This is a genomic window from Microcoleus sp. AT9b-C3 (assembly GCF_036705485.1).
GTDB lineage: Bacteria > Cyanobacteriota > Cyanobacteriia > Cyanobacteriales > Microcoleaceae > Microcoleus.
In genome coordinates, this window is record NZ_JAUBUR010000017.1 from 103,890 (window position 1) to 150,156 (window position 46,267).

A 46,267-nucleotide genomic window follows, 5' to 3' on the forward strand; every position below is an offset into this window, starting at 1 on the left:
CCTCTCTCAAGCAAATTGACGGCAGCGTGGCGGTGCTTTCTGGTTTGTCGGGAAATGTCTATTTTCACTGGATGGTTGATGTTTTGCCGAGGATAGAATTGCTGCGGCACAGCGGTAGGGATTTGGCGGAAATTGATTGGTTTTTGGTGAATAGTTGCCAGCACCAATTTCAGCGGGAGAGTCTGAGAATTTTGGGCATTCCCGAAGAAAAAGTCTTGGAGAGCGATCGCTTGCCTCACATTCAAGCAACAGAGTTAATTGTGCCGTCTTTTGCGGGATATTTGGGCTGGCCTTCTGGGTGGGCGATGGATTTTTTGAGGCGCGAGTTTCTCAAGGGAATTATACCTAGTTCGAGCTATCCGAAACGCATTTATATAAGCCGCAGCCAAGCAAGATACCGACGAGTTTTGAACGAAGAAGATGTGGTTGAGGTTTTGGAGAACTTTGGCTTTGTTTCTATTTTGCCGGAGTCGATGTCTTTGGCAGAGCAAATTGCTCATTTTTACCACGCTGAGGTGATAGTTGCTGCCCACGGCAGCGGCTTGACAAATACAATTTTTTGTCGCGCGGGAACTAAAGTAATTGAGTTGGTGTCGCCTCACTATATCAGCCATTATTACTGGGGAATCAGTCAATATTTGCAGTTGGAACATTACTTTTTAACGGGCGAGGCTTTTGAATGCTATCCTATTAGACAGTTGATGTATCAGAATTCCCTGACTGAGGATATTTTAGTGAACTTGAGTTCGCTGAAAAAGATGGTTGAGGTGGTGGGTTTGGGTTAGTTGGTGTCTGGAGCAAGTTTAATTATGCCCTCGATTGAGAAGATGGAAAAGGCAGCGGTTGATTTGAGTCGGCAAGCAGAAGTTTATTTAGCCGAAGGAAAGTTGAATGAGGCAGTTGCTGCTTGCGAGTCAGCGTTGAAAATTGAACCGAATTTGGCGGCAGCTTGCCAGACGCTGGGAAAGGTGATGCAGCTTCGAGGTGAAATCGAGCAAGCTAAGCAGTGGTATGAAAGGGCGATCGATCGCAATCCAAATTTGCCGGAAGTTTACGCTAATCTCGGCATTTTGTATTCTCAGGGGAAACAATGGGAAAAGGCGATCGCCAATTGTGAAAAAGCAATTTCGCTAGCCCCGAATTTTGCTGCGGTTTATCGGCAGTTGGCGAAAATTTGGACGCAGTTGGAGAAGCGAGAAGAGGCGGCAGACTGTTGGTATCAAGCTTTTAATATCGAGCCGAATTGGGCAACTGCTGAGGAACAAGTCACTCTGGGAAATAGTTTGGTTGAATTGGGAAAGTTCGATCGCGCTATGGAGTGTTATTCGCGGGCAATTGGGTTAAACCCGCAACTGGCAACAGCTTATCACAATTTGGGGGAAATGCTGGTTGGTCAGAAGCGGTGGGATGAGGCGATCGCCAATTACCGACAAGCGATTGCCATCAATCCAGATTCTTTTGAATCTTACCACAGTTTGGGTAAAACTTGGGCGGAGCGAGGAGAATTAGATCGGGCGATCGCCTGTTACAACAAAAGCCTCGAACTAAATCCCAAATACGCTCGTGCTTACGTGGGTTTAGGTAATGTTTTTGCGCAAAAACAGGAGTTTGATGCAGCCATTAAATGTTACCGCCAGACTCTGGAAATTAATGATAATTCCTACTGGGCATACAATTGCTTAGGGGACGCTTTGGCTCAAAAACAACTGTGGCCCGAAGCTATTAGTTGCTACCGCAAAGCTATTGAAATAAATCCAAATATTCCTTGGTTTTATGTCAATTTGGGAATTGCCTGCACCTGCGAAAAATTCTGGGATGAAGCTGTTAGCGCTTACCTGCACGCGGTTCAGATTGAGCCTAGTTTGACGGGAATTAATCAGAGATTGGGATATGTTTTGCGGAAGCGGAGCGAATCGGGTTTAGACAGCACAATCGCAACTTATTGTCAAGGTATCGAGGTACTCGCAAGCGGGAAAATTTACCACAAATTGCTGGGAATTGAGTTAGATGGAGCGGAGTTTTATATAAATTTAGGCAATAGTTTAGCAAAACAGAAGCAGTTGGAAGGTGCGATCGTATTTTATAGCATGGCCCTGCAAATTGAACCCAATGCTGCAGAAGTTGTCGCCCAACTCCATGATGTTCGCGCCAAACAACAGGAGTTATACGCACAAATTGCCGCTTACCGCCACCAAATAGAAATCGAGCCGACAAATTCTAAGCCTTACAACGATTTAGGAAATATTTTACCGCAATTAGGGGAATTAGAAGAAGCAATTATTTGCCACCAAAAAGCGAGCGAATTGAGGGGTTGGGCTGAGTGTGCGTCAAAAAATTATCAATTTACCCAAGATTGGTTTACCCACAATATTCCTATTTGGAAACGGCATTTGCAAGAATTTATCGGAATTGCGGATTTTCAAGTCGTAGAAATCGGCAGTTTTCAGGGAATGTCGGCTTGCTGGCTGCTGGATAATATTTTAACTAATCCGACGGCAAAGATTACTTGTATTGATTTGTATTTTCAACAACATTTTAAGGGCAATATTGTTAAAACTGGAGCGGCAGATCGGGTAATTGAATTAGAAGGTTACTCTCAAGAGTTGTTAATTAATTTGGCTTCAGAATATTACGATGTTGCTTACATAGACGGCTGTCACAAACCTACCAGTGCTCTGCAAGATGCGATTTTATCTTGGAGGTTGGTGAAAGTTGGGGGATTGATGATTTTTGATGATTACGAGTTTACGTTTCCCGACAGCCCGGAGCAAGATACAAAAATTGGCATAGATGTTTTTTTGGAGATGTTTGGAAGTCAGTTAGAAGTAGTACACAAAGGCTATCAACTCATCGTCAAAAAAATTGGCAATCAAAGTTTGGGCGAAGAGCAAACTCTGTTGTCTCTGGGTTGGGAAAAGTTGGGGGATATTGCGGCGAATTCCGGTTATTTGGATGAGGCGAACTCCCGCTATCAAACAGCTATTAAAATTAAGTCGGGCAACTACTTAACTTACCACAAGTTAGGTAAAAATCTGCAAAAGAAAGAACTATTTGACGAAGCTAGGGCAGCTTACCAACAGGCGATCGCACTAAACCCTAATTTTAGTTGGGCTTACCACTTTTTGGGGGAAACTTTGCAGGCGATTGAGCAACACCAGGAAGCCGCTGCTGCTTACCGCAAAGCTATTGAGTTAAATCCAGATTTTTGTTGGACTTACAACAATTTAGGCGATGTGCTGATGGAGCTTTCTGAGTGCGAGGAAGCTGCTGTTGCTTACCGCAAGTTAGTTGAACTTAATCCCGATTTCTGTTGGTCCTACGAAAGATTAGGTAGGGCTTTGGTTGCACTGGAAAATTGGGAAGAAGCGACGGAGGCTTACCGCAAAGCTATTGAATTAAACCCCAATGATTGTTGGCTGTACAATAGTTTGGGGGAACTTCTGGAATTACAAGAAAATTGGTCCGAAGCAGCCGGGGCTTTTGATCGTGCTATTGAGCTAGAACCTGAACATAGTTGGCTGTACAAAAAGTGGGGTGATGCACTGCGGAATCAAGGGGAATTAGAAAGGGCGATCGCCATTTATGAAAAAGGCATCAATCTAGACCCAAAATCCTGTTGGTGTTACGAAGGATTGGGTTTGAGTTTCATTGCCAAACAGCAGTGGGAACCTGCAATCACTAATTTAGTTCAAGCCCTGCAAATTAAACCGGATTTGTTTGATGCTTACGATAATATAGGTTATGCTCTCGAACAACAAGGAGAAGGCGATGAGAGCGATCGGGCAAAATGCAGTAATCAAAATTTACCCTTAAGTATTCTCAAAAAATACTGTGGGTTTACAGAAGATTTGACCGTTGCAGCAGAATCCAATGCTAACCTCACCTGCATTGACATCCATCCTGCGAGTCAAATCAATTTATCTGATTCCAAAACAATCGATAGCAGCCACAGATTCTGGGAACATCAAAGTCATTCCAGAAAAGCTTTTGTTGCCGTATTGCCAAACGGAAGAGCTTGGGCAGATGTTGTGACTAGCGCCGTGATTACTTCAGACAATAAACTTGTTGCTGATATTTCAATGGGTTGTGCGGAATTGGTAATCACTTCCGACAAATTGCCTCCCGCTGAACACGTCGATGGAAATGTGGCTTTTTTATCGGCTCGCTGGGGTGGAGCTGCTTATTTTCATTGGATGTTTGATGTGATTACGCGATTTGACCTTTTGCAGCGGAGCGGATTGATAGAAACTATAGATAAGTTTGTTGTCAATGCCAGCGATTCTTCCTATCAAGCAGAAACTTTAAATAGTTTAGGAATTCCTCAAGATAAACTTTTAGAAAGTCGCTGCAATTTACATATTACCGCCGATAAATTAATAGTTCCGTCAATATCTTATGACGGATCTGGTGCGGTTTCTAAATGGAAGTGTGAATATCTCAAAAAGACATTTTTAAAGGAAGAACAGCCACTAAACACAGACTATTCAGAGCGAATTTATATCAGTCGTCAACAAGCATCCTATCGGCGAATCGTTAACGATGAAGAGGTAATTAAATACTTAGAAAAATTTGGGTTTCGCAGTGTCAAGTTGGAAACGATGTCGATTGCGGAACAAGCAGCGTGTTTGGGTGCTGCTAAAATAGTTGTCGCACCTCATGGAGGGGGGCTGACAAATCTAGTTTTTTGCAGTCCGGGAACTAAAGTAATTGAAATTTTTTCTCCTCTTTACGTTCCGCATTGTTATTGGATGATTAGCAATTTGTGCAGTTTGGAACATTACTATTTAATTGGTGATTTGGTTGATGATGAGACTCCGACAAAACCTTTACATAAGAATATGCGGTTGGATTTGAACTCGCTCGAAAAATTACTGACAATTGCAGGAGTTTTGCATGGATAATGACTACCACGATTTGGGTAATTCCCTGCAAGAAAGCGGTCGGTTTGATGAGGCTGTTGCTGCGTACAAAAAAGCTATTGAATTAAATCCAAATTTTTCTTGGTCTTATCACAATTTGGGCGATGTTTTGCTGAAAACTGAAAAATGGGAGGAAGCTGTAGCTGCTTACAAAGAAGCTGTTGAGTTAAATCCCGATTTTTCCTGGTCTTATCACAATTTGGGCGATGCTTTGCTGAAACTTCAGCAATGGGAAGAGGCTGCTGCTGCTTACCGCTGCGAGATTGCACTCAACTGGGATTTTGCTTGGTCTTTTTGCAATTTAGGCGACGCTTTAACTCAACTAAAACAGTGGGATGAATCTATCGCTACGTATTTAAAAGCTATTCAAATTGATGGAGATTTGCCGGGAATTTACGAGAAGTTGGGATACGCTCTCAGACAAACTGAGTCTGATTTAAACTTAGTGTTAGAACAATCTCAATTGCAAATTACACCGGAAAATTGGGATTTTTATTTGCAGTTAGGAAAGAATTTAGCCAAGTACGATCGCCCAAAAAGCGCAATAATTATTTACAATTGGCTATTGACAAATATGCCGCGTCATGAATGCAACTCAGCGAAATTAGAGGATTTGTTGCAGCAGCAAGAAAAGTGCGTAAGCGTTGCCCTCGAAGAGGATCGCGCATTAGCCTCATCTCGCGCAACTGTCGCCCAAAAACCAGATGATTGCTGGTCTTACTACAATTTAGGTGCTGTTCTGAGCAACCAAAAATATTGTGAGGAAGCGGCGGCGGCATTTTTCCAAGCAATAGAAATAAATCCCGATATTCCTTGGTGGTTTTATTACAATTTGTGGGAAGTTTTTGTTAGGCAAAACAAGCTGGATGAAGTTGAGAACTTGTACCGCGAAGTTGTTGCAGCTAAACCGGAGGCTTTTTGGCCTTATCTGAATTTGGGAGAAGCTTTGACGAGGCAAGGTAAAATTGCCGAGGCGATTGATTTTTATCGAACTGTCAGTTTTAAACAAAGTTTTGCATCTATTATAAGTTATAGAACAGGCAAGATGCCTGTTTTACAAGCAGATACAGGCAAGATGCCAGTTCTACAAAATTGGAACTTAAAACCCGTCGAATTTCCTAACTTTATAATTATTGGTTCTCAGCGGTGCGGCACAACTTCTCTTTATACTTATTTAGCCCAACACCCGCAAATTTTGACTCCGATTAAAAAGGAGATGGATTTTTTCTCGTGGCACTTTGACAGAGGGATTGATTGGTATTTGGCTCATTTTCCGCCAATGCCTCGGGGAGAGCAATTTGTAACTGGTGAAGCAAGCCCAAGCTATTTTGACTCTCGCGAAGCACCGGAACGGCTCTACAGCCTGTTTCCAGAGGCTAAACTGATTGTACTGTTGCGAAATCCGGTCGATCGGGCGATTTCTCAATTTTACCGCTTGACTGACTTAAACTGGGAAGCGCGATCGCTCGATCGGGTAATTAGCGATGAAATTGAACGGTTGAATCAAAATCCCGCATACATCATCGGCGAGGAACCGGGGAATTATTTAGCTCGCGGTAGGTACATAGAATTTATTAAAAACTGGCTGGCTTTCTTTCCTAGAGAACAGTTGTTAATTTTGAAAAGTGAAGATTTTTATGCAGGTGCGGCGATAACAGTCAAGCAAGTTTTAGAATTCTTAGATTTGCCGGAATATCAATTGTCTGAGTACCAAAATGCTAATCCCGGTTCTTATCAGCGGGTAAATGAATCGGTTCGCGATAGGTTGAGCGATTATTTCCGACCTTACAATCAGCAGCTAGAGGAGTATTTAGGTCGAAAACTTGATTGGTAATTAGGCATTGGGCATTGGGCATTGGGCATTGGGCATTGTTAGCTGTTGACTGTTGACTGTTGACTGTTGACTGGAAAGCTCACCACAGTCAACCGTCAACTGACAACCGTCAACTGACAACCGTCAACTGACTACAAAAGACCCGCCTCCCCTTGACAAGTCATACTCGTTATGAGTACGCTATAATAAGCAAAGGAATTGAACCCAAGTACCCAAAAATTTAAAATCATGCTGACGAACCAAGAAGGTCAAAGAGTACCCAAAGTCACCTTTCGCACTCGCAAAGACAACGAGTGGGTGGATGTCACCACCGATGATATATTTGCAGGCAAAACCGTAGTCGTCTTCTCGCTGCCTGGGGCTTTTACTCCCACTTGTTCGTCAACGCACCTCCCTGGTTACAACGAATTGGCCAAAGTTTTCAAAGAAAACGGCGTAGATGAAATCGTTTGCATTTCCGTCAACGACACCTTTGTGATGAACGAGTGGGCAAAAGACCAAGAATCAGACAATGTGACATTAATTCCCGACGGTAACGGCGAGTTTACTCAAGGCATGGGAATGCTGGTAGACAAAACAGATTTAGGCTTTGGGAAGCGGTCTTGGCGTTATTCGATGCTGGTAAAAGATGGCGTGGTTGAAAAAATGTTTATTGAGCCAGAGGAACCGGGCGACCCTTTCAAAGTGTCCGATGCCGAGACGATGCTCAACTACATTAACTCCGCAGCAGCGAAGCCGAAGGTAGTTTCGCTGTTTACAAAAATGGGCTGTCCCTTCTGCGCTAAGGCTAAGGCAATGCTGAGTCAAAAGGGCTTTGATTATGAAGAAATCGTCTTGGGTCGGGATATCACAACCCGATCGCTCCGGGCTGTAACTGGCGCTACAACTGTGCCACAAGTATTTATCGACGGCAAGTTGATCGGTGGTTCCGAAGCCCTAGAGTCTTATTTGGCAGTTGCTTAGTTAAACCAAAATACTTAGCCTGTAGGTACACAGTGCACACCTTACTCGTTGTACGGTGCGTACTGTGCGGCTTTGCTGTATTTGGGGGTATTTAGCCTAATCAAGCTTCGGTGTCAAAAGTTCGATCGGTCTATTGATCCATTCTCGTGCCACAATTACTGGGGAAGTAATATTAAAAACGCAAGAAATGGGAGTGACCGATCGTGGATTTGAGTTTAGTATCGTCAAATATCTTAAATCCCCCAATATTAGCTTTTTTCATGGGAATGCTGGCAATTTTTCTCAAATCTGATTTAGAAATTCCAGCGCCCATCCCCAAACTGTTTTCGCTGTATCTGCTGTTTGCGATCGGATTTAAAGGCGGCGTCGAACTCTCCAAAAGCGGAATTGACCAGCAAATCGCCCTGACAATTTTAGCAGCGATGCTGATGTCAATGCTAGTACCAATTTATACTTTTTTCTTACTGAGAATCAAGCTCGACTCTTACAATGCCGCAGCGATCGCAGCCACCTACGGTTCCATCAGCGCCGTCACATTTATTACCGCAACCTCCTTCCTCACAGCACAGGGGATCGACTTTGACGGTTACATGGTAGCCGCGCTAGCATTAATGGAATCCCCAGCAATTATAGTTGGTCTCATTCTAGTCAGTGTATTTGGCGGGGAAGAAGGAAAACGCGAAATAGTTTGGCCAGAAGTGTTGCAAGAAGCATTCCTAAACAGTTCAGTTTTTCTGCTGATTGGCAGCCTAATTATGGGCGTACTGACAGGAGAACATGGTTGGGAAGTTATGAGTCCGTTTACTCAAGACTTGTTTTACGGTGTTTTGACTTTTTTCTTGCTAGACATGGGGCTGGTTGCCGCTAGCAGAATTAAAGATTTGCAAGAAGCAGGAATTTTTCTAATCGGCTTTGCAATCTTAATTCCGATACTCAACGCAGTAATTGCTTTGCTAATAGCCAAATTAATCGGAATGCCGCAGGGAGACACTTTGCTGTTTGCCGTGTTGTGCGCGAGTGCTTCTTATATAGCAGTACCAGCAGCCATGCGCCTAACTGTTCCCGAAGCGAATCCAAGTCTTTACATTTCAACTGCCTTAGCAGTGACATTTCCATTTAATATCATTGTAGGCATTCCCCTGTATCTATACGGAATAAATATGTTTTGGAGGTGAGATGATGGAGTCAGTCAAAAGAGTAGAAATCATAGCCCACTCAGTCGAACTCGGCAAGATTTTAGACGGTTTAGACAAAGCGGGCGTACCCGGTTATTCGGTGATCCGTGATGTCGCTGGAAAAAGCACTAGGGATCACGTTTCCCGTGATTCATCAATGACGGCGCTGGATAACATTTATGTGCTTGCTTTTTGTTCACCAGCTCAAGTTTCAGCAGTTGCAGAAAACATTAGACCAGTGCTCAATAAATTTGGTGGGTCGTGTTTTATTTCCGATGCGGTGGAATTGCTAATTACTAGATGCGTGGGGTAGTCATTAGTCATTAGTCATTAGTCATTGGTGATTATACCAATTCGGAAAAGTAGAGCTACACATAGATTCTACGCCATATGTTTAGGGACACGGCAATGCCGTGTCCTTGCGCGTATCTGGCACTTTAATCCTAGGCTTAGGGTTCCGATAGCCACCATCGGTGAGAATGCTCATCCGTTTTAGATTTTCCCTAAGTTTTTTCTTATTACTTTAGCCTGATTTAAAAAAGGCGATTTGGAAAATATTTTCTGTCTATTATAGCACTTTTACAAGTTGACAAAAATTAGCCATTAGCCATTAGTCAGCGGTCATTTCAGGATTAATTGCTCTTCCCAGCCAGGGCAGAATTCAGAATTCTTAAGAGATAGAAAAGAATCAGTTGCAAAAATCCGTTAGCGTGGTAAATTCTAAGCCACAACAGGCGATCCTCTTCGTTGGCGTAGCCCCCGTAGGGGCGGGCTTCGCTAACGCCCGATCGACTAAGGATATTTTCAATAGGAGTTTAAACATGGCTGCATTAAAAGTCGGCATCAACGGATTTGGTCGCATCGGACGGCTAGTCATGCGTGCCGGCATCAAAAACCCCAACATCGAATTTGTCGGCATTAACGACTTAGTTTCGCCCGACAACCTGGCTTATCTTTTCAAATACGACTCTACCCACGGCATTTACGACGGCGAAGTTGAAAGCAAACCAGACGGGATTGTCGTTGACGGAAATTTTATACCCTGCACAGCGATTAGAAATCCGGCAGAATTGCCTTGGGATAAAACGAGTGCAGACTATGTTGTAGAATCTACCGGATTGTTTACAGATTTTGAAGGCGCATCTAAACACTTGACGGCGGGAGCAAAACGAGTAATACTTTCAGCACCGACAAAAGACCCGGAAAAAGTTCCAACTTTTCTAGTCGGCGTCAACCACCACAAATTTGACCCGACAAAAGATACGGTTGTTTCTAATGCTAGCTGTACGACGAATTGTTTAGCACCAATTGCCAAAGTTATCAACGATAACTTCGGTTTGGAAGAAGGTTTAATGACTACAGTTCACGCGATGACAGCTACTCAACCAACTGTAGACGGGCCCAGCCAAAAAGATTGGCGGGGAGGACGCGGTGCGGCTCAAAATATTATTCCATCTTCCACCGGTGCAGCAAAAGCTGTTACTTTGGTGTTGCCAGAATTGAAAGGAAAATTGACTGGAATGGCTTTGCGGGTGCCAACTCCCGACGTGTCTGTAGTTGACCTTACTTTCAAAACGGCGAAGGAAACTAGCTATAAAGAAATTTGTGAAGCAATGAAAAAAGCTTCGGAGGGCGAACTCAAAGGCATTCTGGGATATACTGAGGATGCGGTAGTTTCGACAGATTTTCAGGGCGATGCGCGATCGAGCATTTTCGATGCAGGTGCGGGAATTGAACTGAATTCTAAGTTTTTCAAAGTTGTTTCTTGGTACGACAACGAGTGGGGTTATTCTAGTCGCGTGATTGACTTAATGCTGTCTATGGCCGAGAAAGACGGAATTTTGAATAATTAATTTTTTTGGGGTGGCATTTTGGGCGGGCTCGCGTGTCCACCCCACAAACACATTCCTATGATTTTTTGTGGAACGGGCAAGATGCCCGTTCCTGATAATGTTATCTAATGTGAGTTAAACTTTTTTTATTTCCGATTCGATCGCGCTCATGTCTGAATTACCACCGCTGAATAACGAAACTATTTGGGCTATTCTCAACGAAGAAATCGACGATGCTGCTGTCAACCGATTAGTTTGGCAGTATCTGGGCTACCGCTGGGATGCGGAGACTGGTAAGTGGAACAGTGCTGATGTTGCTACCGAGTGGCGCGAAGAGTACCCGGAACCGCCGGATTTTATTGATTCTAGGCCGGCAACCGTGAAATTGACTCGATCGACTCCTCCAGAAAACAAGCAGTTGCTGAAGGAAAAATTGGGGTTTAAGGGCTATAAAATTGGGGAATTCGGGCCCAGACAGACTCGCAGGGCGACGATGGCTAATTGGTTGATGGGTTTTATGGAAGCTGAGGCGTAGATCAAACTATCTTTTTTGTTTAAAAGTGCGTCTGTTGGTAGGTGTAAAAATCGAGGGGTTGAATTTTTCGGCTGTAATCTAACTGCTGTAAGGGTTTGATGCCTCAAGCGGGAACTAAAGGCAGACGCAATTGCTGAAACCTTTATCTAATAAGAGTTTCAAGCGACAGGTCAAAGTTGGGTATTGACAGGCCGAGGCTGAAATGGTATTTTTAGTTGGTGCAGACGCAAACGAACCTTGAAAACTAAATACAGCAACGGTTTCAAATGCCAGCGGCCGGAAAACCCATAAAACCCTATCAGGGATTGAAACTTTGGTGCTGCTCTTGCTTACAGAGAAGCGCAAGAGCCGGAAAACCCATAAAACCCTATCAGGGATTGAAACGCTGACAAAGAAAAAGCGACATAAATCGGACTAATAAAGCCGGAAAACCCATAAAACCCTATCAGGGATTGAAACAGTGATTGGGCTAAGGTGGGCCCTTGAAGCGGTAAGGAATGCCGGAAAACCCATAAAACCCTATCAGGGATTGAAACTAACGCTCAAAGCGGAGCTTCCGACTCCGCTTTGGCCGGAAAACCCATAAAACCCTATCAGGGATTGAAACAAGCTTGGCTATCAAGTCGGGGTTAAATCTGATTAGCCGGAAAACCCATAAAACCCTATCAGGGATTGAAACTGGCAACATCGACTCAATATCTACATCCGCGCTTGCTGCGGCAATTGCGCCGGAAAACCCATAAAACCCTATCAGGGATTGAAACGGATTGTTGTCGGCAAATTGGCGATCGCCATTTGCTCGCCGGAAAACCCATAAAACCCTATCAGGGATTGAAACATTTTTTCCTTTTTTTAGTACGGTTGCGCGAAAAAGTGGCGCCGGAAAACCCATAAAACCCTATCAGGGATTGAAACAAAAATTGCGACTAAGAGAGCAGATCCATTAGGAAAGGGGCCGGAAAACCCATAAAACCCTATCAGGGATTGAAACTGATAGCCAAAAACTGCGATCGCTTGCGCTAGTGAAGGCCGGAAAACCCATAAAACCCTATCAGGGATTGAAACTGAGGAAAATTTCTACAATGAGCATTTCAGATGGGCCGGAAAACCCATAAAACCCTATCAGGGATTGAAACCTGTTGCTTTTATTGAAAAACACTGCGCTACTCTGGCGCCGGAAAACCCATAAAACCCTATCAGGGATTGAAACACCTGAAATTGCATTGGTTAGAGCAAGCGCAAAATCAGGCCGGAAAACCCATAAAACCCTATCAGGGATTGAAACTGAAATTGTCGATCGAGTACCGGCGGGCGGGCGGAGCCGGAAAACCCATAAAACCCTATCAGGGATTGAAACTTCCTCATTTGGAAGTTGCCAAGGCGCTACCGAGCCGGAAAACCCATAAAACCCTATCAGGGATTGAAACGGACTTCAACATCATTCGACGCTGGAATGGGTATTGCCGGAAAACCCATAAAACCCTATCAGGGATTGAAACGCGGTGGAATGCAAGGTTAACTACGTGGTCGGCTACGACTGTAACCGCGCCGGAAAACCCATAAAACCCTATCAGGGATTGAAACTCGATCGGGTAAAGCCGAAGGGCCTTATACCGCACTGCGCCGGAAAACCCATAAAACCCTATCAGGGATTGAAACAAGTCGTCTATATCTTTTAGATGGGTTACTAAAGCCGGAAAACCCATAAAACCCTATCAGGGATTGAAACGTGATTGTGAGCGATCGCTTTTTGAACCTCAGGCCGGAAAACCCATAAAACCCTATCAGGGATTGAAACGTGTTCATCCTTCATATCACTTCGTATTCCGGCAAGGGCCGGAAAACCCATAAAACCCTATCAGGGATTGAAACTTGGTTGAATTATTGGTAGCTTCGATCAAACTGAAGGCAGGCCGGAAAACCCATAAAACCCTATCAGGGATTGAAACTCTTGATTGAAAAAATAGGGGGATGGGACGAGAGCCGGAAAACCCATAAAACCCTATCAGGGATTGAAACTTTAAAAAATCCTCGTTTGGTAAAGTAGGGCTTGGCGTGGCTGGCCGGAAAACCCATAAAACCCTATCAGGGATTGAAACTTTAAAAAATGCACATTTTCACTTACAGACATTGCCGGAAAACCCATAAAACCCTATCAGGGATTGAAACTTCGTTTCTTGCCAGCCACAGCAAGCTGAGGTGGTAAGCCGGAAAACCCATAAAACCCTATCAGGGATTGAAACAACCCGGAGTGAATGAAAGTGCGGGTAAATAGGGTGGCCGGAAAACCCATAAAACCCTATCAGGGATTGAAACTCGCACGTCGCACTTTACTTTACCTATTTCGACAGGCCGGAAAACCCATAAAACCCTATCAGGGATTGAAACTCTTTGGCAGGCAGAGGAAGTCGTCGAAGGGATAAATGCCGGAAAACCCATAAAACCCTATCAGGGATTGAAACAGCCAACTTCTTTACATAATAATTGCGGGTAGCAACAGGCCGGAAAACCCATAAAACCCTATCAGGGATTGAAACTTTTCTCCCTTTTTGTAGAGGTCTATACGAACGAGCCGGAAAACCCATAAAACCCTATCAGGGATTGAAACGCGCCACTACAGCAAACTTAGGGTTTGTTGCTTCATCGCCGGAAAACCCATAAAACCCTATCAGGGATTGAAACGAAGCAGTTTCAGGCTGAACATAGGGGGGAAAGGGTGAGCGTGCCGGAAAACCCATAAAACCCTATCAGGGATTGAAACCGCGGTGGCAACACCGATTCACCCATCGCACAGGGCCGGAAAACCCATAAAACCCTATCAGGGATTGAAACTGGGAATTTGATGTAGCGGCGCAATCTCTCGGCGCCGGAAAACCCATAAAACCCTATCAGGGATTGAAACCACTTATGTACAGAAGAAAAATTTGCAGTTTGTGCCGGAAAACCCATAAAACCCTATCAGGGATTGAAACTTTACTTGGATTTTTGATTGCTACTGCGCCTGGCCGGAAAACCCATAAAACCCTATCAGGGATTGAAACGCACTGGTGTGTAAATTTGAGGAGGCTTTGGCGTGCCGGAAAACCCATAAAACCCTATCAGGGATTGAAACAATCCCTAACGGTTTACTTGTCGGGTTAATAATTAGCCGGAAAACCCATAAAACCCTATCAGGGATTGAAACATCCATGAAAGGTTTTTCCCTATAATCGGCCGAGCCGGAAAACCCATAAAACCCTATCAGGGATTGAAACGCTAAAATTTCAGGAGCCAAACCCGAACAATTCAAGCCGGAAAACCCATAAAACCCTATCAGGGATTGAAACTCGGCTGAAGAAGGTGCACCTCCTTCAGTTGCTAGGGCCGGAAAACCCATAAAACCCTATCAGGGATTGAAACACTGATTTCCTGAAATCTTCAAAGCTCGGAGGTGAGCCGGAAAACCCATAAAACCCTATCAGGGATTGAAACTTTTCCAAAGAGCTTGAGTGAAAGAAATAGGAGTCGCGCCGGAAAACCCATAAAACCCTATCAGGGATTGAAACGAAGATATTCTCAAATCTCTCGAAGAAATTCGTGACGCCGGAAAACCCATAAAACCCTATCAGGGATTGAAACACGTTCGGATGACAGAGTAAATCTAAATCTCGAACCCGCCGGAAAACCCATAAAACCCTATCAGGGATTGAAACCTTTTTGCTGGCAGGGCTGCAAGATTGCCTCGGGCCGGAAAACCCATAAAACCCTATCAGGGATTGAAACGTGTACGTACTGTTCCAAAGTGATCTTGCGCGAAGCCGGAAAACCCATAAAACCCTATCAGGGATTGAAACGTTTTTTTGCCATATTTTTGCTCTCGCCTATCGGCCGGAAAACCCATAAAACCCTATCAGGGATTGAAACGGTTTTGGAGTATTGCGACGCTTTTGTCGATCGCGCCGGAAAACCCATAAAACCCTATCAGGGATTGAAACAGAGAACTAACTACGAGTTCGTTGGCAGGGCTGGCCGGAAAACCCATAAAACCCTATCAGGGATTGAAACCAAGTTTCGTCTTTGTAGTTCAGCGCGAACGGTGCCGGAAAACCCATAAAACCCTATCAGGGATTGAAACGATCAAAACAGGCGGCACGCCCCGCCAACTGTAAGAGCCGGAAAACCCATAAAACCCTATCAGGGATTGAAACCGGTGGCCGACAGCAGGGCCGCTGCGTGGGACAGGGCCGGAAAACCCATAAAACCCTATCAGGGATTGAAACATCAGGATGAAACATAGGACGCTCAGCCACCATGCCGGAAAACCCATAAAACCCTATCAGGGATTGAAACTCTTTAACCTTTGAGGATTAACAATGGCTGCTCTGCCGGAAAACCCATAAAACCCTATCAGGGATTGAAACGGAAACTTCCGATGCTGGTTCGGCGGGACTAAAAGCCGGAAAACCCATAAAACCCTATCAGGGATTGAAACGATTTTTCTTTAACAGAACCCAAAATACACACACAGCCGGAAAACCCATAAAACCCTATCAGGGATTGAAACATCATTCGTTTTGCCTCGGATTGGTTCTGATTAAGCCGGAAAACCCATAAAACCCTATCAGGGATTGAAACCGGGGTAAGCGTCCTTACTTTAAAGGTTGGGTCGATCGGCCGGAAAACCCATAAAACCCTATCAGGGATTGAAACAAACAATATAAAGCTGTTTCTAGTTGATTTGGTCTTTTAGCCGGAAAACCCATAAAACCCTATCAGGGATTGAAACCCAAAAGAGCTATATAAACGGTTTAAGGCAATATGGCCGGAAAACCCATAAAACCCTATCAGGGATTGAAACAAAGTATTTTAAATTAACGCCTGTTGTGAACCGCCGGAAAACCCATAAAACCCTATCAGGGATTGAAACTGCTACCTTTCCTGCTGCTTTTAGTTCGTGCAGTCGCCGGAAAACCCATAAAACCCTATCAGGGATTGAAACTTGAGCTTTGAGAAAGCGCCAGTATTCTCCCTTGAGCCGGAAAACCCATAAAACCCTATCAGGGATTGAAACGAACTCGATACTACTGAGTCTGTGGTTAGTAACTGCCGGAAAACCCATAAAACCCTATCAGGGATTGAAACTAAGAGGTAGACATTGCAGTGAGGCTTCCACCAGCCGGAAAACCCATAAAACCCTATCAGGGATTGAAACTTCCGCGCAAGCCGCACAACGTTTGTTAAGGGATATGAGCCGGAAAACCCATAAAACCCTATCAGGGATTGAAACAGCTCTTGCCAGACAGAATATGAGTAAAGTAGCTAGCCGGAAAACCCATAAAACCCTATCAGGGATTGAAACGCTAGCTTTTTAAGCGCATCGGCTTCCCCTTTGCCGGAAAACCCATAAAACCCTATCAGGGATTGAAACAATTTGAAATTTCATCAATTGCCTCATCCAGTCAGCAATGCCGGAAAACCCATAAAACCCTATCAGGGATTGAAACCCGTATTTTCAAGCTCAAGAATTGCTCAGAAATCCTAGCCGGAAAACCCATAAAACCCTATCAGGGATTGAAACCAAAAAGAAAACTGTAGCAATATTACCCAAAAAGCCGGAAAACCCATAAAACCCTATCAGGGATTGAAACGCTGGGGCGGCCAGAAAAACACCTCCACTACACTGCGCCGGAAAACCCATAAAACCCTATCAGGGATTGAAACGCACAAGGTACGACGCAAACAAGCCCAATTCAGGCCGGAAAACCCATAAAACCCTATCAGGGATTGAAACTCCCAATAGCCTCCTGCTGGTATCGACGGCGGATCTAGCCGGAAAACCCATAAAACCCTATCAGGGATTGAAACAATTCCAAGCGGTGGCGACGCTGCAAAATCAATTGGCCGGAAAACCCATAAAACCCTATCAGGGATTGAAACACCAATTTACGAAAATCGCCCGCAAACGTGTAAAAGCCGGAAAACCCATAAAACCCTATCAGGGATTGAAACAAGCTTGTCAGCTTTAGCGATCGCGATAACCGCTGCTGCGCCGGAAAACCCATAAAACCCTATCAGGGATTGAAACTTAGATGAAGCTTCAATTAGATTCAGTACCGCACCCGCGAGCCGGAAAACCCATAAAACCCTATCAGGGATTGAAACTTCAGGAGGGAAGTTAGGGTTTGGCTCGGCAGCGCCGGAAAACCCATAAAACCCTATCAGGGATTGAAACATATCAGTATATCAGTATGTTGCTACATTTCTTTGCCGGAAAACCCATATTTCCCTATCTAGGGCTTGAAAGCTCGATCGAACTCCTCATCTCTTTCTCTGGGTCAAGAGCGTACTCTGCGGTTAATTAACAAAAATTAAGGCTTTTGAAAGTCAAAACACACTAAAACCCGCCAATTCCAATCTCCTCACCCCCAACCCTGACATCGGGCTGTTCCGTAAAGTATCCTAGAGTCGGCACAAAACAACTGTGAGAAAAGCTTTATGAAAACAACCACCATATCTCGCTTAACCAGCATTTCCCTCGCTACCCTAATGCTAGCAGGCGTTTCAGTCAATGCGATCGCCACACCAGCCAGCACCCAACCCGCAACCCAACTCGCCCAAGCAACTGCCAAAAAGCGCCTCGTAGTCATGGACTTCGACTACGGCCCCACCAACAGCTATTACACTTCCTACAGGGGAGTCGGCGCAGCCAAAGGCATCAGCGAACTGTTAATCAACGAACTCGTCAACAACGGCACTTATACAGTAGTCGATCGCAGCAAACTCGAACAAGTGCTCAAACAGCAAAATCGCAGCGGCGCGATGGATGCCGGTACAGCAGCCGAAATTGGCAAACAATTAGGAGTTGACGCCGTGCTCATCGGCACCATTACCAAGTTTAATATCGACAAACAATCCGGCGGCGGCAGTTTCATGGGAATCGGCGCCGGTTCACAAAAAACCAAAGCTACCGTTCAAATAGATGTGCGGTTAATCGGTACAGCTTCGGGAGATATTCTTGCCACTGCCAAAGCAGTAGGAGAGGCAGATCAAAGCGATTCTAATATTTCTGTCAGAGGGATCAGCAGCAATTCTGGCAGCAGCAATGAAGACTCACTTTTGAGCGCGGCAGTTGACAAAGCCGTATCCCAAATGGTGACTAAACTGGCAGAAGTATCTAACAAATTAGGTTAGAAATTTTGAAACCTTGTTAGATTTGAGATTGGAAATTATTAAATTTCCAATCTCAAATCTAAAATTATGTCAGCTACTTGACCAGCGATGGTATCCGTTAATCTTAGTTTTGTTTAGAAATTTGCATTTTTCTTTCTACTAAGTTTCAGCAAAGTTGCTCAAAATACTCAAGCATTAACAGTTTAATTAGCATTGGGATTTGAGTCAGAATCAACGCATTTCCCCTTTTGAGTTGGGTTTAAGGCTAGGTTAGAGACTACTTTAGAAACAGCAGCTTGTTCTTGAATCCATCCGATTTCCCCCGGTTGCAGCTTGGCGCTTTCTAATTCAACTGTTGGCTTAACTGTCGGGGAAGGCGAGGGAGTTGCCACAGCGGGAGATGGATTCGGTGCGGGTTTTGAAACTGTAGAAAAATCTTTATTTGACTCAGGTTTTGGAGAGTTCGATCGCACTATTTCAGGAATCGAACAAACTTTCAATTCCAGCCAATTGCCTTGAGGCGTAAGCTGTTTGTTTGTCACCTGCAAAACGCTGCCGGCTGGGACTGTTCCTTTGACAGTCAACTCACCGATTGCGCCTCGCAAATCCAAGCGATCGCCCTCTTTTTCCACTTCCCCAGCCCCAGAACTTTTAATCTCTATAAACGAGCCTGTTTCTAAAGATTGAACCGGAGAAGGTACAGATTCAACAGTTTTCTCCGGCGTTCTTCCAGCATTAATTAAACCGCGTTTCCCGAAAATCGACTCCCCGGCAGTATCGATCGCGCGACCCACCGGAGGAATGAAAAAATAAGCAAATACACCCCCCAAGCCTAATAAAAATAAAATTTTCAGCAGCAGCGAAAATGGGCTTTTGCTTTTTTCCCGCTGTAAAAACTGCGTTTTTCCTTCAGAATTCCCATCGCCAAGGCTTGTGGGCCCATTCAAATCCGTTGGCATATCCTCGCTGTCGGAAATTAGTTCTATCGGCGTATCTAAAGGTGCGACAGACAGTTCTGTCAAAGTATTGCCGTCTTCCCTCAAATGTGCTTGACAGTGAATTAAAGCAACAGTGACGTTATCGTGACCGTTTCTAGTATTAGCAATCTCAATCAGTCGATCGCGCGCCTTACCCAAATTAATGCTACCGTCGAGAATTGGCAAAATCTCCGCTTCCCAACATTCCTCAACCCGGTCTTTATCACTCAAACCGTCGGAACACAGCAGCAAAACGCAGTCTTCATCCACTGGAAAACGCTGCACAGTCGGGTGCAAAGTGTTGGACGAAGTAATCCCCAAAGCTTGAATCAGAGCTCCGGCGGCCACTTGTTCCAAAGCATCGCGGTAGAGAGAGTAGCCCAAACGCACCTCGCGGCAAGCCACATTATCATCGAGAGTAACTTGATAGCAGCCGGTGCGGGTAATCCAGTAAGCCCGACTGTCTCCGACGTGGGCGACGTAGAGCTCGTGAATGTGGGCTAAACCCATAACTAGCGTAGTTCCCATCCGCTGGCGGCCTTGGCGGTGTTCGCTGTCGTTGCGACTGGCTATCTTGTCGTTAGCAGCACAAGCTGCCCGTTCCAGCTTGGAAGTCAGGCTCAACGGGTCCCAATTAGCCTGATGCAAGGGCATTTGCTGCAACTTGTCGCGCAGCACACCAATTGCTTCTTCCGAAGCGACTTCGCCGCCGTCTTGTCCACCGATACCGTCGCAGACGATCGCGCAAGCTTCCGCACCTGGGCTTCCGGCGAACAGCGTACCGCTGGGCGGATAGCAAGCATCTTCGTTGTGAGCCCGGGATCTACCTACATCTGTGCCCGTGGCAATTTCAACGTGACGATCGTAATATCGGCCGCACTTTGCCAAAGCTTTATCCAACTGGCCCATCAATTGTTCGCCGTGGCGCACTTGACCGGCAACCATTTGCTGGCAAAGTTGCCTCAAAAAATTGGCAATAGCCGGGTGAGCATCTTCGAGCCACTGCTGCCACAATTTGCCCAACTGCGACAAATGAGGCGGTTTGCGATCGGGCTGCAATTCCAGAAACCGCACCAATTGCCCTTCCACCCGCAGCAGTTCGGGAGTCAGCAGGGTCGAAGCCACGCCTTGAGCGATACACGGCTGCCACAACTGGGCAATTTGCCACAGCCAATTGAGCTGGCGCATCGCTGCTGATCCTTTCCAGGAGTCCGCCAATTCCGGCATCAAAGATTCCGTCACCTTCAAAATCGGCCCGTTTTCCAGTAGCCAGATATCTCCCGAGAGCTTGCTCATCTTGGACGATACCAGGCCGTATACTTGAGGTACGTGCAACTGATAGGCAAACAGTCTCAGATAAGGAGTGACAACACTCGGAATCTCATCGGGCAGTTCCGGCAAGTGTTCGGGTTGAGTATCGACAAGAAGTCGATCGCGCTTGACCAAGTAGCGACCAGCGATCAGATCGCCTGGCTTACACCCTTTGATCCCTTCACCTAAAGCCCATAAGTAGTGTTTTGCCACAGAGTTTTGCATAAGGGTTCCTGACGCCTTTGGGCAAGCGTGCTGATCTGAACTATTTTAGCGATTGAACCTCGACGGGTTGATACGTGGCGATTATTTGACACTCCCGCTTTCTCAACAGACGCAGATTCTTAAGACTTCGCAGTCCTAATATCCTGATTTTTCAGGTTCCCGGAATCACCACGTTTCCACTGTTGTGTGCGTAGTGATATCTGCTACACAAAACTTGGCTAAACTTATTTAAGTCCCACCATTCAATCGGGATTGCTCCTGAAGGGTCTGCTTCCTGCTTCACCCAAGGGAGTCGGCTCCTTCTTGTCCACAGGCGTTAATTCGGGTGTAGCCCACCCTAATCGAATTAATTTTAGTTGAAGATTTTAGCCGTGAGTCATCCAATATTTTCAACCTATTTAACGAAACGCGGACTCCCGTTCGACCTTGTGACAGGCTGGTCAGTTTTGACTTGCACGCTCGGTTTACTCTCCCAGATAATTAAGCCTTGGTTTTTGGCATCGCTCTAATTCTACCACCCACAAAGGTTAACCAGTCAAGTTAAGTATGACTAACTTTAGTAAATTTTTTGGCTGTTTAGTCCAACTCCTGACAATATTTTAGGCGTGACTTTCCCCCAGTCTAGGGGTAGGTTTTAATGTCTTGTACTGACACGAATAGTTTACCATTTCGTTGACGGCCGGATGAATCTTGCTAGGAGCTTTCAGAGTTAGACGATCGGGCGAGGCCCAAGTCCTAGGCTTGAAATCACGCTGTTTTCAGCATATTCCTGATGGTGGCCATTTCCGAAGAAATCGCAGCACTCAAGGGAATTGAAATTTTAGAATAACTATAATGGTATGATGCAGCTAGGTAGAAATCACCTGACCCGACAGGTATAAATAAATATCAATTCTCGGTTTTCTCGCCCAGGGTGTTAATTGCCTCGTACCCGAGTTTCGCAAGTAAAGTTAAATTTAACCTGACCCAAAGACGGATAAAAGCCCCAGATTCATCTGTGGAATCCATCCAAAGTATAAAATCTACAATCTCACATCTCACATCTACCGACCGGTGAGAGCCCGCGACACGAGTCGTGGAGAGCAAAAAAAATTAGATATTAGTTCCAGCTCCCAGATTCATCTGTGGAATCAATCTAAAATCTAAAATCTAAAATCTAAAATCTAAAATCGACTGACGGATGCCAGCCCGCGACACGAGTCGTGGAGAGCAAAAAAAATTAGATATTAGTTCCAGCCCCCAGATTCATCTGTGGAGTCAATCTAAAATCTCAAATCTCAAATCTAAAATCGACTGACCGGCCTCTGCAAGCTGTTGAGTATTTAACCATGCCCCCACATGAACCCAGCGCCTTTTCCAAGAATTTGCCCGATCCGAAGCTACTGCCTGCAGTTGAAATAGACGAAATACTCACCAGCATTCAACATTCTCACAGTTTTTATTACAAAGTGATGAATCTTGAGGTTTGGGCGCTGGTGGAAACCTTGGATGGGCTGTTTCCCGGCGCTTGGGGTCAGTTTATGACCAACCGCCAATTAGCAGTTAAACAGTTTTTGGAACGCGATCGCGTTCCAATTTCTCCGGTTGATGCTGGGGATGCGCGGGAGAAGTCCGAGGGCAGTGGGAAGAAGGAAGAAGCCGGGAGTCAGGAGTCAGGAGTCACAAACAAGCAGGAAGAAGAATAAAAGCAGCTTTTTTCAATTCTCCCCATCTCCACCTTTCCTCGGTATCCAAGTCTAAATTCCCCTCAATCCCGAAAGCGAGAGACGAAACAGAACCCTCTTTTCCCGCCGTACTCCCCTGATTAAGAGGAGTAGGAGGGATCGAAACTCAGCTACAAGCGACCTTTATTATGGGTTTCAATCTTAAGTTGACATAAATACCGATCGCCCGTTAGCGAAGCCCTCGAAGAGGATCGCCCTTACAGGTGAATTTTGGCATCAACTTGAGGCAATCCCATGCTGTAGTTGACAGCGCGGCTGTTGAGATTGTAGCTGATTTGGCCTTTTTGTAAGAGCGATCGTACCAAGTGTTCCAACTCCGAACCGATACGGCGGAGGTTGTACTCGGTCAAGTCTTCGCCCTCGTATGCGTCTACGAGTTGGTCGAATTTGGCATACACCTGTTTGATTGACTCGTCGTTCCAGTTAAGTTCGTTATCTGGGTCAATGTCGAGGGTCAAAAGGTCATTGCTGGGTACGAGTTCGTTATCTTCGAGGATGGCGGTGTATATGCGAATATGGCGGGTTGTTGACTTGAGCTGCATGAGTTCTTATGTGTAAAGATTTTTTGCTGAGTTTATTGTAATGGCTCAGAGATGCGCGGGGAGGGCGGGCGATCGTCAATTTCTCGGAATCCCGAAATATTTTAGTTGTTGGGCCGTCCAATTTTTGTAATATTCAGTTTTCTCTAAAGCATCGGAAGCTGGCTTCAGCTTAGAATTTACTTGAACGGTGAAGCCCGGATACGGCATCCTCCTAGTATGAAGTCCGTCAATATTAAAATCTTCTTGGGGATGAGCGTGAAAAGCCAGCAAGCCCAAGTCGGAAATCTGACGATTCAGTTTGTCTATCAATTCTTTAGTTTCGGGCGCTGTAATTGCAGTTTTTTCGGGATTAATTACTACCATAATTTCAAATTCCGAATTGTAAAATTCATGAATCGATTTCATGATGTCAGAATCGCGATCGAACTCAGTCAGCGCTGAAAACCGCTCGATTTTGAATAAAATTTGATTGGCCAAGCGTGCTTTTTTAGTGAAGGGACAAATGGGTAAATCGCTGAAAACTGGATGCGGTAATTCGACAAACTCCGTCATCCATCTGAGGGTAGATTCTATAATTTCTTTGTCCGATTCATTCATGGAAAATCTATATATTTGATCTTTAATACTAATCATAATCTATTTCTAGGGTGATGCACACCCCACCATTGGTATCAATTTAAGACTGAAACCCATAATAAATGTCACTTATATCAAAGTCTTGATCCCCCTAAAGCCCCCTTAAGAAGGGGGACTTTGAGTGCTTCCGGTTCCCCCTTTTTTAAGGGGGGCTAGGGGGGATCTCCGGGTCAAGAAAACACGCCCTACTCCTGCCATTTCTAAGGACTCAATTCGTTACTACAAAGATTAATCTATTTGTGAGTTTTGCCGTCTGGCATAATTGCGCCAGTTAGCTTTGCCTTTTCCATCTTTGCTCCTGTTAAGTTTGCTCCAGCCAGTTTAGCCTCCTTCAGGTTAGCTTTCTCTAGGTTTGCCATCGTCAAGTTTGCCCCCCGCAAGTCTGCTGAAGTTAGATTTGCTTCACTCAAATTGACACGGATCAAGCTAGTTCCGCAGAGATTGAACCCGCTTAAGTTTTGCCCGCTCAAGTTGACGAGATCGAGGTTTACTCCAACCAAACTTATCCCCATAAAATTAACACCTCTCAGGTCAAGACCTGTGAGGTTAGCTCTCTTCAAGTTAGCTCCAACAAAACTTACACCTGTGAGGTTAGCAACCTTCAAGTTAACGTTCATCAAGTCTACTCCCGCAAAACTTACACCTGTCAATTTAACGCCTGTCAAATTAGTACCACTTAGGCTTGCGTTGTTTAGATTTGCTTGAGTTAAATCTGCTCCTGCCAAATTAGCACTATTTAGAATTGTCTGAGTTAGGTTAGCACTATTTAGATTGGCGGCAGTGAGGTTAGCAGCCGTAAAATTGGCCCCTGTTAAGTTTGCTCCGCTGAGATTTGCCCCAGTCAGGTTTGCTCCTGTGAAGTTTGCATCGCTTAATATGGCTTGACGGAAATTCGCTTGAATCAGTTTTGCATACTCCAATTTTGCCTTAGTTAGGTCTGCATTGATTAATTTAGCTTCAATCAGATCGGCTTGTTGCAGATTTGTTGAGCTTAAATTTGATCTTTGCAGGTTAGCTCCACATAGATTAATTTTTTTTAAAGTAGCACCAGTGAAGTTTGCTTCTGTCAAATTTGCTTGATACAAGATGACATCATCTACCAAAATTTTTCCACTCAAATCTAATCCGAATAGGTTGCAGCCAGTAAAGTCTCTTTCACCCGCGTTATATCGCTTGCAAAATTCTTCAGTGCTGATAGCTAGTTCTCGATCGTCAAGCTTAGCATTCACAGGATTAGCCGCAGACTCTCCGGCCACTTTGCTAGACACTGGGGGCATCTCTTTAACTGCCTCTTCGCGCAATAGCTTGTCAACCCGATCGCTAAACCGCCTCACAACCTCAGCATCATCAACCTTCTCACCAGCATTCGAGCTTTTCTCAACCGCATTTTCAACATAATACTTATCTACAAAACTTTGCAACCCCGCATTATATCCCTGTCCAACCGCCTGAAACCTCCATTCGCCATTCTTCTTATACAACCGTCCAAATTCTAAAGCCGTTTCTTGCGAAAATATCTGATTTAAATTGTACCGAACCAATTCGCTAAGAGTCTCTGAATTGTAAAGCCGGATAAAAGCATTTTCAACTTGACTAAAACTTTGATTTTTTTCCTGTCCGTCGTGAATAGTCACCACAAACACAATTTCTTGAATCGCCGAATTGATTTTACTCAAATCCAGATAAACCGTCTCATCATCTCCCTCAATTTGTCCATTCCTGCTGTCTCCCGAATGTCGCACCGCACCGTCCGGTGATGTCAGATTGTTGTAAAATACAAAATACTTTTCATCGGGAATGCGATCGTCCGCCGCTAACATAAAAACAGATGCGTCAATGTCGCAGTTTTGTGCTTTCTGACTGACTTGCCACCCCAGGGCGATCGCAATTTTACTGAAATTAGGAGTTTCTTTAGAAAGATTGAACCTTTCACCCTTAGTTAATTCGATACTCATATGCGATAATTCCCTTACCTCATAAATGGTATTAATTATCTCATCTATGTTAACCCGATCGCAAATTGGATTTTATCTCGAAGACATCGAAACCCCAATTGGCAGAACCGTCAATTTAACTCTTACCGGACTCATTCTCCTATCTTCCGCCAGCTTCATCGCCGAAACTTACCCGATTTCGGAAACGGTTAGAATTAATTTCCAAACTCTCGATACTGTTCTTTTAATCGTTTTTGCAGTTGAGTATTTATTGCGGTTGTGGTGTGCCGAAAATCGAGTTAAATTTATTTTTAGTTTTTTTTCAATTATTGATTTGCTGGCAATATTACCATTTTTACTGGGATTTGTCAACGTTAGTTTTATCCGAATTTTTCGCTGGTTCAGAATTCTCCGGCTCATCCGCTTTCTAGAATTAAAAATTTCTATTTTCCGCATCAGCAGCGAAGATGGGGTGATTTTTGCTCGGATTTTGTTTACTTTGCTGGCAATAATTTTTGTTTATTCTGGTTTGATTTATCAAGTCGAACATCCGGCAAATCCCGAAAGTTTTGCAACTTTTTTGGATGCTGTTTATTTCTCGGTTGTCACAATGACCACGGTGGGATTTGGCGATGTTACTCCGATTTCGGAATCCGGCCGTTTTCTGACTATTTTGATGATTTTGACAGGAATTGCTCTGATTCCTTGGCAATTGGGGGATTTGATTAAACAATTAGTTAAAAGTGCTAATCACGGAGAAGCTGTTTGTACAGGTTGCGGTTGGTCTGTACACGATGCTAATGCTAGATTTTGTAAAATGTGCGGTACTCAGTTAGATATCTAAGCCGCATAATTAATGTTTTACAAAAAAAATGTTTAAAGCCTCTCCCTTGTAGGGAGAAATTAAAAGAAGACTACTCATTACTCCCATCCTCTTCCTTCCAGGTAGAGGTCGCTGTCAAGTGTCAACTGTCAACTGTCAACTGTCAACTGAACTCCGATTTTAGAAAGGTACAGGAATTACGCATTATCAGGATGTAGCAAGATTTTGAGATTGCTGCACGACCAACGCTTGGCGATAAAAATACGTTACTTTTACGTAATTACTGAAGGTAGATAAAAAAATATCAACTAGGAGAAGACTGTAGAAAAAATTGCTAACTTACTTTGCGCTCGCCAAAAAACACCCCAGGTGGTATCAATATTCCAGTGATTTTGTGGCTGTGGAATTTGGCGATTGCTAATTAAACGAGTCGCCTTCCCTTTACTCGTTTCTGAAGATTATCCGGCGCCATCGTCCCACAAAGATTTTGAAACGCTCGAGCAGTGGCGGTTTGGGATAGCCGTAATACAGCTCCCAAGGGTGAAAGCCAATCTGTTGGGGTCTACCAGTATTTAGGAATGCACTAATGTCCTTTCTGGCGAGGTAGCGATCGCGAATCTGTCGCAGTTGCTCTCCCCATATATTAACATGAAAAACAGTCCATTCCGGCGTTTCCCAACGAACTAACATATATCGCTGATTCTTTTCCAAAAAACTCTCGATCGCGGCCTCATTAGCAAATCGAAGACTTTCTTTAGTGTACAGAGCATTTTTTGCTACAGGGCCGTCGAATTTTTTACCCACATAGTAATCAATTACCTCTATCCATTCAGTCCCTCGAAAAATGGAAAAATTGTTGCTGAACTTCTGAGTTTTTGAGTAACCAGGCTCTAGCGACTGCATATCTGGCGAAGGAAAAGAACCTGTAAACCCAAAGCAGTTATATTTTTGAACTGTTTGCATTACCTCATCCAGCCAATTCTCGTGACCCTTGCGATAGGGCAGAGTATCGAGTTTAGCGAGTAAAATCCAATCTGTTTTAGCCGCCTCGATCGCCACGCGTACACCCTCTGGCTCTGTCTCGCCCACCGATCTCCCGCGCCAGTCTACATACACGAGCTCGTCAATCAGCCCTTCAGCCAAAAGTTCCTGATAAATCGGGGGCGGTTTATCAGCAGGCGACACAGCGAAAATTACTTGTTTTGGCCGCCCCCCCAGAAAAGATAGCCAGTCTTCAAGCACTTCGCGCACCATAATCTGACTGGTACTGAAAGTGCAGAAGGTAAGATTGTTAAAAATAGATTGATTCATTACTTCACCTTAATCATTGGCTACAGCAACGCTATTCGATCGGCAAGTGCTGTTTTTCCTAGGTCATAGACCAGCAACAGTCACAGCTAGTCTTAGCTGATATTAGTATAGACTTACAAATAGTATTTAGCTATAGCAGCAAGCTATTGAAATAGACAGATGGTTGTCTGTGCTTTACGCCCAATATAAATATCTGCTCGATCGCACCTGAATCCCGGCATCTGGGCGCTCGGACTGCGGGATCATAAGGGCAACAAAATTTCAAACTCGGTGCCAATTCCCAACTCCGATCGCATTCTGAATGCACCGCCGTGTTTGCCCGTCACTATTTGATAGCTAACTGCTAAACTGGTTTCTTTGAGGGCGCGTTTTTCCGTAGAGAATGATTCTATGATTTTTTTGTACTTGCTAGGTGACATTCCTGGCCCGTTATCTGCTATGCAAATCGAAACCCAGCGAACATGAAGTTTGTCTAAATCCGGCGCAGGTTCGGGACAGCAGACTTGAGTTGTGATTTCAATTTTAGGCTGGCGATCGCCGTCTCTGAGTCCTCCACCTTTGAACTCTTTCGCCAATTCTTGACCGACTGCTTCATTAATTAATGTATGAATAGCATTGGTCAAGATATTCATAAATACTTGGTTTAGCTGTCCTGCATAGCAGGGCACTGGCGGCAGGTAGCCGTAGTTTTTCACTACTTGGATTTCCCTAGTCAAACGACTTTTGAGCAGCAAAAGTATGCTGTCTATGTTGGCGTGCAAGTCGGTCGGTTTGGGATAAATATCGTCGATGTGGCAGAAGTTTTGCAAACTGGTTGCCAACTTGCTCAAACGTTCTGCTCCTGATTTGATGCTGGCAACAGTTCGGAGGAAATCGTTTTGCAAAAAGTCATAGTCGATCTCTTCCTTGAGCCTTGCTATTTCCGGCGGGGGGTCAGTACAGTATGCGTCGTAAACTGAGAGCAACTCCATCAAGTTTTTGCTGTAGTCGCTTACGTAGGTTAAATTCCCCCAAATAAAGCCTACCGGATCTAAAATTTCGTGGGCTACTCCGTTGACTAAACGCCCTAAACTAGCCATTTTTTCGCTTTGAATCATTTGAGTTTGGGCTCTTTCGTAGCGAACTTGAGTTTCTATGCCGCGAATTTGCCAGTAGGCGATGTTTAGTGCGTTAGGGTCTAAGAGTCGGTAAGATTGGGAGTCTATTTGAACGACGATCGGTTCTGCCTGCAATTCGGGCGATCGACGCAGAGCTTGTGGAGCTGCTGCCAAAATGGTTGTACTCTCTGCGACTAATAATATTTCGACGCGAGCGTAACTGTAGAGAACTTTCAGCGGCAGGTGCAAAAAGAGTTCAGGGCCTTGGGGTTTGAGCAAATATTCCAGCAGTTGCCTGCGGGATATCATGCCAGCAAACTCTCCTGCTTCCATTAACACGACTCCCGGCACTAGGGGATGCTGTTCAAACATTTCGGCAACTGCCACGGCCAAGCAGCTCGATTTAACCTGAAAGTCATACAGGGGCAAATCCCAGAGGGTAGACTCTAGGGAAAGGTCTTGATGGCTGCCTTCGGAGAGTGAAGGGCCAAGGAGTTTGGAACTGAATTTATTTGCCACTGGAACTTTTAGTTGCCGAAACGCTGGGAAAGTGAATTGAGAACCTACTACTAAGCTAGCCTATCACTTCACCGCAGGAGCGAACAACCGAGAATATTCTTGAGTTAATCATGTTGTGCCAACTATAGGCAGGAGAATTTCAAATTCAGTATTCTTACCTGGTTGCGATCGCATTCTCAGTTGGCCGCCGTGCTTTTCTGTGACGATTTGATGGCAGATAGCCAGCCCCATACCGCTGCCTTTGCCTGCTGCTTTAGTGGTAAAAAAGGTGTCAAATATCTGCTGGTGATTTTCTGGGGCAATGCCGGGCCCGTTATCGGCAATGCAAATTGCGGCCCGCTTGCCGTGTTCGGTTTCTATAACTTTAGTGGTAATTTCGATTTGGGGCTGCCAGTTGTCCCGGCACTCGGTCTGTATTTCTCGATCTGCTGCGTACTCTGTCAGGGCGTCTAGAGCATTAACTAACAAATTCAAAAACACCTGACTCAACTGACCGGAGTAGCCACTAACTAGCGGCAATTCGCCGTAATTTTTAACCACTTCTATGCTATTTTTAAAGCGGTTTTTCAAAATTAACAGCGTCATCTCCACGCATTCGTGAATGTCTGTCTCGGCTGGTTTTGTCTCGTCCATGTGAGAGAAGTGGTGCAGCCCGTTAACTATTTTTAGCAATTGCGAGGCTCCCAACTCCATCCCTTCTAAGGTGATCGGCAAATCTTCTTGTAAAAAATCAAATTCAATTTCTTTTTTAAGGGCCTCAATTCGGGGACAGGGTGCCGAATATTCTTCTTCATAAACCGACATGAGCTGAAGCAAGTGTTCAAAATAGGACAGCAGAAAAGTTAAATTTCCCCAAATACAGTTCAGCGGATTTCTGATTTCGTGGGCTACTTCTGCTACAATCCTCCCCAAACTAGCCATTTTTTCTGTTTGGATGAGTTTGGCTTGGGTTTGTTTGTGGAGTAACTTATTTGTTAATTCGTGAATTCTTGATTGAGCGACCATTAATTGGTGTACGTCTAACAGCTTGTAGGTCTGGGGGGCTATTTCCACTACTACGGGTTCGTAAATTAATTCTGCTGATCTGTAAAGACATTCGTGGGCGGCTTCTACTATTAATTTACTGGCGGGAAGTACGAGTTCCTCTGGCTTGGCAAACTTGTACAGCACCTCTATTGGTCGCTTGAAAAACATTTCTACTCCGTAGCGGCGGTTAACTTTTTCAAAAAATAGACGCCTGGATATGATGCCGACAAAACTACCCCCATTGGTCAAAATGACGCCGGGAAGCATGGAATTTTCTTCAAAAGCCTGGGCTACTTCTTTTGCCTGTTGAGTTAATTCAATTTGGCAGTTGAAGAGTGGCAGGTCTAGGAGAGTTGATTCTAAGGAGATGTTCCAAGTACAAAATTCAGGTATATGCAACACTGATAACTCCGAGCTAGTCTCACGCACAGCAAACATAGATGAAACCCCTGTTAAATATTGTATTAATGGACAACTTAAGTTGCTATTAATTCGTAACTGGTAATGGGTAGCGGGTAGTTGCTAATTTGTAAAATTACAACAGCACCCGATGGGAAAACCCGATCGCAGTAGCATTGTCTGCTAAAGATTTTGTTTCTAAGTCAATATTAAACGATCGAAGCTTTTGTGGAACTTACTGATCTCTGCTGTAAACTTTTTACCATGATATACCTGCGATCGCCTGTTTTCGGAAAAATTTTAATATTTATAACGAATTATTGTGATAAGTTATACCATTTTTACACTGATAGAAGGGAATTGGAGAAGCGCGAGCGGGTTATCAGTGAATATACGGGCATCCTTCGAGGGTTCGACGGCCCGGATTAGCCATCGTCTAAGGGGCTTGCAGGCTCCAATTGTCAAGACTAGGGCCCAGACCAAAGGAAGTTCGGCCACGGATTCGCTTTCTGAGGATGTAACCGAATGTAACGGATGGAATGCTTTAGTTATCATCGCGAGAGAAGGAAGAAGCAATGTTCCCCAAGGGTTTGTGCAATTAAGAACGTTCTAACCGTATTGGCGGTTGCTATACCACTCAAAAGAAATGCAACTTTAGGCAACTTCCCACCTCGATGGTAGTCAGTTTTTTGCAATCTGCAATCTGCAATCTGCAATCGTCTTAGGGTTCCACCTCCGGCCAGAGGCGTTCTAGCTGATACCGCCAAGCGGCGAGAGTGTTTTCGCGAGACTCTCGCCCTAGTTCCATTTCACCCATCAATCCCTCTGCATAGAAACGGTCTAAAGTCTGAAGGGTAGTGTCCACAGACTGTCCCTGCATCTTCGCAGCTTTGATGATTTGACGGATGCGGCTTTCTATCAAACCGCCGAAAAAGTCAGACAAACCTCTCTCTTGCAAAGCCAGCAGTCTGGTGACGGCGGCTGAGAAATCGGCGGTGGCGAGTGTGGCCCGGCTGTGCTGAAATACTCCCCACAAAACGTTTTGATGTAAGGCGTAGCGAGTTTCCAGGGTGGTGTCAAAGTTAGCTTCTAGGAGTTTATCAAAAAATGGTTGAGCTTCCTGGGCATCGGCGATCGGCAGCAAAATCCGCAGCCAACTCCCGTCTTCTGAAAGGAGGACTAACAGCCGAAAATTGGGGGTTTCTACTTGCCAAGAAGTGGCAACAGGCATCTCAACACTGTCACCAAATAAGTCTTTAAGGGTATTGCTAATTTCTTCGGGAGTCATAAGGATTTTAGATTTTAGATTTTAGATTTTAGATTTGTCACCAGTCATTAGTCAGCAGTGCGCTCTCAAATCTCCTATTGATTTATGGTAGCCAGCGGGGGTGATAGCCGGCAAAGGGAAGTTCTTCTGGCTGTACTTTTGCGCGAGAACCGTCTGTGGTTATATCTACTAAGGGTAGCAGCCAGAGGCGGCTGGTGGCGATCGACTGTCCACTATCGTTGCGGGGACTGTCTGCTGCTGAGGGAGTTGCTGCTGTGACTGATTGGTCGAAAATTAATGCCAGCCCGTCGGGAGATAAACTGATTTGGGTATCTAATTGGTTGGGCAAAATTAGCAGCGGTTTGATGGTTCCTACCAAACGATTACCCTCTTTTTTGAGGTCGATGGTGGCGATGAAAGGCTGTTCTTTATAGCTTTCTGTTTTGAGGCGTTGGGCTAACAAACAGTAGAGACGCTGAACTTGATTGTCTTGGTTTTTGCGGGGGTCGAAATAAACGGCCATAATGCTGCCGGGAATACGCAATATTTCTTGTTCTACACCTTGGTTATCTAAGATAAAAAGCGATCGAGTAAAGTCGCTGTTGTATTTAACATAGGCGGCGGCCGAGTTGTCGCGGGCCATCCCCAATACTTGTTCGTATTTTGGCAAAAATTCTACGGGGTCTGCTTCCGGTTTGAGGGGGACGATCGCTAATCCTTGTTTTTGAGATATTACCATCGATTTGCTGTCGGGGCGAATCATAAAATCTCCGCCTTGTTCGTTTTCCAATGGTCTGGGCGCCTGTTTTTCTTCCAAAATCCAAGGACTGAAATCGCCGGGATTGCGGCGGTTGACGCGCTGGACAACTATGATTTTTCCGTCGGCTGAGAGGTCGAATTTGAGGTTTTGGTAATCTTTGGAGTCTAAGATTTTGTCGATTCTACCGGCTGGGTATTTTTGTTGAGTTCCTGAACCCGATTGGGGGTTGAGGCCGGTGGTGACGGTGAATAGTTCTTGATTGAGGGTGCCACGAGTACGCGCGATCGATCGATCGGTGGCTGAGAATAAAATGCGATCGCTGTCGGGATACGGTTTAAAATCGGTGACAACTAAATCTTTGGGAGTCAGCGCTATCGGTTTTGAGTCGCTGCTGCTGAGATTGACTAGCATTAATCTGCTTTCTGTTTCGCCTTGGACACCGATGTAAGCAAAAGCTCGATCGCGGCTGCGAAACGAACTGCTAAACGGTTGCATTGGCGTTCCTTTATTTTGGTTGTTTTCTCCGAAATACTTATCCGTTGCTCCGGCGAGTTTGACTGTGTAGGTAACGCCGTAGGGTGCTGGATCTTTGAGGGTGTAAGCCATGCGTCTTCCCGCCCAACTAAATTTACCGGGGAGGGGGGGTTCTAGCTTTAAGTTTTCCTCGACGGTGGGCTGGTTCATCGGCCGAAAGAATGTGAGGATAAATCCGGTATCTTCGGCGCCGATTTGTTTGTTTTCCCAGGTAAATTCTCGCACTCTGGGTGCTGTGCGATCGCCGCTCAGCAGCAGCAGCCCGATTAAGACGCTCAGCACTAGCATGAGGAAGATGGCCGTGCGGTCGATCGGGTGTTTGAATGGCAGATTAGCGAAGGGTGAAGGATTAATTTTTTTGTTAAAAATACTCACAAATCTTTCTCTCCTACTTTCTGCTGAAAATTAACTGCCAAATTTTTCCTTTTAAATTTTACTGCCTTGGGCGTACTCCCGACCCTCTGATTTTTTTTTACCACCGAAAACTAATGCAGCGAAGTATCTTGGTAAAAAACTCAGTTTCTGAAAGTGTGGGTGTCTCCTAGACTGAATTAAACTCACAAGCTTAAATCCGTGGAGTATGCGGCACTTCCAACAGTATCAACCGAGTGGAGATGTGAAATATATAGATTTTACTTTTTAGGAGGCTTCAGAGCTAAAAATTGCTCGATCGAGAGAGGCTTTGAGAAAAGTAGAGCACCCTACCATTGTGCCAGTTGCGTTCAACACTGTTTGAAATTTTAGATTTTTAATTTAATCTCTAATTTCAAATCGCTAATTCTTTAATAGGTTGAGGGGTAACGCTGGCGATCTACCCATCCTACTAATGATCGTGACGACTACTTAGATCCCTTTCACGAATCCTTGACGATTGGCGTGTGGGAACTATTATTAACTCCTGATAGTGTATACGGCGATTCTGGTTCAGGATATAGCTTAGAATATTTGCTATCGTAATGCCTGACCTCAAAATAGTTTAAGTTTGACGGGTGAGGCTTATATATGGAGAAACATTCCAAAAGACAAAAAGTTGCTGCACTCTCTAAAGGCCCGACATTCACTACTTGATTTTTGAATATGCGGCCTGATTTTATCCAGTGTTTCATTTGGCTTTTTGACAAGCAGTAAAATGCTGAATGAGTATGGCTAGATTCAGCAAATTTTACACTTTCTATCTCTACACTAGATAGCTGATTCCACAATACTGGCGGCTCTAGGGTCAAATCAATGTATCTCTTGGTTCCTTGATACATTTCAAAACGGTTTGGGTAAAGAATAGCATTCTCATACCCGCTTTCTCGGTTAAAATTTTCTAATTTTTCTAGAATGAAAGCATCGTACAAAACAATGTCATCTTCTATGAATAAAAACCAGTCAAATTTTTCTACTCTTTCGACAAATTCTTCCTGAAGTCTAAACTCTACAAACATGGGGTCGCATTCAGGGCCTTCTTGAATCTGAATGCACTTAATTTGATATTCAGGTAAGTAGGCTGTAACGTGCCTGTTCGGTAGAGTTTGGATAGTAATTGTGAGATCGCAATGAGCAAAACTCGTCAACAATCCATCTATTGTGTGCCTGAGTCTCTCTATTTTGGCTGCGGCTTTTTCTGGATTGTTAGATTCTTCAACTGATGTAACGTGTGCGACAGCGGCAAAGACTTTGGGGCGTTCTTTTTCGGGCTGTTCGTTTTCTCTGAATAAATTTATAATGCGATTTCTTTGATAAAAAAACATCAGTTTAGTATACCTCGTGGCTACTCGCGATATTTCTTGTAACAGAGCCATTTGTAAAAAGATAAAGTGCATTACTTTTCTTCTTGTATTATTTTCTGCTGACATATAGACAATCTCCTTTTTGTTTACTGAAATAGTGAATTGATTGGAACTAAATCCATCGGTGATATTTTATCGATGGGCAGACCAAAATCTAAAGCCACTCTACACCACAGTAGAGTGGCCAGCACCCCTAGAAACAGCCCTGTTAATTGAATATCCTGCCAAAAACAAGTTAGTCCTTCTTTCCACAAACCGTAGTTAGTTACTGCATAGCTAGGAAGGTCGCCGAGAGCTATAGCAATCACGGCACCTAAATTACCTTTTAAGTGGTATCCCAGCGGTATAGTTATACAGAGATTCACAAAAGTCAGCAGATGGCCCATAGCTGGGTACTGAGACTTTCCTACGGCTAAAAGACAACCACCCATCATACTGGAGAGGGTGGTGTGCCAGATACCTAAAGCCAAGATAGGCATCATCCAAGATGCCGCCTCATACTCTTTCCTGTACAGTGTTAAAATTAACTTATCTCCGAAGCTCACAAAAATTGCTAAACCTACGGCTAACGGTATTAGAATTAGCTTGCGGTTGTTAAGTATCTTCGCGCGCAACTCCTGCCGCGGCAACTCTGCCAGCATAGAAATCGAGGGAAAAATCACCCGGCCACTAAGGGCGATAATTACTTGGCGCGGCATATCGCCGAGAGTAAAAGCGATGCCGTAAATGCCCAACAGTGTGAAAGTAAATATTTTCCCGAGGATGAGTCGATCGGCTTGAGAACACAGAAAAAATAAAATCGTAGACAAAAATATCCATTTGCCATAAGAAAATATTTCTTTTACTGCTTCTTTATCCCAAGCAAAGCGGTTTGACTTGCCGGGAATCAAAAAATGGCTCCATACTAACTCCACTACAGCTCCAGTCCAGCCGGCTACAATGATCGCCCAGATGCTGCGATCGAAGAAAGCCCACACAATCATCACGGTAGTAGAAATTATCTGTGTACCCAACTCAAAAAGCACTACTTCCTTAACGCTCATCTTGCGTTCTAGGGTGGATACGGAAGTCGATTTAAACCCTCCTATTAGGGTATTTATACTTATGGCTGGAATCAACCACATCAGACGGGGTTCTTCATAGAATTTAGCAACTGGCCAGGTTATTAGAATTAAACACAACCAAACAAACAAGCTGCGAATAACTTGCATTGTCCAAGCGGTGTTGAGAAATTGAGGATCGTCCCCGCGCTTGTTTTGAATGATACTTGGGCCCAGACCTATGTCTGTGAATAAGTTAATGCCTACGATGAAAACGTAGGCTAGACCCATTAGACCAAATAATTCAGGCAAAAGCAGGCGCGTCAGGATTAGGTTGCTACCAAATCGGATAATTTGACTGCTTCCATAGCTGGCGATCGTCCAGGCAGCACCTTTGATTGCTAATTTTTTTGATGACATATACTCAGAATTTGTTTCCTAATTACGAGTGTAGTTGCTGAATTTGTTATTTGCAACTCCTACAGAACGATGATGCCACTTTTATTGCTGACTGGACAGTATCTTTATTTGTATACGGAGAACGCGTCTTCAGTGTCCATGTCGCCATAAATGTAAAATTTAATCTCATACTTACTCGCCATTTAATAATCATAAGGGTTTTTGGGTTCAGGAATTGGTTTGAGGGAGGATGCTTGAATGATTAATTTGCGCTTGCCTTGCAGTTCTTCTACGATCGTTTCTCCTTCTATTTCTAGCCAACTGTCTGGGGCAAAGGTGGTGCGGCTTTGACCGATCAGTAATTTTACTGGCAAGCCAATCGGATAGGCGTCTGCCGCGCAGCAGGTAATGATAAAACGCCCGATCCACATATATTGTTCTGCTAGGTTAGGGGGATGAATTACAAATCCTTGAACTTTGACTTTTTGACCTTTGTATGTATCCGGTTCGGGGTTGAAATTTAACAGCCGCACCCATTCAACGAGCGATCGCTGTTCGGGTTTTGTAGTATTGCGAAATTCTTGGGGTTGCAGTCTGGTGATGGGCAGGGATTCGGTGAGGCCTCGTTCTAATGCTGTCTGGCTGGTAAATGTGCGTGGCGTTGTTAATAAACCAATTAATGCGACGCTCAACATTAAGGTGCTGCCGATACTGGGGGGAAACAAAGTAACGTGTTCAACTTCTGTGATTCTCAGAGAGTTATTTGCTGGTGATGTCCGCGATTGCTTTGTGGTGCGATCGGGTTTTACGAGTTCCCACGTTTTTAAACCGCCAATAACCACTAAGCCGATTCCTCCTGCTAGAGTCAAGCCAAAGTAATTGGGGTGAATGAGAATGCTTAACTTGCCGGTGATCCAATATTTAAGAAGCAGTATTCCCCACGCTAAGATAGCTAGGGCGTCCAGCCAGGGGCTAATTTTTTTAAGATTCATTTTTTAAGAGTGATTGGGAAGGAAGAGAGAAGAAGGAAAAGACAAAAACACCTATCCGTATATCCCTTACTTCCGTATCGGAGAGCAAGGTAATTGAAAATCGCCAATCTACAATGGTATTAGTTGTCTGTCCCAGCTCATTTATTAACCTAAATGCAAGTTTACAGCGAGGGTCATTAAAAAGGTTAACTGAGCTGCCAATACAATTAAGTAAACTACGGCTCGACCTTTAAAAATTGACATCATTAAACCAATGCCTTTGAGGTCAATCATCGGGCCGAAAACGAGAAATGCTAACAGCGAACCGCTGGTAAATGTGGCAGCAAAAGCCAGGGCAAAAAAGGCATCTACTGTAGAACAAATCGATACGACTGCGCCTAAGAGCAGCATGGCTAGAATCGAGGAAACGGGGCCTTGGCCGAGGTTGAGAATTAGTTCGCGGGGTGCGCCAACTTGAATGATGGCCGCGATCGCACTTCCGATTACCAACACTCCTCCCAATTCGCGCAACTCCTGTACCATAGTATCTAAAAGCAGGCGCAGACGCTCTTTAGAAACAGGGTGGAACATCGAGGAACGTTTCGATGTTTTTTCTGTTTTGCTTGTTTCTAATCGCTTCCAGTCGTCTTGTAGCAAAGATTCGATTGGCACCACCCCCCCCGGCTGACCGAGCATAAAAGTTCCCGACTGCAACAGCAGCGGAGTGTTGGCTTGGACGAGCTCTTTTTCGGAAAAATCTGGTTTTGGCAGGGGGATAGCGCGGGCTACAGAGGGGTGCAGCAGAGGCCGCAAGTCTTTTTGGGCGCTGAACACCCAGCCGATAATTGTGGCTATAGACAGAGAAAATACCACCCGCAAAACTACAATCTCTGGCTGATCGCGAAATGCCGTCCAAGTCGCCCAAATTACCACGGGGTTGATCGTGGGGGCTGCGAGCAAAAAGCCGATCGCGGCTGGTGCGGGCACTCCCTGCATCAGTAACCTGCGGGCTACGGGCACGTTACCGCACTCGCACACGGGAAACAAAAAGCCGATCGAACTGCCCATCAAAGCCGCCAGCAGCGGGTTTCGCGGGATGCGCGATACGAGTTTGCGTTCGTCTACAAAGCCCAGCAGCAAACCTGAGAATAAGACTCCCAGCAGCAGAAAAGGTATTGCTTCTACTAACAAGCTGAGAAACAGGGTAAAAGCATTGTTTAACTGATTTGTCAGGGCGGGTTGCATCGATCACCTACTGGTAGATTGCTATTTAGTTATACGTCTTTGGTAGAACTCCTTGTAGATCATACCAAAGCCTAGCACTAAGTTAAGATCGAGTTAAATTTTTTTACCATTTTTTTGCTGGATTTTGTAGACATTCTAATTTAATCAATGCTAATATATTGAATAATTTAGACTGGTTGAAGTTGTTTGAGTTGGACTAATAATTTATTATATCCGCCTCGTACAGCCAATCAATAATTGAGTCGGCCAACAGTCGCAGATTTGAGAGATATTTCGGTTAACAATAATTGATTGTAGAACAAATGCCAAGGCAGATTTTGCAGATTGCGGGCGAGGCTAACTGTTTTACATAACGAGCGCTATAAAATGGGTTTTTAGCGATGACTTCAGTTTTCACTACAAACCTATAGGGGACGCACGGGCAGGTGTGTCGCTGGCTGAGCGTTACGGGGGGTTGTGAGTACCGGATCGATCGGGGAGATGGGATGAAATCCCCTCAAATACCCTAGCTTGCAAGGCGTCCCGCCATCGCGATTGCAAGAAGCTAAAACTCCCGGACGCGACCCCGCGAATTTCTGCTTTTAACTTGTCTGCTGACGGGCTGCATCGCGTGGGCGATCGGGCAATTCCGATTTTCTTCTATTATCACTCAATTATATTTCTCAGCATAATAATTTATTAACAAAAGGTTAAGACGATAACTTAAGATTAATGAATAGTTAAATAGTCGAAACGAGCGTTAATACCGCTCAAGTCCGTATAAAATAAAGTCAGGTATAATTACCAGGGCGCATTGATCTCGGTGATCCTCAATCTTGCCGAATACTTTAAGTGGTAAAATTTTCCTTGCTACAGTCAGTTTTTTGTGTAATTTAAAATGCAGTTTGCCAGGGGGATGCCGATCAAAGCACTCAGCAACTCACCTGCTGATCTTTGGTAGCTGAATGTCTGCTGGCAAATAGAACCCCAAAAAAGCGTGCTGATAAATTTATGTTGAATACCTCCTGCGTAGAAAGACCAGTCCAACCCATCTCCGAGGCTGACCTAGGAGAACTTTGTTTAGACTCTACTCTCCAACAATTGTCGCTTTACGATTTTCAGGTAGAAGCTACGGATTGGGGAATGCGAATTTCTCAGATGTTAGAAGCTAATCCGCTATTGCCGGGAGTCATTGTGACTCATCAAGGTGAATTTGCAGGCATGATTTCCCGGCGGAGATTTTTAGAATTTATCAGCCGTCCTTTTGGGCGAGAATTATTTTTAAAGCGACCTGTGAGGGCTTTGTACCGCTTTGCCGAAACTGAGAGTTTAATTTTTCCCAGCAATACTTTAATCGTGGATGCAGCCAGGAAGTCGCTGTTGCGATCGAAAGAACTGCTTTACGAACCTATTGTAGTTCAAGTGTCGCCTCAAACTTATAGTTTGCTAGACGTGCACGAACTGTTAGTAGCCCAATCCAACATTCATGAACTCGCAACAAAATTGCTGAGGCAGCAAACTCAATCTCAACTAATTCAAACCGAAAAACTAGCGAGTTTGGGACAGATGGTAGCTGGAGTCGCCCACGAAATTAGAAATCCTGTCACCTGCATCAGCGGAAATCTCGGCTTTTTATCCAACTACTCGAAAGACATCATGGAGTTGCTGTCTGCTTACGAACACATTGTGGGTGACAGCGAAAAAATTGACCAACTCAAAAAACACATAGAGTTTGATTTTTTGCAAGAAGATTGGGTGGAAATTCTCAAAAGTATGAAAGTTTCATCGCAGAGGCTGACCGAACTCGTCACCAGCCTGCACACCTTTTCTCACATGGACGAAACCCACTTGAAGCAAGCTAACATCCATGAATGTATTGACAGTACGCTGCTAATTATGAAAAACCGTCTGAAGTACGGGTTTAAAGTAGTTAAAAACTATGGAGATTTGCCTTTGGTCAAGTGTTACTCTGGTCAGTTGAGCCAGGTATTTATGAATATCATCAGCAATGCGATCGACGCTTTGGAAGAGGTAAAAGCAGAAAAAGATTTTATGCCTGCGATTACTATTGAAACTGAGGTAATAGATAGTTCTGACGGAGACTGCGTTAATTCGGAATTAATTCACAATTATGTGAGCGGCGCTCGACAAAATGCAAAACAGCTATCATCCGCCTGCCCAAACGTCGGCTTTAGCCCCGAAGCAGCCGAAAAAAATCAAAATAACGCTTGGATAGCCATCCGAATTGCCGATAACGGGCCGGGCATTCCGCCAGAAATTCAACGGCGGATTTTTGAGACATTTTTCACCACTAAACCTGCGGGGAAAGGTACCGGTTTGGGGTTGGCAATTACCCATCAAATTGTTACGGAAAAGCATAAAGGCAAGTTAAATTTGCATTCTACCCCCGGTACGGGTACGGAATTTGAAATTTTGTTGCCGTTGATTTGAAGGAAGTCTGGCAACCGATGAGTGTAACGGATGTAAGGGATAGTAAGGAATGGATGGAAGATGGAATGCAGGACACGGATACACGGATTTAGGTAAGGTGCGCATTGCGCACCCTACTGTTACGCTCGAAGCTGAACAGGCATTACCAAGAATGTAGCATTAACTCCACCCAAAGGCTGGAAAATTACGGGGGCTAAAGCACCGTTTAATTGCAGTTGAATTTCTGGGGATTGAGCCGTTTTTAAGATATCAATCAGATATTTGACGTTGAAAGCAATATCTATGCTATCTCCCGAAATCTGTGCGGGCATTGACTCTTTGCCGCAGCCGACATCTTTAGCATCTACAGACAAAGTAATTTCCTGATTCTCCTCGTCGATGCTGCATTTGAGAATATTATTTTTTTGGTCTGCAAACACCGCAATTCTTTCTACTGCTGCTAAGAACGATCGCCTTTCTAAGGTAATTTGCCGCTCAAAAGACGGCGGAATCAACTGCCGGTATGCGGGATATTGCCCTTCCAAGGTGCGGGTTGTCAGCCGCTGGTCTGCCCACTCAAACACTACTTGACCGTGTTCAAAATGCAGGGTTACAGGTTCAGTCCACTGCCGCATCACCAACATTCTTTCTACTTCCCGCAATGCTTTAGCGGGGACTGTCACCTCAAATTCTTCTTGGGTTTCTTCGCCTTCAGCTTTTTCATTTGCAGTTTGAACTACTGCCAATCTGTGGCCGTCTGTAGCTGCAAATTCCAGGCAATCTTGCAATACCTTTAAATGCACGCCTGCAAGTACCTGTTTGGCCTCGTCGGGGCTAGTAGCAAATAAAGTTCCTTTGAGTCCTTCTATCAAGGCTTCGGGCGGTAATTTGAGGATTGTTCCGGCTTCGATTGCGGGCAATTCTGGGAATTCTTCTGGGCCCATGCCTCTAACTTGGTAGCTACCAGAACTGCAAGTGAGATATGCTACGGTGTCCCCCGCTTCGTCTTCTAAAGTAATCTCTCCATCCGGGAGTCTCGAAACAATATCGTTAAGTAATTTAGCGGGTATGGTAAAACTGCCGCCGCCTGTTACTTCTGCTGCGAAGCTGGTACGAATGCCCAAACTGAGATCGAAAGCTGTCAAGCTAACCCGCTGATTTTCCTCATCCGCTACTAAGAGCACGTTGGCGAGTACCGGATGTGTCGGGCGGGAGGGAACGGCCCGACTTACCAACGAGAGGTTGGCGTTGAGGTCACTTTGGGTGCAAACCAATTTCATGGTAGGAAGGTTAATTAACCGGATTTGAAACAGAAACAAATCGTATCACAGAAAGCCGGCGGGTCGGTTTTTCTGTGTGTAGGGGTTAAGTATGGGGCTAGAAACCAGGTTTCTAGGCAAAATTTTGTCTTTAAAAACGAAAAATCTTTGTAGAAACCGGGTTTCTGAGGTCAGGGCGCGTTGCTAATTATCTGTGTTGGGTGTGCAGGGATCGCTAGTATTTTTTAATTTATTGAATTATTTTTGTGTCGATCGCCCTGTGGAAACTGTGGAAAAAAAAGCTAACTGCTGGCTGGGCATAACCTCTAGGTAATAAATCCCTGTGGAAAACTTGTGGAAAAGCTGTTGCGGTCGATCGCCCGCCCATTTTTGTGCAAAAACTGTTTCGGGCGATCGAGTAAAGTTTTCCACAAACCGAGGGCAACTTTTCCACAGGGTTTTCCACAGGCAAGCTGCTACGCATAGAGATTGTCTGTTATCGGAGAGTTACCGCTTCGATGATGCGGATCTGGAAATCGCTGCATAGAGTCATTGGTGTGACAACTGACTGACAACTGACTGACAACTGACTGACAACTGACAACTGACCTTCATCATCCAAGATACAAGCCCCCGGATTCATTCCTTCGCCGACTCAGGACCCAGAAATAAAAAACCTGTATCCGATGAAACTTGCCTAACGTATTTATCCGTGGGGTCAATGCTTCAATTCTTTAATCTTTAATCTAAAATCTAAAATCTAAAATCGATTGACTTCTTCTCAAGTTTTGCGGCTGACAACATTAATTCGATCGCTCAACTGACGCAAAGTTTGAGCCAAATTCGGGTCAGTGTTCCGCAACTGAGCAATTTTGTCGCAACTGTAAAGCACAGTCGTGTGATCTTTGCCACCGAACACTTCGCCAACCTTTGGCAAACTCAAACCAGTATGCTGCCTAATTAAATACATCCCTACTTGACGGGCAAGACTAATTTCTCGCCTGCGGGAAATGCCTTTCAAATCTTCAACAGAAACATCAAACTCCTCAGCCACAACTGCAATTACTGCATCTGGCGTCGCCTCTAAGCTTTCAGTTTGCTGGTTCAAAACCGGGGCGATATTCTCCACGGTCATCGGCAAACCGGTAATTGAAAGATATGCTACCGCCCGAATCAAAGCACCTTCCAATTCCCGCACGTTGGAAGTGTAACTAGAAGCAATGTATTCAATGACATCTCGCGGCAGCCGCATATTTTCATACTCGGCTTTTTTCTGCAAAATTGCCATCCGAGTTTCCAAGTCTGGCAATTGAATGTCGGCAATTAATCCCATCGAAAATCTGGAACACAAACGCTCTTGGAGGCGGGGGATTTGCTGTGGCGGGCGATCGGAAGCTAAAACTACTTGATTCCCGGCTTCGTGCAAAGTATTAAAAGTGTGAAAAAATTCTTCTTGAGTGTATTCTTTTCCTTCAATAAATTGGATATCATCTATTAATAAAACATCGGCTGCTCGATAATGGTCGCGGAAAGTTTGCATACTGTCTTTGCGAATTGCGGCGATTAAATCGTTAGTGAATTTCTCAGTAGAAACGTAAAAAATCTTGGCGTTGGGGTCAATTTCCAAGCGATAATGACCGATCGCCTGCATCAAATGAGTTTTGCCCAAACCGACGCCACCGCACAAAAATAGGGGATTGAATTCTCGGCCCGGAGACTCGGCTACCGCGAGGGAGGCTGCGTGGGCCATGCGGTTGTTAGAACCGACGACAAAGCGGGAAAATACGTATTTGGGGTTTAAATTGGCGGGTTTGGGGGGGTGAAGCGAGTGGTTTTCCGGGACATCGGCTGCGATGGGGGAGGGCCAAATCATGGCGGAGTCACTGCTGCCACCTGTTTCGTTTCCCCCGGCAATTGTCAAGTAAATGTCTACCGGATAGCCGAGAATTTCGTAGACTGCATCGGCAATGGTTTTGACGTAATATTTTTGCAGCCAATTGCGAGCAAAGGGGTTGGGCGCGCTGACGATCAAACAGTTATTTTCGAGTTGTTCGGCCCTGGCAGTTTTGATCCACGTCTCAAAGCTAGGTCTGCTCAGTTGTACCTGGAGACGTTCAAGTATCTGATTCCACAGACTTTCGAGGGGAATTTCCATCGCTCACCTCTGCCGATCGGCATTCAAGATATTAATTCTACTCTAGAGAGTTTAGTCCTCAGATGCTAAAGTTTAAGGGAGTCTGCCGTAGCTTGCGGGGCGGGACGCCATCGCCGAAAATTTTAGGGCTCTGCAGCCCAAACCAGGTATCGGGGAGCTGTTGAGCAAATATTTAGATTTGGCAGGAAAGCCTTAAAACATGGCAATGAAGAGTTCTACTGGCAAATTTTGGAAGCAACCGGCAATTTACATATTGCTGCTGGTAACGGGAGCCGGGGCCGCCATGTTGGGCGATCGTCTGACGGTTTCTCAATTTCGTGCAAATTCTGGCGATTCGGGACAAAGGGCGCTGGAACCTAAATTGCAACTGCCTCCTAGTACAAAGGATCGAGTTAGCAAAGTTTTGCCCCCGGCTTCCTTGTCGGGCGACGGGACTAATGTGAATTTTATTGTCGCTGCGGTGGCAAAAGTTGGCCCGGCAGTGGTTCGGATCGATGCTTCGCGCCGTGTGAAACCGGGAAATGGAAGGCTGTCGCCGGAAGATTTTTTTGGCATAGAACCGAATTCTGGTGGCCGGGGCGGGCTCGAACGGGGCACTGGTTCGGGTTTTGTCATCGGTGCCGACGGCGTGATTCTCACTAACGCTCACGTTGTAGAGGGAGCCGATACGGTAAATGTAACTCTCAGGGACGGCCGCAGCTATCAGGGGCGGGTGTTGGGGGCGGATAAGGTGACGGATGTTGCTGTGGTGAAGATTGAGGCGAATAATGTGCCTGTGGTGGCGATCGGCAATTCGGATAAGCTGTTGCCTGGGGAATGGGCGATCGCGATCGGCAATCCTTTGGGTTTGGACAATTCCGTAACTGCGGGGATTATTAGCGCTACGGGACGATCGAGCTCTGATGTGGGCGTACCCGACAAGCGGATCGGTTTTATTCAAACAGACGCTGCAATTAATCCGGGGAATTCCGGCGGCCCCCTGCTGAATGCTTCGGGCCAAGTTATTGGCATGAATACGGCGATTATTCAAGGTGCTCAAGGATTGGGCTTTGCGATTCCCATTCAGGCGGCCCAACAGGTGGCGAAGGAACTGATTTCGACGGGGAAAGTCGAACACGCTTATTTAGGCATTGAAATGGCGACGCTGACTCCAGACGTTAAGCAGCAAATTAACAGCAACGCTAACAGCAGCCTGCGAGTTGCAGTCGATCGGGGTGTGGCTATTGTTAGCGTTGTTCCTAATTCTCCGGCAGCAGCAGCCGGTTTGCGGGCTGGAGATGTGATTCAAAAAATTAACAATCAGCCGATTATTCAGTCGGAAGCTGTTCAGGAGTTCGTGCAAAATGCTAAGGTTGGCGGTATGTTGCAAATGGAAATTAACCGCAACGGGCAAATAGTTAATTTGACTGTTAAAACGGGAAGTTTGCCGGTTCAAAAAGTTGGATAAGAAGGAAGAAGGAAGAAGGAAGAAGGAAGAAGGAAGAAGGAAGAAGGAAGAAGGAAGAAGGAAGAAGGAAGAAGG

General features: G+C 45.0%; 29 protein-coding genes and 1 CRISPR repeat array (1 of these 30 running past the window's edge). Of the genes, 13 read left to right on the forward strand and 16 right to left on the reverse strand.

Annotated elements, in window-relative coordinates:
* The 9 genes from QUB77_RS16845 to QUB77_RS16885 form a co-directional block, all read left to right on the forward strand.
* Positions 1–785, forward strand: partial view of a tetratricopeptide repeat protein gene (locus tag QUB77_RS16845; RefSeq protein ID WP_333174923.1) — the 3' portion only. 2,047 nt of this gene lie to the left of the window's left edge; 785 of the gene's 2,832 nt are visible here — the last part of the coding sequence; its start codon lies beyond the left edge, outside the window; it ends in the stop codon at positions 783–785.
* A gap of 24 nt (positions 786–809) precedes the next feature.
* The gene (locus tag QUB77_RS16850; protein ID WP_333174920.1) at positions 810–4,901 is read left to right on the forward strand and encodes a tetratricopeptide repeat protein; all 4,092 of its coding nucleotides are present in this window, start codon (positions 810–812) and stop codon (positions 4,899–4,901) included.
* Positions 4,894–6,753 carry a tetratricopeptide repeat protein gene (locus tag QUB77_RS16855; protein WP_333174918.1) on the forward strand — a complete coding sequence of 620 codons (1,860 nt, stop codon included), beginning with the start codon at positions 4,894–4,896 and terminating at the stop codon, positions 6,751–6,753. The genes QUB77_RS16850 and QUB77_RS16855 overlap by 8 nt, the downstream gene beginning before the upstream one ends.
* 228 nt (positions 6,754–6,981) lie before the next feature.
* Positions 6,982–7,716: a glutathione peroxidase gene (locus tag QUB77_RS16860; protein WP_333174916.1), complete on the forward strand. Its 735-nt coding sequence runs from the start codon at positions 6,982–6,984 to the stop codon at positions 7,714–7,716.
* A gap of 203 nt (positions 7,717–7,919) precedes the next feature.
* Entirely contained in the window at positions 7,920–8,891 is a 972-nt protein-coding gene (locus QUB77_RS16865) for a sodium-dependent bicarbonate transport family permease (RefSeq protein ID WP_333174914.1), read from the forward strand.
* A 1-nt stretch (position 8,892) separates the two neighbouring features.
* Positions 8,893–9,204 carry a P-II family nitrogen regulator gene (locus tag QUB77_RS16870; protein ID WP_223300725.1) on the forward strand — a complete coding sequence of 104 codons (312 nt, stop codon included), beginning with the start codon at positions 8,893–8,895 and terminating at the stop codon, positions 9,202–9,204.
* A 508-nt stretch (positions 9,205–9,712) separates the two neighbouring features.
* Positions 9,713–10,744 (forward strand): type I glyceraldehyde-3-phosphate dehydrogenase, encoded by a 1,032-nt coding sequence (gene gap, locus QUB77_RS16875; RefSeq protein ID WP_333175084.1) that lies wholly within the window; start codon positions 9,713–9,715, stop codon positions 10,742–10,744.
* A gap of 148 nt (positions 10,745–10,892) precedes the next feature.
* Entirely contained in the window at positions 10,893–11,258 is a 366-nt protein-coding gene (locus tag QUB77_RS16880; protein WP_333174912.1) for a DUF1823 family protein, read from the forward strand.
* Positions 11,259–11,533: 275 nt separating this feature from the next.
* Positions 11,534–17,469: direct repeats of the CRISPR family, unit length 37 nt; unit sequence GCCGGAAAACCCATAAAACCCTATCAGGGATTGAAAC.
* Between the two features lie 263 nt (positions 17,470–17,732).
* Entirely contained in the window at positions 17,733–18,428 is a 696-nt protein-coding gene (locus QUB77_RS16885; protein WP_333174910.1) for an LPS assembly lipoprotein LptE, read from the forward strand.
* Positions 18,429–18,610: 182 nt separating this feature from the next.
* Here QUB77_RS16885 and QUB77_RS16890 read toward each other — a convergent pair whose 3' ends face one another.
* The gene (locus QUB77_RS16890) at positions 18,611–20,920 is read right to left on the reverse strand and encodes a protein phosphatase 2C domain-containing protein (protein WP_333174907.1); all 2,310 of its coding nucleotides are present in this window, start codon (positions 20,918–20,920) and stop codon (positions 18,611–18,613) included.
* 1,328 nt (positions 20,921–22,248) lie between these two features.
* Here QUB77_RS16890 and QUB77_RS16895 point away from each other — a divergent pair.
* Entirely contained in the window at positions 22,249–22,605 is a 357-nt protein-coding gene (locus QUB77_RS16895) for a hypothetical protein (RefSeq protein WP_333323291.1), read from the forward strand.
* A gap of 236 nt (positions 22,606–22,841) precedes the next feature.
* On the opposite strand, the gene QUB77_RS16900 is transcribed toward QUB77_RS16895, so the two are convergent.
* The 3 genes from QUB77_RS16900 to QUB77_RS16910 form a co-directional block, all read right to left on the reverse strand.
* Entirely contained in the window at positions 22,842–23,186 is a 345-nt protein-coding gene (locus QUB77_RS16900) for an NAD(P)H-quinone oxidoreductase subunit M (RefSeq protein WP_333161078.1), read from the reverse strand.
* Positions 23,187–23,261: 75 nt separating this feature from the next.
* Entirely contained in the window at positions 23,262–23,783 is a 522-nt protein-coding gene (locus QUB77_RS16905; protein ID WP_333174903.1) for a hypothetical protein, read from the reverse strand.
* A 272-nt stretch (positions 23,784–24,055) separates the two neighbouring features.
* On the reverse strand, positions 24,056–25,777 hold the full coding sequence (locus QUB77_RS16910) for a pentapeptide repeat-containing protein (RefSeq protein WP_333323293.1): 1,722 nt from the start codon (positions 25,775–25,777) through the stop codon (positions 24,056–24,058).
* Positions 25,778–25,823: 46 nt separating this feature from the next.
* Here QUB77_RS16910 and QUB77_RS16915 point away from each other — a divergent pair, with 46 nt between their 5' ends.
* A complete protein-coding gene (locus QUB77_RS16915) occupies positions 25,824–26,600 on the forward strand; it encodes an ion transporter (RefSeq protein ID WP_333323296.1) in 777 nt (258 codons plus the stop codon).
* A gap of 420 nt (positions 26,601–27,020) precedes the next feature.
* On the opposite strand, the gene QUB77_RS16920 is transcribed toward QUB77_RS16915, so the two are convergent.
* The 9 genes from QUB77_RS16920 to QUB77_RS16960 form a co-directional block, all read right to left on the reverse strand.
* Positions 27,021–27,890 carry a hypothetical protein gene (locus QUB77_RS16920; protein WP_333174895.1) on the reverse strand — a complete coding sequence of 290 codons (870 nt, stop codon included), beginning with the start codon at positions 27,888–27,890 and terminating at the stop codon, positions 27,021–27,023.
* 242 nt (positions 27,891–28,132) lie between these two features.
* Entirely contained in the window at positions 28,133–29,506 is a 1,374-nt protein-coding gene (locus tag QUB77_RS16925) for an ATP-binding protein (protein ID WP_333174892.1), read from the reverse strand.
* Between the two features lie 108 nt (positions 29,507–29,614).
* A complete protein-coding gene (locus QUB77_RS16930) occupies positions 29,615–30,970 on the reverse strand; it encodes an ATP-binding protein (RefSeq protein WP_333174891.1) in 1,356 nt (451 codons plus the stop codon).
* A gap of 682 nt (positions 30,971–31,652) precedes the next feature.
* Entirely contained in the window at positions 31,653–32,219 is a 567-nt protein-coding gene (locus tag QUB77_RS16935) for a hypothetical protein (protein WP_333174889.1), read from the reverse strand.
* Positions 32,220–32,301: 82 nt separating this feature from the next.
* A complete protein-coding gene (locus tag QUB77_RS16940; RefSeq protein WP_333174886.1) occupies positions 32,302–33,867 on the reverse strand; it encodes a hypothetical protein in 1,566 nt (521 codons plus the stop codon).
* Positions 33,868–34,346: 479 nt separating this feature from the next.
* On the reverse strand, positions 34,347–35,333 hold the full coding sequence (locus tag QUB77_RS16945) for a hypothetical protein (RefSeq protein WP_333323298.1): 987 nt from the start codon (positions 35,331–35,333) through the stop codon (positions 34,347–34,349).
* Between the two features lie 20 nt (positions 35,334–35,353).
* The gene (locus QUB77_RS16950; protein WP_333174881.1) at positions 35,354–36,727 is read right to left on the reverse strand and encodes an oligosaccharide flippase family protein; all 1,374 of its coding nucleotides are present in this window, start codon (positions 36,725–36,727) and stop codon (positions 35,354–35,356) included.
* Between the two features lie 182 nt (positions 36,728–36,909).
* The gene (locus tag QUB77_RS16955) at positions 36,910–37,698 is read right to left on the reverse strand and encodes a TIGR03943 family putative permease subunit (protein WP_333174878.1); all 789 of its coding nucleotides are present in this window, start codon (positions 37,696–37,698) and stop codon (positions 36,910–36,912) included.
* 144 nt (positions 37,699–37,842) lie between these two features.
* On the reverse strand, positions 37,843–38,922 hold the full coding sequence (locus QUB77_RS16960; RefSeq protein WP_333174876.1) for a permease: 1,080 nt from the start codon (positions 38,920–38,922) through the stop codon (positions 37,843–37,845).
* A gap of 990 nt (positions 38,923–39,912) precedes the next feature.
* Between QUB77_RS16960 and QUB77_RS16965 the strand changes: the two genes are divergently transcribed.
* On the forward strand, positions 39,913–41,352 hold the full coding sequence (locus QUB77_RS16965) for a HAMP domain-containing sensor histidine kinase (protein ID WP_333174873.1): 1,440 nt from the start codon (positions 39,913–39,915) through the stop codon (positions 41,350–41,352).
* A gap of 119 nt (positions 41,353–41,471) precedes the next feature.
* On the opposite strand, the gene dnaN is transcribed toward QUB77_RS16965, so the two are convergent.
* From dnaN to dnaA, 3 genes are all read right to left on the reverse strand, one after another.
* Positions 41,472–42,611, reverse strand: coding sequence for a DNA polymerase III subunit beta (gene dnaN, locus QUB77_RS16970; protein WP_006632140.1), 1,140 nt, complete (start codon positions 42,609–42,611; stop codon positions 41,472–41,474).
* A gap of 237 nt (positions 42,612–42,848) precedes the next feature.
* Positions 42,849–43,022: a hypothetical protein gene (locus QUB77_RS16975; protein ID WP_333174870.1), complete on the reverse strand. Its 174-nt coding sequence runs from the start codon at positions 43,020–43,022 to the stop codon at positions 42,849–42,851.
* Positions 43,023–43,371: 349 nt separating this feature from the next.
* Positions 43,372–44,745, reverse strand: coding sequence for a chromosomal replication initiator protein DnaA (gene dnaA, locus QUB77_RS16980; RefSeq protein ID WP_333174865.1), 1,374 nt, complete (start codon positions 44,743–44,745; stop codon positions 43,372–43,374).
* Positions 44,746–44,950: 205 nt separating this feature from the next.
* Here dnaA and QUB77_RS16985 point away from each other — a divergent pair, with 205 nt between their 5' ends.
* A complete protein-coding gene (locus QUB77_RS16985) occupies positions 44,951–46,192 on the forward strand; it encodes an HhoA/HhoB/HtrA family serine endopeptidase (protein WP_333174863.1) in 1,242 nt (413 codons plus the stop codon).
* The last annotated feature ends 75 nt before the right edge of the window (positions 46,193–46,267 follow it).

What these genes read in the sequence shown, in the direction of transcription:
- QUB77_RS16850 (WP_333174920.1), top strand. Translation starts at nt 810, where the DNA reads ATGCCCTCGATTGAGAAGATGGAAAAGGCAGCGGTTGATTTGAGTCGG.
- QUB77_RS16855 (WP_333174918.1), top strand. Translation starts at nt 4,894, where the DNA reads ATGGATAATGACTACCACGATTTGGGTAATTCCCTGCAAGAAAGCGGT.
- QUB77_RS16860 (WP_333174916.1), top strand. Translation starts at nt 6,982, where the DNA reads ATGCTGACGAACCAAGAAGGTCAAAGAGTACCCAAAGTCACCTTTCGC.
- QUB77_RS16870 (WP_223300725.1), top strand. Translation starts at nt 8,893, where the DNA reads ATGATGGAGTCAGTCAAAAGAGTAGAAATCATAGCCCACTCAGTCGAA.
- gap (WP_333175084.1), top strand. Translation starts at nt 9,713, where the DNA reads ATGGCTGCATTAAAAGTCGGCATCAACGGATTTGGTCGCATCGGACGG.
- QUB77_RS16880 (WP_333174912.1), top strand. Translation starts at nt 10,893, where the DNA reads ATGTCTGAATTACCACCGCTGAATAACGAAACTATTTGGGCTATTCTC.
- QUB77_RS16885 (WP_333174910.1), top strand. Translation starts at nt 17,733, where the DNA reads ATGAAAACAACCACCATATCTCGCTTAACCAGCATTTCCCTCGCTACC.
- QUB77_RS16890 (WP_333174907.1), bottom strand. Translation starts at nt 20,920, where the DNA reads ATGCAAAACTCTGTGGCAAAACACTACTTATGGGCTTTAGGTGAAGGG.
- QUB77_RS16895 (WP_333323291.1), top strand. Translation starts at nt 22,249, where the DNA reads ATGCCCCCACATGAACCCAGCGCCTTTTCCAAGAATTTGCCCGATCCG.
- QUB77_RS16900 (WP_333161078.1), bottom strand. Translation starts at nt 23,186, where the DNA reads ATGCAGCTCAAGTCAACAACCCGCCATATTCGCATATACACCGCCATC.
- QUB77_RS16905 (WP_333174903.1), bottom strand. Translation starts at nt 23,783, where the DNA reads ATGAATGAATCGGACAAAGAAATTATAGAATCTACCCTCAGATGGATG.
- QUB77_RS16910 (WP_333323293.1), bottom strand. Translation starts at nt 25,777, where the DNA reads ATGAGTATCGAATTAACTAAGGGTGAAAGGTTCAATCTTTCTAAAGAA.
- QUB77_RS16915 (WP_333323296.1), top strand. Translation starts at nt 25,824, where the DNA reads ATGTTAACCCGATCGCAAATTGGATTTTATCTCGAAGACATCGAAACC.
- QUB77_RS16920 (WP_333174895.1), bottom strand. Translation starts at nt 27,890, where the DNA reads ATGAATCAATCTATTTTTAACAATCTTACCTTCTGCACTTTCAGTACC.
- QUB77_RS16930 (WP_333174891.1), bottom strand. Translation starts at nt 30,970, where the DNA reads ATGTTTGCTGTGCGTGAGACTAGCTCGGAGTTATCAGTGTTGCATATA.
- QUB77_RS16935 (WP_333174889.1), bottom strand. Translation starts at nt 32,219, where the DNA reads ATGACTCCCGAAGAAATTAGCAATACCCTTAAAGACTTATTTGGTGAC.
- QUB77_RS16945 (WP_333323298.1), bottom strand. Translation starts at nt 35,333, where the DNA reads ATGTCAGCAGAAAATAATACAAGAAGAAAAGTAATGCACTTTATCTTT.
- QUB77_RS16950 (WP_333174881.1), bottom strand. Translation starts at nt 36,727, where the DNA reads ATGTCATCAAAAAAATTAGCAATCAAAGGTGCTGCCTGGACGATCGCC.
- QUB77_RS16955 (WP_333174878.1), bottom strand. Translation starts at nt 37,698, where the DNA reads ATGAATCTTAAAAAAATTAGCCCCTGGCTGGACGCCCTAGCTATCTTA.
- QUB77_RS16960 (WP_333174876.1), bottom strand. Translation starts at nt 38,922, where the DNA reads ATGCAACCCGCCCTGACAAATCAGTTAAACAATGCTTTTACCCTGTTT.
- QUB77_RS16965 (WP_333174873.1), top strand. Translation starts at nt 39,913, where the DNA reads ATGTTGAATACCTCCTGCGTAGAAAGACCAGTCCAACCCATCTCCGAG.
- dnaN (WP_006632140.1), bottom strand. Translation starts at nt 42,611, where the DNA reads ATGAAATTGGTTTGCACCCAAAGTGACCTCAACGCCAACCTCTCGTTG.
- dnaA (WP_333174865.1), bottom strand. Translation starts at nt 44,745, where the DNA reads ATGGAAATTCCCCTCGAAAGTCTGTGGAATCAGATACTTGAACGTCTC.
- QUB77_RS16985 (WP_333174863.1), top strand. Translation starts at nt 44,951, where the DNA reads ATGAAGAGTTCTACTGGCAAATTTTGGAAGCAACCGGCAATTTACATA.